The 57,671-nt window shown below is 72.0% G+C and carries 27 protein-coding genes (2 of these 27 running past the window's edge); 20 read left to right on the forward strand and 7 right to left on the reverse strand.

Going from position 1 to position 57,671, the window contains the following annotated elements:
- Positions 1 to 949: the 5' portion of a DNA-directed RNA polymerase subunit alpha gene (locus tag ACFWXC_RS08680; protein WP_384475203.1), read on the reverse strand. It extends 74 nt beyond the left edge of the window; the window shows 949 of its 1,023 coding nt (coding positions 1-949); its start codon is at positions 947 to 949; its stop codon lies off the left edge, out of view.
- 656 nt (positions 950 to 1,605) lie between these two features.
- Here ACFWXC_RS08680 and ACFWXC_RS08685 point away from each other — a divergent pair.
- Positions 1,606 to 2,001, forward strand: a complete 396-nt coding sequence (locus tag ACFWXC_RS08685; RefSeq protein ID WP_384475206.1) for a peptidoglycan-binding protein — start codon at positions 1,606 to 1,608, stop codon at positions 1,999 to 2,001.
- Between the two features lie 36 nt (positions 2,002 to 2,037).
- Positions 2,038 to 2,493, forward strand: a complete 456-nt coding sequence (locus ACFWXC_RS08690) for an RpiB/LacA/LacB family sugar-phosphate isomerase (RefSeq protein ID WP_351737986.1) — start codon at positions 2,038 to 2,040, stop codon at positions 2,491 to 2,493.
- A gap of 2 nt (positions 2,494 to 2,495) precedes the next feature.
- Here the strand turns inward: ACFWXC_RS08690 and ACFWXC_RS08695 are convergent, their stop codons facing one another.
- Complete coding sequence (locus tag ACFWXC_RS08695; RefSeq protein WP_351710653.1) at positions 2,496 to 2,861, reverse strand: DUF6479 family protein; 366 nt, start codon at positions 2,859 to 2,861, stop codon at positions 2,496 to 2,498.
- Between the two features lie 137 nt (positions 2,862 to 2,998).
- On the opposite strand from ACFWXC_RS08695, the gene ACFWXC_RS08700 reads away from it, so the two are divergent.
- A complete protein-coding gene (locus ACFWXC_RS08700; protein WP_384475210.1) occupies positions 2,999 to 3,373 on the forward strand; it encodes a ferredoxin in 375 nt (124 codons plus the stop codon).
- A 195-nt stretch (positions 3,374 to 3,568) separates the two neighbouring features.
- Here ACFWXC_RS08700 and ACFWXC_RS08705 read toward each other — a convergent pair whose 3' ends face one another.
- Together ACFWXC_RS08705 and ACFWXC_RS08710 are read right to left on the reverse strand one after the other, a co-directional pair.
- A complete protein-coding gene (locus tag ACFWXC_RS08705) occupies positions 3,569 to 4,642 on the reverse strand; it encodes an alkene reductase (RefSeq protein WP_384475214.1) in 1,074 nt (357 codons plus the stop codon).
- 287 nt (positions 4,643 to 4,929) lie between these two features.
- Positions 4,930 to 5,595, reverse strand: a complete 666-nt coding sequence (locus ACFWXC_RS08710) for a TetR/AcrR family transcriptional regulator (protein ID WP_384475218.1) — start codon at positions 5,593 to 5,595, stop codon at positions 4,930 to 4,932.
- Positions 5,596 to 5,865: 270 nt separating this feature from the next.
- Here ACFWXC_RS08710 and ACFWXC_RS08715 point away from each other — a divergent pair, with 270 nt between their 5' ends.
- Both ACFWXC_RS08715 and ACFWXC_RS08720 read left to right on the forward strand, forming a co-directional pair.
- Positions 5,866 to 6,651, forward strand: coding sequence for an SDR family NAD(P)-dependent oxidoreductase (locus ACFWXC_RS08715; RefSeq protein WP_384475221.1), 786 nt, complete (start codon positions 5,866 to 5,868; stop codon positions 6,649 to 6,651).
- A 142-nt stretch (positions 6,652 to 6,793) separates the two neighbouring features.
- Positions 6,794 to 7,924, forward strand: a complete 1,131-nt coding sequence (locus tag ACFWXC_RS08720; protein WP_384475224.1) for an ABC transporter permease — start codon at positions 6,794 to 6,796, stop codon at positions 7,922 to 7,924.
- Between the two features lie 63 nt (positions 7,925 to 7,987).
- Here the strand turns inward: ACFWXC_RS08720 and ACFWXC_RS08725 are convergent, their stop codons facing one another.
- Positions 7,988 to 8,488, reverse strand: coding sequence for a MarR family winged helix-turn-helix transcriptional regulator (locus ACFWXC_RS08725; RefSeq protein WP_384475227.1), 501 nt, complete (start codon positions 8,486 to 8,488; stop codon positions 7,988 to 7,990).
- 226 nt (positions 8,489 to 8,714) lie between these two features.
- Between ACFWXC_RS08725 and ACFWXC_RS08730 the strand changes: the two genes are divergently transcribed.
- The 8 genes from ACFWXC_RS08730 (at position 8,715) to ACFWXC_RS08765 (ending at position 19,051) form a co-directional block, all read left to right on the forward strand.
- The gene (locus tag ACFWXC_RS08730) at positions 8,715 to 9,938 is read left to right on the forward strand and encodes a Glu/Leu/Phe/Val dehydrogenase dimerization domain-containing protein (protein ID WP_384475230.1); all 1,224 of its coding nucleotides are present in this window, start codon (positions 8,715 to 8,717) and stop codon (positions 9,936 to 9,938) included.
- Positions 9,938 to 10,774 (forward strand): hypothetical protein, encoded by an 837-nt coding sequence (locus ACFWXC_RS08735; RefSeq protein WP_384475233.1) that lies wholly within the window; start codon positions 9,938 to 9,940, stop codon positions 10,772 to 10,774. The genes ACFWXC_RS08730 and ACFWXC_RS08735 overlap by 1 nt, the downstream gene beginning before the upstream one ends.
- 64 nt (positions 10,775 to 10,838) lie before the next feature.
- Entirely contained in the window at positions 10,839 to 11,276 is a 438-nt protein-coding gene (locus ACFWXC_RS08740; RefSeq protein WP_384475236.1) for a nuclear transport factor 2 family protein, read from the forward strand.
- 202 nt (positions 11,277 to 11,478) lie between these two features.
- A complete protein-coding gene (locus ACFWXC_RS08745; protein WP_384475238.1) occupies positions 11,479 to 13,998 on the forward strand; it encodes a hypothetical protein in 2,520 nt (839 codons plus the stop codon).
- Between the two features lie 122 nt (positions 13,999 to 14,120).
- Complete coding sequence (locus tag ACFWXC_RS08750; protein ID WP_384475241.1) at positions 14,121 to 16,691, forward strand: hypothetical protein; 2,571 nt, start codon at positions 14,121 to 14,123, stop codon at positions 16,689 to 16,691.
- Between the two features lie 205 nt (positions 16,692 to 16,896).
- The gene (locus tag ACFWXC_RS08755; protein WP_384475244.1) at positions 16,897 to 17,220 is read left to right on the forward strand and encodes a WXG100 family type VII secretion target; all 324 of its coding nucleotides are present in this window, start codon (positions 16,897 to 16,899) and stop codon (positions 17,218 to 17,220) included.
- 64 nt (positions 17,221 to 17,284) lie between these two features.
- A complete protein-coding gene (locus ACFWXC_RS08760) occupies positions 17,285 to 17,608 on the forward strand; it encodes a WXG100 family type VII secretion target (RefSeq protein ID WP_384475247.1) in 324 nt (107 codons plus the stop codon).
- Between the two features lie 48 nt (positions 17,609 to 17,656).
- The gene (locus tag ACFWXC_RS08765; protein WP_384475250.1) at positions 17,657 to 19,051 is read left to right on the forward strand and encodes an EsaB/YukD family protein; all 1,395 of its coding nucleotides are present in this window, start codon (positions 17,657 to 17,659) and stop codon (positions 19,049 to 19,051) included.
- 153 nt (positions 19,052 to 19,204) lie between these two features.
- Here ACFWXC_RS08765 and ACFWXC_RS08770 read toward each other — a convergent pair whose 3' ends face one another.
- Complete coding sequence (locus tag ACFWXC_RS08770; RefSeq protein ID WP_384475253.1) at positions 19,205 to 19,903, reverse strand: response regulator transcription factor; 699 nt, start codon at positions 19,901 to 19,903, stop codon at positions 19,205 to 19,207.
- 257 nt (positions 19,904 to 20,160) lie between these two features.
- Here ACFWXC_RS08770 and ACFWXC_RS08775 point away from each other — a divergent pair, with 257 nt between their 5' ends.
- Together ACFWXC_RS08775 and ACFWXC_RS08780 are read left to right on the forward strand one after the other, a co-directional pair.
- Positions 20,161 to 20,982, forward strand: a complete 822-nt coding sequence (locus tag ACFWXC_RS08775) for a hypothetical protein (protein WP_384475256.1) — start codon at positions 20,161 to 20,163, stop codon at positions 20,980 to 20,982.
- Positions 20,979 to 23,699 carry a right-handed parallel beta-helix repeat-containing protein gene (locus tag ACFWXC_RS08780; RefSeq protein ID WP_384475259.1) on the forward strand — a complete coding sequence of 907 codons (2,721 nt, stop codon included), beginning with the start codon at positions 20,979 to 20,981 and terminating at the stop codon, positions 23,697 to 23,699. The genes ACFWXC_RS08775 and ACFWXC_RS08780 overlap by 4 nt, the downstream gene beginning before the upstream one ends.
- Before the next feature lie 82 nt (positions 23,700 to 23,781).
- Here the strand turns inward: ACFWXC_RS08780 and ACFWXC_RS08785 are convergent, their stop codons facing one another.
- Positions 23,782 to 24,501, reverse strand: a complete 720-nt coding sequence (locus tag ACFWXC_RS08785; protein WP_384475261.1) for a hypothetical protein — start codon at positions 24,499 to 24,501, stop codon at positions 23,782 to 23,784.
- A 199-nt stretch (positions 24,502 to 24,700) separates the two neighbouring features.
- Here ACFWXC_RS08785 and ACFWXC_RS08790 point away from each other — a divergent pair, with 199 nt between their 5' ends.
- The 5 genes from ACFWXC_RS08790 to eccCa all read left to right on the forward strand — a co-directional run.
- Positions 24,701 to 28,021: a WXG100 family type VII secretion target gene (locus ACFWXC_RS08790; protein WP_384475264.1), complete on the forward strand. Its 3,321-nt coding sequence runs from the start codon at positions 24,701 to 24,703 to the stop codon at positions 28,019 to 28,021.
- Positions 28,022 to 28,035: 14 nt separating this feature from the next.
- Positions 28,036 to 28,506, forward strand: coding sequence for a WXG100 family type VII secretion target (locus ACFWXC_RS08795; protein ID WP_384475267.1), 471 nt, complete (start codon positions 28,036 to 28,038; stop codon positions 28,504 to 28,506).
- Positions 28,507 to 28,520: 14 nt separating this feature from the next.
- Positions 28,521 to 55,892 (forward strand): lonely Cys domain-containing protein, encoded by a 27,372-nt coding sequence (locus ACFWXC_RS08800; RefSeq protein ID WP_384475270.1) that lies wholly within the window; start codon positions 28,521 to 28,523, stop codon positions 55,890 to 55,892.
- A gap of 83 nt (positions 55,893 to 55,975) precedes the next feature.
- Positions 55,976 to 56,374 (forward strand): YbaB/EbfC family nucleoid-associated protein, encoded by a 399-nt coding sequence (locus tag ACFWXC_RS08805; RefSeq protein ID WP_384475273.1) that lies wholly within the window; start codon positions 55,976 to 55,978, stop codon positions 56,372 to 56,374.
- A gap of 34 nt (positions 56,375 to 56,408) precedes the next feature.
- Positions 56,409 to 57,671 carry the 5' portion of a type VII secretion protein EccCa gene (gene eccCa / locus ACFWXC_RS08810; protein ID WP_384475275.1) on the forward strand. 2,751 nt of this gene lie beyond the right edge of the window, so 1,263 of the gene's 4,014 nt are visible here — the first part of the coding sequence; it begins with the start codon at positions 56,409 to 56,411; its stop codon lies off the right edge, out of view.

A 57,671-nucleotide genomic window follows, 5' to 3' on the forward strand; every position in this document is an offset into this window, starting at 1 on the left:
GGTCGAATCCGGGCGGGCTGTCCTTGAGGGCCAGGCCCATGCCGGCCAGCTTCGCCTTGACCTCGTCGATGGACTTCGCACCGAAGTTGCGGATGTCCAGGAGGTCGGCCTCGGAGCGCGCCACGAGTTCTCCCACGGAGTGGACGCCCTCGCGCTTGAGGCAGTTGTACGACCGGACGGTGAGGTCGAGCTCCTCGATCGGCAGGACCAGGTCGGCGGCCAGGGCGGCGTCCGTCGGGGACGGGCCCATGTCGATGCCCTCGGCGTCGATGTTCAGCTCGCGGGCGAGACCGAACAGCTCGACCAGGGTCTTGCCGGCCGACGCCATGGCGTCACGCGGCCGCATCGCCTGCTTGCTCTCGACGTCGACGACCAGCTTGTCGAAGTCGGTGCGCTGCTCGACACGGGTCGCCTCGACCTTGTACGTGACCTTGAGCACCGGCGAGTAGATGGAGTCGACCGGGATACGGCCGATCTCCTGGCCCACCTGCTTGTTCTGCACGGCGGAGACGTAACCGCGGCCGCGCTCGACCGTCAGCTCCATCTCCAGCTTGCCCTTGCCGTTGAGCGTGGCGAGGGCCAGATCGGGGTTGTGCACCTCGACACCGGCCGGGGGCGCGATGTCGGCGGCGGTGACGAGACCCGGGCCCTGCTTGCGCAGGTACATCACGACCGGCTCGTCGTGTTCGCTGCTCACGACCAGCTGCTTGATGTTGAGGATCAGGTCGGTGAGATCCTCCTTGACGCCCGGCACGGTGGTGAACTCGTGCAGGACACCGTCGACACGGATGCTGGTGACAGCAGCGCCGGGGATCGACGAGAGGAGGGTGCGACGGAGGGAGTTGCCGAGGGTGTAGCCGAATCCCGGCTCCAGCGGTTCGATCACGAACCGGGACCGGAACTCGTCGACGACTTCTTCGGTCAGGGACGGACGCTGAGCAATCAGCACGAGGTGTTGCCTCCAGTGGTTTGGCGCCCGCTATGTGACGCCGTAGACACTCCGAAGAGTACGGCGGCTCGGGCGATGAGGCCTGCGATGAGGCCGGACCCGCCCGACTCCATTTCTGCGAGGTGGCTTCCGGCTGCCCCTCCGACCGCCCCTACCGCCGCTTCTGCTCGGCCCGGGTGCAGCTCTCGGGCGTGCAGGACGGTCGGACATACATGCGATGCCATGGCCAGGGCGATGCCGTGATCATGACCGGATCCGGCATGAGACCCGGCCGTACGACCTGCTGTGCGCGGCGCTGTCCACGTGGCTGTGTGCGGGCGCGGACCCCGGCCGGCGTTGCCCCGTGCCGGGAGGCGGGCGAATCGAGAGCTTCCCGACGTGTCCGTGCTCAGCCGGCCGATGGCTTCATGAAGGCGCTCTGCCTGCGGTAACGGCGTACGCGCCGCGCTTCGGACATACGCCCGGGTGAGCCGGTACACGCCCACAGGGGGATGACCGCCTGTCGGTGATGACCTGCCCCACGCGCCACCTCACGCGCTCTATGGCTCTACGTGTCGGATCAGTCACTCTTGGTGTGCGGGCGTTCGGAGCGGTCTCGCAGCGGGACCGCGTCAGCCACGTCCGAGGCGCCTCTCGATCATCCCCAAAGGAGCATCATGCAGATCAAACGAGGTTTCACAGCCTCCGTCGCCGTCCTCGTGCTGGCCGGCGCGGCCGCTGTCGCCGCCGCGGCTCCCGCTCCTGCGAGGACTCAGCCCGCCGCCGCTGCCCCGTTCGCCGCCGCAGGCCCCTCCGCGGCCAAGGATCCGGCCTTCTGTGGCTTCGACAACCGGCTCACGCCGCCCACGATCCGTGAGGGCGCCGCCGGAAACGTGGTGAGCGAGGCCCAGTGCTTGCTCCAGGTCTGGGGCTTCTATGTGGGCCCGAGGGGAGTCGACGGCGTCTTCGGCCCCCTCACCACCAGTGCCGCCAAGTCGTTCCAGACCAGCCGCGGCCTGACCGCCGACGGCATCATCGGCCCGAACACGTGGACGAGGCTGCGCAACGGGTGAGTTTGGCCCGCTGGGCGGGGGAGAAGAGAGAAAATCATGATGATCTCCGTCTCCTCCGACATGGACGAACCTGTCGCGCGCCTCCTCGTCGAGGAACTGCGGCGCCGGGGCCACGAGGTGCGTACGTACGGCGCGCTGGAGCCGGGGGCCGACCCGCAGTGGGCGGTCTGCTCGGAGGCGGCCGCCCGCGAGGTCGCCGCCGGCGGCGCCGATCAGGCGATCGTCTGCTGCTGGACCGGCACCGGAGCCTCGATCGCCGCGAACAAGGTGCCCGGCGTCCGCGCCGCCCTGTGCACGGACGCGTACACCGCCGACGGCGCCCGCCGCTGGAACGACGCCAACGTTCTCGCCCTGAGCCTGCGCCTGACCTCGCAGCCGGTGCTCAAGGAGATCCTCGACGCCTGGTTCGCGGCAACGCCGAGCCAGGACGCCGAGGATCTCGGGAACGTGGCCCACGTCGGACGTCTCGACGCGGGCCGGGGGGCTGTCTAGGGTCAGTGGGCGCCGAGCCCGCCACCGCCGAACGAGCCGCTGCTGCCCTTGCTCCAGCGCGGCCGGTCCGTCGACGTACTCGGCCTGGTCTGCTGATTGCTCAGCTCGTAGGGAGTGAGCGGACGTCCGCCCTTGGGCATCCGGGGAATCTCCTCCGACTCACGGTTCTCCCGGATCTCATGGACCGCGCCCTCCGGCGGTAGCTTCGGCTGCTCATCGGGGCGCGGCCGGAGCGACTCGCGGTACTTGACACGGTTGCCCAGCCAGAAGCCCCCGGCGAGCATCGCCAGTACGGCCACCGCCACCACGAACAGCCCGAGACTCAACAGGCCGCTGGGAGCGGCCAGCTCCATCGATACCGTACTCATAGCAAGGGGATACCCCACCCAGAACGGGACGAACCGGACGCGCTCGGTGGCCGGTCGTGCACGGCGGGCGACCGCGGCCACCGGAACCGCCCCCGGCGACGGGTTTGCCGGGGGTGCACCTCGGCAACCCGGGGTGCATGACGTCGACGACTTCTCAACAGGAGCTCTACGGATACCTCGAGGATCGTTTCGCCTGCGCCCAGGCCTGTACGGAGTGTGCTCGGCTGTGTGCGCTGCGCGCCGGTGTGTTCGATCCCGACGGGACGGTCGAGCTGGAGCGGGTTCGCCGTACGGGCATCATGTGCGCCGAGGTGTGCGACGCGACCTGCCGGGCGCTGACCGAGGAGAACGCCCGGGACGAGGCCGGCCTGCGCGTCCAGCTGGAGTGGTGCCGGACGATCTGCCTCCAGTGCGCGCAGGCCTTCGACGCCCGCCCCGGCGCCGAGGAGAGCGCGGCCGCCTGCCGGGCGTGCGCCGTGGCCTGCACGGAGTTCATGGCGGTCCTGGCCTGAACGGTGGCCTCCGGGAACGGATCGGTCACCAGTTCGGCGGAGCCCTGCCAGGTGCCGTTGCGGCGGCTTAGTCTGGCGGCTCGTGTGCATCCTCGCCAGGTAGCTCCGGGAGGCTCTGGGAGTTGCGACGCCGCGGCGCCCCGGCCGTGGGCCGATGGGCGCCGCGGGGTGCCGGAGGTGGCTGCGGGCTCGGGGTCAGCCGAGGGCGGGGTAGTCGGTGTAGCCGGTGTGGTCGCCGCCGAAGCTCGTGGCGCGGTCCGGGGTGTTGAAGGGGCCGCCTTGGGCGAGGCGCACGGGCAGGTCGGGGTTGGCGAGGAAGAGCGCGCCGTAGGCGATGAGGTCGGTGGTGCCGTCGTCGACCAGGGCCAGCGCGTCCGGGCCGGTGGGCTCCATGCCGGTGAAGGGGTTGAGGATGTAGGTGGTGGGCCAGGCCTTGCGCAGGCGCAGGGTCAGGTCGCGGACCTCGGGGGCTTCCATCTGGTGGAGGTAGGCCAGGTTCAGCGGGGCGAGGGCGTCGACGAGGGCGGTGTAGGTGGCGTCGACGTCGGTCCGGTCGCTCTCGTCGATGTCGTTGTACGGGTTGCCGGGGCTGATGCGGAAGCCGGTCCGGTCGGCGCCGATGGCGTCGGCGACGGCCTTGGCGGTCTCGACGGCGAACCGGATCCGGTGCTCGGGACTGCCGCCCCAGGCGTCGGTGCGGGTGTTGGAGTTCGGGGCGAGGAACTGGTGGATGAGGTAACCGTTGGCGCCGTGCAGTTCGACGCCGTCGAAGCCGGCCTCGACGGCGTTGCGGGCCGCGTCGGCGTAGTCCGCGATCGTGTCCCGGATCTCGTCCTTGGTGAGTTCCTTCGGCGTGACGAAATCCTGCGGGCCGGCGTGGGTGTAGACCTGGCCTGCGGCTTTGACCGCGGAGGGGCCGACCGGGGTGCGGCCCATCAGGGAGGGGTGGCCGACCCGGCCGGTGTGCATCAACTGGAGGTAGATGACGCCGCCTTCGGCGTGGACGGCGTCGGTGACCTTGCGCCAGGCGGCGATCTGCTCCTCGGAGTGGATGCCGGGGGTGTCGGGGTAACCCTGGCCGACCACCGACGGCTGGGTGCCCTCCGTGATGATCAGTCCGGCGCCGGCGCGCTGGGTGTAGTACTCGGCCATCAGGTCGGTGGGGCTGTTGCCCTCGCCGTAGGCGCGGGAGCGGGTCATCGGCGCCATCACGATCCGGTTGGCGAGGCGCCTGCCGCCGAGTTCGGTCGCTTCGAAGGCCTTCGACATGATCATCATCCTTGGTTCAGGGGGTGTACCGGCCGCCGTGGGTCGGCCATTGACTGTCCGAACAAGTAAATTCCATGATCCCTTCCTGTGGGCATATGTGACCTGCGTCACTGTGGGGTGGTGGAGGTCGCGCCGAAGGGGGTCACGCGTGGCTCTGAGCTGGCATGTTCTGGGACTTCATCCCGGGAGGATCGAGATCCCGTCACCCGCTCAGAAGTCGCCTGCATCGCGAAAGAAATAAATGGCCGGCAATATGTTCCGCCCCGTCGGCCCTGCCCTGCCGGGGCTCAGTCGCTCTCCGCGCCCGTGTGCAGATGGGCGGCGACTTCCCGGTGGGTCGGGGAGGGCGGCAGCGGGCGGGGGTCGTTCGGGCGCAGGCCGTCCACGAAGATGCGCACATGGCGGGTGGCCAGGGCCTTGGCCTGTTCCGCGGGCAGGTACGGCATGGGCCGGCAGACCAGTGCCCCGGTGGTGATCAGGTCCATGTGCGTCACGTCGGGCCGGATCGCGCCCCGGGCGCGGGCGAGGGTGAGCACCTCTTCGAGGAGGGGTGCGATCCGGCCCTGGAGCTCGACCGCTTCGGGACTGGTGGCGACCGGCCCGCCGATCAGGGGGAGGACGAGCGTGTCCCGTTCGCCGACCAGGTGGAGCAGGAACCCCTCGACGGCCGCCAGGGGGTCCTGCGGTGCGGCGTCCAGCGCGCGGCGGGCGGCGTCGGCCACCGTGGCGAACCCGTCCAGGACGACCTGCTGGACGAGGGCTTCGCGATCGGGGAAGCGCCGGTAGAGCGTGGCGATGTTCACGCCGGCGCGGCGGGCGATCTCGTCCAGGGGAGCGGCGGTGCCCAGTTCACGGAAGGCGGTGCGGGCGGCGGCGAGGATCTGCGCCCGGTTGCGGGCCGCGTCCGCCCGCAGCCGGGGTCCGCCGCTGTCGCCAGGGGTGCGGGAAGCCACCGTGAGCCCGTCCTTTCTCGGCCGCGCCGACCGGCCGTGATCACTGCGGGTCGACGGGTCGAGATTACGTCAGCCGAATTCCCGCAGGCGCCTAACCGAAGGATTTCCTGCGGTTGATGTTACGGTGGGCGTGCCCGTCGCAGACCGGCGACGTCCGGACGCCTATGCCCCGGGCGCGGTGCATGCCTCCCGCCGGGTCCGGGCGCCGCGGCCGTCGCCCACAGAGACACTCCCCCCGACGTTTCCCTGGAGACCTGGAGAAGAGCAGTGGTGTCATCCGCGCAGAAGGCACGTTTTGAAGGCAAGGTGGCGGTCGTCACCGGCGGCAGCCGTGGCATCGGCGCCGCTGTCGCCAGGCGACTGGTCCAGGAGGGCGCGGCGGTGGCGATCGGCTACCGGGGCAACCAGGAGGCCGCGGACGCCCTCGTCGCCGAGCTGGGCGACGGCGGCGGTCGCGCTGTCGCCGTCCAGGCCGATGTCGCCGTCCCGGAGCAGACCGGAGCACTCGTCGAGCGGGCGGTCGCCGAGTTCGGCCGGCTGGACGTGCTCGCGTCCTGTGCCGGTATCGAGCACTTCGACGCGCTGGAGAAGATCACGCCGGCCGACTTCGACCGTGTCTTCGCGGTCAACACACGCGGGCAGTTGTTCGCCGTCCAGCATGCCGTCCCCCACATGGGCGAGGGCGGACGGATCGTGCTGACCTCGTCGGTGAGTGCGTCGAAGGCGTTCTTCGGACACACGCTGTACGCCGCGAGCAAGGCGGCGGTGGAGTCGATGGTCCTGAACCTGTCCGCGGAACTCGGCCGGAAGGGCATCACCATCAACGCCATCGCCCCGGGCGGCACCGCCACGGACATGGCCCGCGAGAACGGCGCGAGCTATCTGCACCCCGACCTGGCCGGGAAGCAGGACCTCTCCGAGTGGCTGAAGGTCGGCGTCGCGCTGCGGCGGCTGGCGGAGCCTTCGGAGGTCGCCGCCGGATACGCCTTCCTCGCCTCCGCCGACGCGGCCTACATGACGGGCCGCACGCTGCGGCTCGACGGCGGGATGTTCTAGGCGGACAGCCCGGAGAAGCAGGACCGGCAAACCCGCCCCACCCTCGTCCATCCGCGACAGGCCACGAAGGCCCCTCGCCCAGCCCGACCCCGGAAAACCACGAGGGCCCCGTGCCCCGCCCGACCCGGAAAGCCCTCGCCCCATGCACCACGGCATACAGCCCTCTGTCAGCGCGCCGCCCCAGCCGATCCCGTACCCTCCGGATGCCGACCCCGCCGCCGATCACGCACGGCACGCCAGGCACGCGCTGGTCGACTCCGAACCCGGACTGCCCGCCCCGGTGCTCGCGGCGGCCGCCGGCACCCGGAAGGCGATACTCGTCCCGGTGATCACCGCGCTGGCGATAGGCACCGTGTTCGTCGCCGTGTACCTCGCGGCCTTCCACGCCCCGTCGGCCCGCCACCAGCCCGTGGGCATCGCCGCCTCCGACAAGGTGGCCGCGCGCACCGAACTCGCCCTCAACAACGCGGCCCCGGACGGGTACACCTTCTACCGGTACGCGGACGCCGCGGCCGCCCGCCGGGCCGTCGTCCACGACCGGGTTCCGGCCGTCCTGGTCGCCGACGGCCGGGGCACGCGACTGCTGGTCGCCGGCGCGCAGGGACCGTCCACGGTGTCCAGCCTCGCCACGGCGATGACCGCCGCGGTCGGCAAGCCGCTTCCGGTGAAGGACGTACTGCCCCTGGCGGCGGCCGACTCCCGCGGACTGTCGGTGTTCTACGCCGCCTTCGGCGTGGTGCTCGCCGGCTTCCTCTTCGCCGTCTCCTCCTACCAGATAGCGCCACGCCTGCGACTGACCGTCCGGGTCGCCTCGATGCTGGTCTTCGCCGCCGCCTCCGGCGTGATGGTGGCACTGATCGGGCACACCGCCCTGAGCGCGCTGCCCGCCCCGTTCGCCGTGGTCACCCTCTTGGTGGGCCTGCTGGCGTGGGCGGCCGCCGCGGCCGCCGGAGTGCTGCTGCGCGTGTTCGGGCCGCTCGGCATGCCCGTCGCCTCCGTGGTCCTGCTGATCCTCGGCAACGCCACCTCCGGCGGCATCCTGCCGACCACCTTCCTGCCCGCCTGGCTCTCCCCGCTCGCCTCGGTCCTGCCGCCGGCCGCGGCGGTACGCGGGCTCCGGGGCGCCGCCTACTTCCACGACGCCCATCTCACCGGTGCCGTCACGACCCTGGCCGCCTGGGGCCTGGGCTGCCTCACCCTCCAGTACGTCCTGGACCGCGTCGCCGCCCGCCGTAAGCCGGCCGGCTCCGCGGACCTCGCGGTGGCGCGCTGACGGCCTGTCACCCTGCCGTCGGCGACCGCCCGGCCTCGCCGTGGATGTCCGCCCCGATCCGGGTCAGGTCTGCTGTGACGTGGCGCGGGCGAGGCTCTCCTCGATACGGCTCAGGACTTCGACGGCCTCGGCCTGCTGGGCCGGGGTCATGCCCTCGGCGACACCGGCCTCCAGGTCCGTCCAGACCTGCTCCACCTCACCGCGCAGGGCGTTGCTGGCCGCCGTGGGCTCGATGATGGTGGCCCGCTTGTCGGTGGCACAGGGATACCGGCGGACGAAGCCCGCGTTCTCCAGCCGCCGGACGGTGCGCGTCATGGTGGCGGCGTCGGAGCCGAGCAGCCGGACGAGGTCGGTCTGCCGCTGCGGGCCCCGGTCCCACAGCTGCATCATGACCAGTTCCTGGCCGGGGTGGAGTCCCACCCGGCGCAGCAGCTGGCCGGCCAGCATGCGGTGCAGACGGGCCACGCGGAGGATCGCGTGATTGAGCGCGCCGGCCGCGACGGAATCCGGCATGGGTACGTCCGCCGGTGCCGTGGTCCCGGCGGTGGTCTCCGGCTGGCTCATGGGGTTCCTCGCGTGACCTGTGCAGTTGATCGAACAGGGAGAGGCTACCGCGGAGCGGGTCCCCAACAGGGGCGCCGGCCACGCCCCGGAATAGGGGACTGCCCAGTGATCCACGGCCGGAACTACCGTCGGAGCGCGCGTGAGTGGCCGCTTCCGGGTCTTCCACGACCGCCTGTGGCGCGCTCCGTGGTCAGTCCGCATCGGCTTTCCCTAGGAGCCCATCGCCGTGAACAGCGGTCTTCTCACCCCGCCCGCGGCCCGCGCCGGCGGCGCGGCAACCCGACCCCCCGAAGCGTCACTCACCTGGACCGACCCCGTCACGGGACGCCAGGGCTTCCTCGTCATCGACCGGCTCGTCCGGGGCCTGGCCAGCGGCGGCCTGCGGATGCGCGAAGGCTGCCGTCACGAGGAGGTCAGGGAACTGGCGGCGGCGATGAGCGTCAAGGAGGCGCTGCACTACGACCCCACGGGCCGCTACCTCCCCATGGGCGGCGCCAAGGGCGGCATCGACTGCGACCCGCTCAGCAGCGAGGCGCGCGGCGTGCTCTCCCGCTTCCTCGCCTTCATCCGGCCGTACCTGGAGAACAACTGGGCGACCGGCGACGACCTCGGTACCACGACGGAACTCATCGACGAGGTGCTCGGCGAGCTGGGCGTGGACGGCTGCATCGCCCCGGTGGTGCGCACCCTCGACGACCCGCAGGCGGCGCGGAAACGATTCGCCGACGCGTTCGCCGTCGAGGTCGACGGCATCGGACTCGCCGAACTGGTCGGCGGCTGCGGGGTCGCGGAGGCGGTCCTCACCGTCCTGGACCGGGACGGCGTCTCCCGGAGGTCCGCCACCGCCGTCGTCCAGGGCTTCGGCGCCATGGGCGGCTCGACGGCCCGCTTCCTGCACGAGGCGGGGATCCGGGTGGTCGGCATCTCCGACGTCCACGGCACCGTCGCCAACCCGCGTGGCCTGGCCGTGGAGGACATGCTGCGCCACCGCCGGGCGTACGGAGCCATCGACCGCGGCCGGCTCGGTCCGGACGACGTCCTCCTGGACCGGGACGCGTGCCTGTCGCTCGCGGCCGACGTGCTGGTCCCGGCCGCGACCTCCTACACCGTCCACGAGGCCAACCAGGACCGGGTCGCGGCCCGCTACGTCGTGGAGGCGGCGAACCTGCCCGTGACAGCGGGCGCGGAGGAGCGGCTGCGCGCCCGCGGCTGTGTCGTCGTACCCGACGTCGTGGCCAACTCCGGGACCAACGCCTGGTGGTGGTGGGTGCTCTACGGCGATGTCGCCCCGGACGCCGCCTCCTCGCTGTCCAAGGTGCGCGGAGCCCTGCGCGACCTGGTGACGGAGACGCTGAAGCTCGCCGAGGACGCCGTGTGCACGCCCCGCCAGGCGGCCCGCTACCTGGCCGACGCCAGACGCGACGTGCTGCTGAGCCGGACGCGTGCTTGATGGTCACCACACTGCTGGCCGCCGTGGCGGCGCTCGGCTGGGGCGCGGCGGACTACTGCGGCGCCAGGGCCTCGCGGACCGTACCGGCCGCGCGGGTCGTGTTCCTCTCCCAGGTGCTGTCCCTCCCGGTGGTCGCCGTCTGGCTGGCGGCGACCACCGAGCACGGGCCCGGACTGTCCGCCCTCGCCTGGGGGTTCGGGGCCGGAGCCCTCGGCCTGCTGGGGCTGGTGCTGCTCTACCGGACGCTGGCGGCCGAGGGCATCGTGCTGGTGGCACCCGTCACGGCGGTGACGGCGGCCGTCGTACCCCTGGTGGTCGGACTGGCCGTCCAGACGGCGCCCGGCCCGCTCGCGCTGTGCGGGGTCTGCTGCGCGGTGCTCTCGATCGCCCTGGTGAGCCAGGCCGGGCGGATCCGCCGGGCCACCGTCGCCACGCGCACCCTGCTGCTGGCCCTGGCGACCGGCGGCGCGCTCGGACTCCAGCTGGTGTTCATCTCCCATCCGGGACCGGACGCCGGCCTGTGGCCCCTGGTGGGCGCCCGCGCCGTCTCCATCCTGTGCGTGGCCCCTGGCGCGCTGCGCGGGTGGCCGAAGGCGGGCGGCGCGCCCGTGCCGTGGCTGCCCGTGGTGCTGGCCGGGGTGCTCGACTCGGCCGCCTTCGCCTTCTGCCTGTTCGCGACGGACCAGGGTCTGCTGAGCGTGGTCGGACCGATCGTGTCCCTCTACCCGGCGGCCACCGTGGTGCTCGCGCTGGTGCTCGACGGCGAACGCGTGACGGTACCTCAGGCACTCGGGCTGTGCCTGGGTGCCGGGGCGCTGCTCCTCGTGGCCGTTTAGCGCCGCCCGCCGACCCATTCCCTTCCTCCCCTTTCTCCTCTTCCTCCTCCCGAAAGACACCGACATGAGCGACGACCAGAAACAGGTGCTCCAGGCCGCCGACGACCTCGTGGCCGCCTACGCCGAGGGACGCCTGAACGACTACTTCACGACCTTCGCCCCGGACGCGACCTTCGTCTTCCACACCGCCGAGCAGCGCATCGAGTCCGTCGCCGAGTACCGGCGGGTCATGGCGCGCTGGGTGCTGGAGGACGGCTTCCGGGTGCTGAACTGCCTCTCCTACGACCGGATGGTCCAACTCTTGGGTGACACCGCGGTGTTCACCCACTCCGTCGAGACCCGGATCTCCACCGACGCCGGCGAGGAGACCCTCCACGAACGGGAGACCATCGTCTTCCGCCGGGAGGCCGACGGCCGCTGGCTCGGCGTGCACGAGCACCTGTCACCGGCCGCCGTCCCACCGCTCGACCCGGACCGGCCGGTACCGGGCGATCCGGAGTAGCCGCGAGCGGCGAACCGATCTTGCCGGTCATCCGTAGCTGTATGCGGAGGCGGCCGGGAACCCGCGCGGCCGGCCCGTCGCAGCGGGGACCGTCAACCACGGCGGACCCCCCGCACGCGGGCGGCGTGCACCGCAGGGACGGCAGGCCGCCCATGGACGTACGCCCGCGCAGGGCGGCATGCCGTCACGGAAGGAGCAGTTCATGTCCCGCTGGGGCACTCTCTTCACGCGCTTGGCACCGGGCCGGGGCCAGCAGCCCGACGGCACGGCGGGAGAGCTCGACACGCCCGTCCTCGTCGACCAGTACGACGGGCTGACGCTGCTGCGCCCCACCGAACAAGCCGTCCCCGGCCCGGACGACGTGGCCGAACTCGCCCGGTCCCTGGGCGCCGAAGGGGGCCAGACCGTCGCCACCGTCGTCGTCGGCGTGGACGGCCCGGTGCCGCCCGCGCTGTGGACCCGGCTCGGCGACGTCCTCGACACGCTCCGGGAGAACGGAACGACCACCCTGCGCCTGGTCGTCTCGGGCGCGGGCAGCGGGGGCGCCGACCGGCCCGCGCTGGCCCAGCGGATCGCCGACGCCTGGGGGTTCGGCGTGATCGCCCCCGAGGGCAGCGCGCTGCTCGTCCCCGGCGGCAGCCTCTTCGTCCCCGACCCCGCCGAGCCGTCCGGCGGCTGGCAGCTCTTCCAGCCCGGCACGGAGCCGACACCGCTCGGCGCCCGCCATCCGGCTCCCGGCTGGCAGACCGCCTTCGCGGCGCTGCCCGAACGCACCGTCGGTGGATACACCGTCCGTCCCGTCCCCGCCGGTGTCCTGCTCCAGCACCCGGGGACACCGCCGCCCGCCCCCGGCGCGCTGTGCCACGCGGTGCCCGTCGACACCGGCCACCCGACCGTGCTGGTCGGCGTGCCGGGACCCGGTGGCGGCGCCCGGATCCCCGCCGACGACCTGGCCGCGCTGCTCGCCGCGCTGCCGGCCGCGGTGCGCGCGCGGATCCGTGTCGCACCCGGCGCCGAAGGCGACCTGCTGCCCGCCGTCCAGCAGGTCGCCGACGCGCTGGACGTCGAGGTGGAGGTGCTGACCGGCCCGCCCCTGGCGGCCCGGGCCGTGGCGCCGGACGCCGCCGCCGACGACGACGCCGTTCCCGGGTCGGTCCTCGTCGACGGCACGGGCCGGCCCACCTGGCGGCCCTACGTCGAAGCCGTGGTCTGCCGCCCCGCCGCGTCCGGCGACGATGACGACGCCCCCGGTCCCCGGCTGCTGCGCTGGCGCTCCCCGGTGCCCGACGCCCGGGAACAGGACGCGGGAGTGGTCCGGCTGTCGGAGCGGTGGCAGGTCGCCATGACCCGGTCCGGGCTCGCCCTCGGCCCCGTCGGACAGCCCCTGCCGCTCGCCGACCGCCCCGTGCTCGCGGACCAACTCGCCGTCGAGATCGGCTCGTCGGACCAGCCGCTCGACGAGACCTGCTGGTCCGCCCTGTCGCATGTGCTCGACTACCTCGATCCCGAGGCACGCGAGTACGCCGTCCTGCACGCCCCCGGCCGCTCGGCGGAGGAGAGCCGGATGCTGCGCAGGCTCGCCGTGCAGCACGGCGTCCGGATGCTGTGGCCGCCGACCGCCGGCGCCGACCCGGACGCCCTGCCCGAACCGGCCGCCGACGCGCAGGCCGCTGCCGCGCCCGCCGGGGAGGCACCCGCGCCGGACGGGTTCTCCCGCTACCGCGAGCGGATCGGCGGCATCGTGCAGGCCGCCAACGGGGGCCGTTACGACGACGCCACGACCCTCGCCACCGCCCTCGAACGCGAGGCGTTCACCGCCCACGGCTCGGAGCACCCCACGTCACTGCAGATCCGTCAGATCAGGGCGCACGTGATGCGGCTGGCCGGACACAACGCCCTCGCGGCGGACCTCTACCGGCGGGTGGCGTTCAGCCTGCTGGTGACCGCCGGGATGGACAGCGTGGACGCCGAGCAGGCCGCCGGCAACGCGGACGCCTGCTGGCGGGACACCGCCGACATCGCCCTCGCCCTGCGCATCGCGCCGTCGATCATCTCCCTGCGGCAGAAGGTGCCGGGCCCGAACGACCGTTGGCTGCGCGCCGCGGAACGCTACCGGGAGCAGCTGGAGACCGCGCACGCCACGCCGCCCGCCCCACACCTGCCGTCCGCCGTACCGGTCCCGGTGACGACCCCGGCGGCGGCCCACGATCACCACCGGACGCCCCCGGAAATCAGCGGACATCGACCGCCTGCGGCTGTCAGCGAGCCGGGGACTGGTACGGCCGTGAGCGAGCCTGGGGCGACCGCGGCGGCCACCGGGTCGCGGACGCCGCAGGCTGTCGGCGGGTCGCGGTCGTCTTCGGCTGTCGGCGAGTCTCAGGCGCCTGCGGCTGCCGCGGCGTCGCGGTCGTCGCAGGCCGTCATCGAGGCGCGGAGGCCTCCGGCGGCTGCTGAGTCGCGGACGCCCTCGGCCCTCGCGGAGTCGCGGATGCCCGCGACCGTCGTCGAGGCGCGGATGCCCCCGGCAGCCGGCGATGCCGATGCCGCCACCGGCGCCGCTGCGCGGGTGCGGCGGGTGGTTGCGCCGCGGGAGCTCGTTCCGGTGGTGGCGGCCAGGCCGGCGAGGAACACCGGTGTCCTGTCGCCGCAGTCGTCGGTGGTCGGCCGGGGCGACGAGGCCGTGGCCGCCACTTCGTGCTCGGCCGTGGCGGGACGTTCCTGATGCGGAACGGACCAGGAACGGGTGCGCGGCGCCGCGGCGGAGGATGCCGACCGTGCGCCGGACGGCCGTACCGGCGTCGTAGCCCGCACCGCGCCCCGACAGCGACCCGAAAGTGAGCGGGGATGGCACAGGCAACCACCGGCCGGGCCGCCGTGGGTGACGCGGCGGTACGCATCGAGGAGCACGACCGCCTGCTGGTGCTGCGCTCCGGTACCCCCGCGCCGGCGGGCGATGCCGATGTCGACGACCTCGTGCGCGTGCTGCGCTGGGCCGGCGACCCGACGGTCACGCTGCTCTCCGACCCGGGGACCATGGCGCAGGCGGACTTCTGGCCCCGCCTGAGCGGACTGCTGGACTCGCTGCGCGCGTCCGGCCGTACCGCCGTACGCCTGGCGATGGCGGGCACCGGCGCGGAACGCCCGGGCCACCCGGCGTTGGCCCGGCGGATCGCCGACGGCTGGGGCGTCACCGTGGAGGCTCCCGCCGCCGCGGTGCACAGCGTGCCCGGTGGCTCGCTGTACGCCCCCGGCGGCTGGCTGGGGTTCGCCCCCGGTGCCGCCTCCCCGGTGCCGATCGGCGCGCGCTGCCCGCGACCCGCGTGGGAGGTCGCGCTCGACGCGGTTCCCGGACACACCGCGGGCGGGCACGTGATCGAGCGGATCCCCGCAGGCCTGTTGCTGCGGCCCGCGCGGGCGCCCGGCACGGCTCCGGGCGATCTGTACCACACCGTTCCGCTCGACCCCCGGCGGCTCACCGTGGTGGTGGGCGGCCTGCCGGGAGACGAGGTGGCGGCGGACGACGTCGCCGCTCTGCTGTCCGTCCTGCCCGAACCGGTGCGCGACGGCGTGCGGTTGGCGCCCGGCGGCCCCGGTGACCTGCTGCCGCTCGCCCAGCACGTGGCCGGCCGGCTCGGCGCCGCGGTGGTGGCCGCCACCGGGCTGCCACTGCTCACCGTCGGCCCGTCCGGAGGCACCCGCGGTGTCCGATCCGTCGTGCTCGGAGCGGACGGCGCCCCCGGCTGGCTGCCGTTCGTCAACGCCGCCGAGTGCCACCCCGCCCGGGAACCCCGGCTGCTGGGCTGTTCGGCACCGCTCCCCGGCGTGGACGGCACGCCGGACGGCGCGGTCCGGCTCACCGACCGCTGGTGGGTGACGGTGACCCGGGCGGGGCTGTGGGTCGGTGCGCACGGTGCCGTCAGCCCGGGTACGGGACTCGCGGTGGCTCCGGAGGGACCGGTCGTCGAGGCCGGTGTCCCGGGGGAGCGGCCGGACCACTCGCTGTGGCCCGCGCTGGACCGCCTGCTGGGCTCGCTGCCGCCGCAGGTGTGTGCGAGCGCCACGCTCCAGGTGTACGGCACCACCGCGGACGATGCTCCCGCACTGCACGGACTGGCTACCCGCCACGGCGTGCGCACCCGGGCCCCGTCGACCCCGGCACCGGCCGCGTCCGGCGGGGCCGAGGTCGTCCCGTACGCGCGCACCCCCGTCGCCGAAGTCACACCGACCGTGCCCCGCACCACGGCGAACCCGGCCGTGCCCCGCACCACGGCGAACCCGGCCGTGCCCCGCACCTCGACCGGTCCGGTCGCCACACCGGCCGTATCCCGCGCCTCCGCCGATCCGGTCGCGACATCGGCCGTGCCCCGTACCGCCGCCGATCCGGTCGCCGCGCCGGATCTCGCCGGAGCCTGGGAGCATCTGATCCGGGGGCGGGAGGAGCTCGCGGCGCCCCGGCAACCGGTGGTCCCCGACCCGCCCGCCGGGCCCGATCTCGACGAGGCGTGGGAGTACCTGAGGCGGCGGCCCGCACCGGCCGCCGTCTCCGCGGAGGGGCGGACACCCCGGCCGGGCCCGGCCCGGCCCGACGCCACCGAGCCGGTACGGCCGGCGCCCGCCCGGTCGTCCTTCCGCGCCGGCCACCGCAGCAGTCCCGCGGAGCACACGGCCCTGCGGCTGCTCGCCGGACCGGCCTGGGAGCGGCACGCGCCCGCCGTCGCCCGCGCGCTCGGGAGGCTGCCGGCCATGGCCGACGCCGAACGGGAAGCCGCCGAAGCGGACCTGACGGCGCTTCGGCTCTACCTCGACGAGGCGGGCGGCCTGCTCGACCACCTCGCGCTGGCCGCGGCCTGCCACGGCCGCGACGACCGGCTCCTGCCGTTCGCCGCCTGTCTGGTGTCGGCGCTGCGCCGGCTGCCGACGCACCGGGGCGCGGTCCTGCGCGGCGCGGGCTCCGCGCTGCCGCACGCGGAGGACCCGGAGAACGACCCGCTGCGCCCCGGCACCGTACTGCGGGACCGCGCTCCGCTCAGCGGGGTGCGAGCGGCCGGGGGAGCGGGCCGGCCGCCCGGCCCGCGGTACGCGATCTGGTCGGTGACCGGCCGGCTCGCCCGGCCGCTGTTCCACGCCCCCGACGGGCCCGAGGAGGTCCAGGAGGTGGTGTTCGCCCCCGGCACACCCTTCATGATCCTCGACGTACGGCGCGCCGGGCCGTCCCCGGTCGTCCTGCTGCGCGAACTGCCCGCCTCGGGCGGGGCACCGGCGTCCGCACCGGGCCAGGACACGAACGCCGAACTGGGCGAGGCCGACCGGGCCGCGCTCGCCGGCCTGGACGAGGCGCTGCGCGGCCGGGGCGGCCAGACCGGCGGCGGAGGCTGGCCGGAGCGGTGCGCCGGCCCCGTGGGCGAGGGTCCCTGAACGCCCGGGCCCGAGCCGATATATGACGTCACATCAAGTCCCCTGCAGTGCAGGGGACTTCCGGCATGCCCGCCGTCGCACCGCCCCGGATCGGGACACCGTCCGCCGGGTCCCGGGGACACCGGAACGGGGATCTGTCGACCTCCCGCCTCCGCTGCGACGCTGAACTGGACCGGTATCAGGCCACCCGGAGAGGAGCAGTACGGTGACCGACTTCAAGGTGACACCGGAGCAGATTTCGCTGGCGGCGACGTCGTGCGACAGCACGGCGGCGGAGATCGACGGACAGCTCTCGACCCTCAAGTCCTACGTGGTCAACATGGAGGGCTGGTGGCAGGGCATCGCCCAGGACACCTTCCAGGCCCTCATGCAGGAGTACGACATCTACTCCCGCATGCTCCACGACGCACTCACCGACATCGCCAGCGGGCTGCGCGGCAACTACGTCAACTACACCGAGACCGAGCAGCAGAACATCACCTCGATCAACAACATCGAGGCCGGCATGCCGAGCGCGAACCTCGGCTGACAGACCGTCGAACCAGCGGTCCCCGACCGACCCACACAGCATCCGGCAACACCAGGGAGTGATCATGGCAGGAAACATCGACGGCTCGAACATCGTGGTCAGGGAGGAACTCGCCGGCTCGGGCGCGTACATCAACGGCCTCGCCAAGACCATCGCGGACGAGCTCCACGACCTCATCAACAAGCTTCAGCCGGTCCTCGCCGGCGGGGACTGGAACGGCGCCGCACAGCAGTACTTCGAGGGCCTGGAAGCGGAGTGGAACTACGCCGCCAACGGTCTCTTCGGTCCGGGCGGCGTGCTCGGCGAGATCGCCAACGCGATGCACGTCAACTGGAACAACTACTCCGAGGCCGAGTGGGCCAACTCCCGCACCTGGCAGCACCGCTGACCGTCGCCCCAGCGGCGGAACACCCCTGCATCCTGAGGAATCGTCATCGTGGATGAGCACTGCCGTATCACCGTCGTCGGCGAGCGCCGGAAGGTGGACCTCGCGGTCCCGGCCGGCGCCCCGATCGTGAGCTACGCGGACACCCTGGCGCGCCTGTGCGACCAGCGGGAGTCCGACATCATGCCGGCGGCCTGGACCCTGGGCGCGGCGACCGGGAGTGCCTTCGCCCCGGAGTGGTCGCTCTCGGAACTGGGCGTCACCGACGGGCAGGTTCTCTACCTGCGTGACGCCACCGCCGACGAGCTGGACGACCCGGTCGTGCACGACGTCGCCGAGCGGGTCGCCGAGGTCTCCGAGGGCGCCCTGGACCGCCGGTGGGACGTCCGCTCCCGCACCTACACCCTGACCGCGCTCGCCCTGGGCTGGCTCGTCGCCACCCTGTTCGTGCTCGCCGCCCGGCACCGCCCGGGCACGGGCGTCCTGCTCGACCTCGCGCTGGCCGCGGGGCTCGCCCTGCCCGTGCTGGCGTGGGTCGCGATGGAGCGCGGCTGGTCCGTCCCGGCGGCTCTGCGGATGACGATGGCCCTGTGCGCGGTGCCCGCGCTGGCCCTGTGCGCCTGGTCCGCAGCCCTGGGCTACGGCACCGAACAGCTCGGTGTGGAAGGCGTCATGACCAGGACCGGGCTGGCCGTGGCGGCCCTGGCCCTCGGCGCGCTGCTCGGCGCCTTCCTCGCCGCCGTGGCGGCGCCGGCGGTGACCACCTCCGCCACCCTGTTCACGGCCGCCGTCGCGGCGGTGCTCGGCATCGTCCTCGCGGCGCTGCGGGCCAGCGGGATCCAGACGGCCTGCGTGGTCGCCGTGGTCGCGTTCGCCCTGCTCACCGTCGTGCCCTCGGCTGTCAGCGGCACCGTGGCCTTCACCTGGCGGCGGGTCAGGATGCGGGTGCAGGAGGAGCCCCGTGACGACGAGGTCGCCCACGCCGTACGCGCCGCGACCGTCCTGCTGGCGACCTGGAGCGGCGCCCTGAGCCTGGTCCTCGGCGGCGGGCTGGTGGTCATGGCGGCCTCCGGCTCCCCGTACGCCAACCTCGCGGCCGGGCTGCTGGGGCTCGCGGTCCTGCTGCGCGCCGGGTCGGCCCGGCTGGTCGCCGAGGTGGTGCCGCTGCTGGTGGCCGGTACGGCCGGGCTGTTCACCCTGCTGATCACCGGCCCCGAGCGTTTCGGCTCGGGGAGCTGGCTGGGGCCCGTGTGCAGCGCCCTGACCGCGGCCGTGCTCCTGGTCTACGGATTCCGGCGCATGATGCGCCGCCCGGACCTGCCGGCGATGGCACGGCCCCGGTGGCTGGCCGGCTTCGGCTCGGTACTGGCCGGCGGCAGTGTCGCCCTGACGGTGGCGACGTTCGGCGCGTTCGGCGCCATCGTCAGCCTGGGGCACCACATCTGACGAGTCGTCACCATACGGCCGTATGGCCACACGGCCGTATGGCCGTACGACTGTGACCGCCGACCCGCACAAGGCTGTGCGGGTCGGCGGTCACGACGGAGCTTCATAACGCGGGGCCTGACGGCTTTACCGTGGAAAGGGCGTGGTGCGATGTCAGGCGGCGGAGGAGTACCCGGCGGGGGAGAAGCCGCCGGCGAGCGCGGGGCTGCGGAACTCGTCCTCCTGGAGCAGGCCGAGTTCGATCGCCTTCCGGGTGAGGTCCGCCTTGTTGCGGACGTTCAGCTTGTTCCTGATCCGCTTCACGTAGGTGCTGACCGTGGCCTCCGTCAGGCCCATCCGACGGGCGATCTGACCGTGCGTCAGCCCCGTGGCCAGCAGCCGCAACGCCTCCCGCTCCCGGTGGGCGAGGGCCGGGGCGGGCGTGCCGGCGGGCTGCCGCAGTTCGTGGTGGAGCCGGGTGGCGAGGCCGGGCGCGATGTGCAGACCGCCCAGCGCGACCGTCTCGACCGCGCGCAGCAACTCCTGCTCGCCCGCCTGCTTGCCGACACAGCCGTAGGCCCCGGCGCGCAGCGCGTCGGTCACCGGCTGCCAGCCCGCGAAGTCGGCGACCACCAGCACCCGTCCGCACTGCGTGAGGGCGGCGACGGTCTGGGCGAGCGACGGTCCGGGCTGCGGCGGAGCGCCGTAGACGATGACGTCCAGGCGCTGCGCGTCGGCCTCCGGCAGCTCCGCGGGGTCCGTGGCCAGCGCGACCACCCGCAGCAGCGCGCTGCCGGAGAGCAGGGTCTCCAGACCCAGGCGCACCAGGCTGTGCTGCTCGACAACGGCGATCTGAGAAATCTGGGGGGACATTGCGCTCCTGCCATTGTCAGGTTCGGGGAGTTCCTGAGTAAGAACGTAGCCGCCGCGTCAGCCCCCATCCCCGCTCTGGGCCCCGTGAGAGAAAACACGTGAACCTGCCCGTGACCTCGTACGTAACTCAAGTTGGGTGCCTTGCGGCCGAGTAGCCCACCCGTGCGCCCGCACCGCGGCCATTCATCCGGCCGTCCCTTTCCCTTTGCCTTTCCCAGGATTATTCAGACACTCAACATTGAGGGGTGCTTTCCCGCATGATTGATGAGGACTGGCGCGAGTTCTCCTCCGCATTCGCCGAATCCGTACGGCCGGAGGACCCGCGAGGCCTGACCGGCAAGCGCATGCTCGTGGTGAGCGTCTCCACGCTCCTCGCCGTCGCCCTCGGCGCGCTGGTGTACGGCGCGCTCGGCGGCCCGGCCTTCGCACTGCCCAGCGAGGTCAAACCCATCGCCCCCAGCCCGGACGCCACGCCCTACCAGGCCGGCGGCCAGAGCTCGGGACAGACCTGGAAGGCCATCGCCGGCCCCGACTGCGCGGCGAGCAGCGACGGTTCGACCAGCTTCGCCGCGTACGGCTACTCCACCGGGACCGACGCGGACGGCACCACCGCCTGGACCCAGTCGGACAGCGGCGCCTACACCGGCGAGGCCTGCACCGGCGGCTACCTCTCCATGCCGGTCTCCGGCAAGGCGAGCGCCTTCGACGCAAGCCGGTACGCCCTGTGGAAGTACGACTTCAGCTCCCGCTTCACCGTCGCGTCCTGCCGGATCTCCAGCTTCGTGCCCACCAACTCCTCCCGCACCCTGGTTGGCGGCTCACCCGCGTACTTCTACTACTACGGCGACGACTACACCGCCGGCGCCGAGACGGACAAGCAGCAAAAGGCGCTCGGCGGCTTCATGGTCGACCAGGTCGGCAAGAAGCAGCAGGGCCGCTGGTTCACCTCCCCCTCGTTCACCGTCCGGACCGGCCGGGTGACCGTCAAGCTCGTGGACGCCGGTGCCGAGAGCGCCGACGCGGCCGAGGGTGTCCATGTCGCCGCCGCGCAGGTGCGGCTCACCTGCACCTCGACGTGACGGCCGGGCTGCGCGTCGCCCCCCGCGGCTGGGGCACGTACAAGACCATCGTCGCCGCCGTCCGCGAGGCCCCCGAGGGGGCCGTGATCTCCGTCCAGCCCGGCACCTACACCGAGAGCGTCGTCCTGGACCGCGACATCACCCTCGCCGCGGAGAAGGGCCGCGGCACGGTGAAGATCGTCGCCGGTGCCCACGGCCCGGCACTCACCGTGCAGAGCCCCGGCGGCCGGGTGCAGGGCCTGGTCCTCGAAGGACGCGGCAAGGAACCCGCCGTCCTCGTCACCGCCGGCGCGGTGGAGATCTCCGGCTGCGAGATCATCGGTGCCGGCGCCCAGGTCACCGGCACCGCCACCCCCGTCTTCCGGGACTGCGAACTCCACCACACCGGCGACATCGGCCTCTATCTCGCCGGAGACAGCCGGGCCGTGGTCGAGAACACCGGCATCAGCGACGTGGACGCCGTCGGCATCCTGGTGGACCACGGCGCGGCCCCCACCCTCACCCGGGTCTCGGTGACCCGCACCGGCGGCCACGGCATCCGGATCACCGGCGCGGCCCGCGCCGCCCTGGAGCTGTGCGCCGTCACCCACACCGGGGCGGCCGCCGTCGCCGTGGACGACAGCGCCCGGCCCGTGCTGCGCACCTGCCGGATCGGGGACAGCGAGGCCGGGGGAATCGTCATCACCGGCGATGCCGGGGCCGACACCGCCCCCGACGACGACACGGCCGGTGAAGCGCCGTCCGCCGGGGGCGAGTTCGGGGTCGCCCTGCGCGGCTGCGAGATCGCCCGCACCGGCCGGGACGCGGTGCACGTCACCGGCCGCGCGGTCGCCTCCCTCATCGACTGCCGGATCAGCGACATCCGTGCGGCCGGCGTCGTCGCCACCGGCGCCGGCCGGCTGCGGCTGCAGGACACCACCACCACCGACACCACCGGCTCCGGCCTCGCGGCCGGCGGCGAGGCACAGGTGGAGGTACGTGGCGGAGCCTTCACCCGCTCCGGCGCCAACGGCGTCTACGCCTCCGAAACCGCCCACCTCACCCTCACCGACTGCGCCGTCACCGTCTCCGCCTACACCGGTGTCCACGCCGGCGACGGCAGCCGGGTGACCCTCCACGACAGCCGCGTCCAGGGCACCCCGGAACACGGGCTGCGCAGCGTGGACCAGGCCCTGCTGACCCTCATCGACACCAAGATCGACGACACCGAGCTGTGCGGCATCGAGGTGGACGGCGGCGACCTGTCCGCCCGCGGCTGCCGGATCACCAAGGCCGCCACCGGCATCGGACTGCGCACCGAGCACCGTCCCCTCGTCGACGACTGTTCCGTCAGCTCCTGCTCCGGCGTCGGCATCGACATCGGCGCGGGCACCGCCGCGCTCGTCGTCGACACCCGCGTCACCGGCACCGGCGCCGCCGGGGTCTTCGTCCGGGAGGGCGCCGCCGCCTGGCTGACCGACTGCTCCATCACCGACACCAAGGGCACCGGCCTCGTCGTCCAGGCGAAGGCCGCGCCCCGGGTCCGCGGCACCACCGTCACCGGCACCGCGAAGAACGGCCTCTACATCGCCGACAACGCCGCCGGCCGCTTCGAGGACTGCGACATCAGCGCCACCGGCTTCCCCGCCGTCTACGTCGGCAGCGCGGCGACGCCCCTGCTGCGCGGCTGCCGTATCCACGACACCGACGAGGACCTCAAACTCGCCGACGGCGCCGAACCGGTGATGGAGCGCTGCCGGGTCGACGACGTGAAGATCAGCACGATGCCGGAGGAGGCACTGGGCGGCGGCGAACCGCTGCCCGCACCGGGCGCCGGGGCGCTCGCGGTGGCGCCCGGCGGGCGGGCCGGCGGTTCCTCGACGCCGGAGTCCAAGAGCACCGGAACCCGGCAGACCCGAGCGGAGAGCCTCTCCGAGGTGCTGGCCGAACTCGACGACCTGATCGGCCTGGAGAGCGTCAAACAGGACGTCAGCACCATGGTCAAGGTCATGCAGCTGGTCCGCCAGCGCACCGAGGCCGGCCTCGCCGCCCCGCCGCTCAGCCGGCACCTGGTCTTCGCCGGCAACCCCGGCACCGGCAAGACGACGGTGGCGCGCCTGTACGGCCGTATCCTCGCCGCCCTCGGCCTGCTCTCCCGCGGCCACCTGATCGAGGCCGACCGCGGCTCCCTGGTCGGCGAGTACGTCGGCCACACCGCGCCCAAGACCACCGCCGTCTTCAAACGCGCCCTGGGCGGCGTCCTGTTCATCGACGAGGCCTACGCGCTCACCCCGGCCGGGCAGGGCAACGACTACGGCCGCGAGGCCATCGCCACCCTGGTCAAACTGATGGAGGACCACCGGGACGACGTCGTGATCATCGTGGCCGGCTACCCCGACGAGATGGAACGCTTCGTCGACATCAACCCGGGTCTGGCCTCCCGTTTCACCCGCACCCTGATGTTCGACGACTACGGCAGCGAGGAACTGGGCCGCATCGTCGAGTTCCACGCGGCCAAGCACGAGTACGAGCTGCCGCAGGACACCCGCGAGGCCCTGCTCGGCTACTTCGGCGCGCTCGTCCGCGACGACCGTTTCGGCAACGGCCGTACCGCCCGCCAGATCTTCCAGCGAATGACGGAACGGCACGCGCAGCGGGTCGTGGAACTGGTCGAGCCGACGACCGACGACCTGGTGACCCTGCTCCCCGGCGACCTGCCGGCCGTCGCCGTGGAGTGAGGTACCGGCAGGGCAGCAGGGCACACGGAACGGCGCCCGGCCGAGAAGTCTGCCGGGCGCCGTTCGACGTGCGCTGAACTCGCTATATCGCCAAGCCCGACTCCGTGTCACTTATCTGCACCGCCGGCTGAGCGGTTGTCGGATCCGTCATGGACGACTTCGCGTCCGTGGCCGCGTAGGTCTGGCCGGCGTTGTTCAGCAACGCGGTGAAGCTGCCCATCAGCTCGATGCCGCCGGCGCCGTCCTGCATGACCTTCGTCAGCTGCGGGTTGATCGCCTCGGCGAACTGCTTGCCGCTTTCGGCGAGTTCGTCCGGGACCCAGGTCGCCGTCCGGCCGCCGGAAAGAATGTGACCATTCTTCTGGCCGAACAGATTGGGGTCGTCGATGGCCGCCTGCACCCTGGTCCGCAGCGTTTCGTACGCGCTCGTCGCGTTCGAGACGGCATCGAGGAAAGTCTGCTCCGCGGCCCGCAGCGCGCCCAGGTCGATCGAGAAGGCGTTGGTGTCCGGAAGCGGGGGTGGACTGTCGCCCGACCCGCCTCCCGGCTCGGTGGGCACCAGGTCGGGGGAGGTGGTGTAGGCCATGCTCAGCTTCGGCATGGTCACCATCTCGTCCGGCGGCTCGTCGTCGTCCGAGTCGTCGGTCGGGTCGGTCGTCGGCGTGACCCCGTAGATCTCGGAGTAGGTCTCGGCCGCGTCTTCCTGGTCGTCGTGATCGCCCGCGTCCGGGTCCACGTTCGGTACCCAGGGGTCGCTCTGGTATTGCGATGCGTGCGGGCTTACGTCTTCGCTGTCGCCCATGGGACACCCCGCATTCTTCGGTCATCGGCCTTTTTGAATGGCCTATCCATGGTGCCGGGATATCGAGCGCCGCTCGACGTCCCCGTTCCAGGACGTCCCCCTGGTCAGGAACAAGGATCTACGCAAACTCCTGCCATTCCACGACCCTTAACGTGCGGACACATAGGGAGTCGCCGGCGGGGAGAGGAGACGGGGCGAGATGACCGATGCGCACACCGATGGCGAGGCGTTGATCTCCCTGGACCGGGGGCTGTTCGAACCCGCGACCGCGTCGACGGACCAGGAAGGCCAGACGCCGAATACATCGGATGCACCGGATTCCGGGAGTTCCACTCTGGCGGAACCGGTGGCCGACGGTCACGGCTCTTTTCCCGACGCGCCCGGTCAATCGCCTGACGGCGGCCCGCTGATCGACCTGGACAGGTCGTTCTTCACACAGGCGACCAGCGACACGGACGCGACCGCCCACTCCGGCCATGAAAACCATGAAGATCATGAAGGCCATGGAGTTCATGAAAGCCACACGCCGCCGGATCACACGGACGCGGGCAATACAGTATCGGCCCGCGACAACACACAGCCGATTTACAGCACTTCGCAGACGGAGCCGACGCCCGCCTCGCACGAGGGCGAGACCCATTCGGCCACATCCACGTCCGCGTCACCGGAATCGGGTGCGACGACGACCACCACGGGTGCCGGCGACACAGATCCCGGCCAGACGGCACCGGACGACCAGCCCCTCACCGAACGCACCATCGACGGGGAGCATGTACTGGGTTCCGACACCCAGGACGGCGGCTGGATCTCCCAGGACGGCACGGTCTACGTCTCCAGCGACGGCACGGTCGAGCACGGCTTGACGGCACCGGACGGCGCGTTCCTGGTACATGGTGAAGTGCAGCAGATCGACGGTCAGACCGTTTACGGCACGCGTTTGGACGACGGCTCGTTCCTGTCGGAGGACGGAACGACGATGGTCACCGCCGACGGCGAGATCGAGCACGGGCACACTTCGCCGGACGGCCAGTTCCTCACCGAACGGACGGTTGACGGCCAGGATCTGTGGGGTTCGGACACTCAGGACGGCGGGTGGATTTCCGAGGACGGGACGGTCTACGTCTCGAGCGATGGTGCGGTGGACCATGGCCTGACGGCACCGGACGGTGCGTTTCTGGCGAATGGCGAGGTGCGCACCATTGATGGTGCGCAGGTGTACGGGACGCGGTTGGACGACGGGTCGTTCTTGTCGGAGGACGGGACGACGATGGTCACGGCCGGCGGCGTTGTGGAGCACGGGCAGACCACGTCGGACGGGCAGTTCGTCACGGAACGGACGGTTGACGGCCAGGATCTGTGGGGTTCGGACACGCAGGACGGCGGGTGGATTTCCCAGGACGGGACGGTCTACGTCTCCAGTGATGGTGCGGTGGAGCACGGCCTGACGGCACCGGACGGCGCTTTTCTGGCGAACGGTGAAGTGCAGCAGATCGACGGTCAGACCGTTTACGGCACGCGTTTGGACGACGGCTCGTTCCTGTCCGAAGACGGAACGACGATGGTCACCGCCGGCGGTGTGGTCGAGCATGGGCAGACCACCTCGGACGGGCAGTTCGTCACGGAACGGACGGTTGACGGTCAGGATCTGTGGGGTTCGGACACTCAGGACGGCGGGTGGATTTCCCAGGACGGGACGGTCTACGTCTCCAGTGATGGTGCGGTGGAGCATGGTTTGACGGCGCCTGATGGCGCGTTTCTCGCCAATGGTGAGGTACGCACCATTGATGGTGCGGAGGTTTATGGCACGCAGTTGGATGACGGGTCGTTCTTGTCGGAGGACGGGACGACGATGGTCACGGCCGGCGGCGTTGTGGAGCACGGGCAGACCACGTCGGACGGGCAGTTCCTGACCGAGCGGACCGTCGACGGTCAGACGATGTGGGGTTCGGATACTCAGGACGGTGGGTGGGTTTCGCAGGACGGGACGGTCTACGTCTCGAGTGAGGGTGAGATCGAGCATGGGCTGACGGCGCCGGACGGTTCGTTTCTGGCGAATGGCGAAGTGCAGCAGATCGATGGTCAGACGGTTTATGGCACGCAGTTGGATGACGGGTCGTTTCTGTCGGAGGACGGGACGACGATGGTCACCGCCGACGGCGTCGTCGAACACGGGGAGATCTCGTCCGACGGGCAGTTCCTGACCGAGCGCAGCGTCGACGGTCAGACTCTGCTGGGCTCGGACACCCAGGACGGTGGGTGGATCTCCGAAGACGGGACCGTCTACGTCTCGGCGGACGGTGCGGTCGAGTACGGGCAGACCTCGTCGGACGGATCGTTCGTGCCAGACGGCGCGGCGTCCGGCACGGACGGCACGACGACGGTCACGGACAACGGCACCACGACGGTCGCGGACGACGGCACGGCCACCGTCGTGGATGACGGTTCCGCCGACGGCGGGACGGTCACGTCGGACTCGGCCGAGGAGACCGGCTCGGACGAGTCCGAGGAGTCGACGTCGGACAGCACTTCCTCGCTCACCGCGCGAACCGTCGGCGGGCAGACGCTGCTGGGCACCGACACCCAGGACGGCGGCTGGATCTCCCAGGACGGCACGGTCTACGTCTCCCCCACGGGTGAGGTCGCGAACGGGCTGACCTCGCCGGACGGTACGTTCCTGCCGAACGGACAGGTGCGGACCGTCAACGGTCAGCAGGTGTACGGAAGTGTCCTGAGCGACGGCACGTGGGTGTCGGAGGACGGCACCGTCGAGATCCAGTCCGACGGCACGGTCCTGAACGGACAGACCACGGCGGACGGGCAGTTCCTCGTCTCACGGACCGTCGACGGCCAGACGCTGCTGGGGAGCGCCACCCAGGACGGCGGCTGGATCTCCCAGGACGGGACCGTCTATGTCTCGGCGGACGGCGAGGTCGAGCACGGCATCAGCACCCCGGACGGCAGTTTCCTGAAGGACGGGGTGACCAAGACCCTGCCCGACGGCACGGTGCTCTACGGCTACATGTCGGGCGGCGACTTCTACTCCTCCGACGGGACCACCGTCGTCCTGGCGGACGGCACCGTGCTCACCGGCACCCTCGACACCCAGAGCGGCATCTTCACCGCGTCCAACGGCTCCACCTACCTCGTCACCGACGACGGAGTCGACAGCGCCACCCTGCAGAGCGACGGCTCCTACGTGCTCGCCGACGGCACGACGGTGATGACCCCCGGGGCCTGGGCCGTCGACATCGGTCAGTTGGGTGAGTCCATCACCCTGGTCCGGCACCGGGCCGATGTGATCGAGGACAACATCAACACCATCCAGGATCAGTATCGCGTCGTCGAAGACGCCTGGAAGGGCCCCGCCGGCAATTCGTTCAGCGATATCTCCACCCAGGTCAACAAAGTCATGAGAGACCTCCAGGATCTCCTCACCGACATGATCGAGCGCATGATGACCAGCAAGGAGAACTACATCTCCGCCGAGAACGCCAACGTCAGCAATTCGCAGGGCTCCTGAGGAGGCATCAGCCAATGTCGCACATTCCCCACGACTACAACGCCGTCACGCTCTCGGTGGATCCGAACAGTCTCAACGCCGCCTGCGACCAAGTGACCTCGGCCGGCCAGAACATCAGTGACGCGCTCGCCGACATCATGAACTCCCTGAGCGAACTGCGACTTTCCTGGACCGGAGACGCGGCGGACGTCGCCAACGATTTCAACACACGCTGGACGACGGTGACGGAGCAGCTCTACGGCACGCAGGCGGATACCTCCAAAGGTGTCCTCAACATCCTGACCACGGGCATCGGGAAGGCCGCGCAGAATTACGCCAACTGCGAGGGTGCCATCAAGACGATGTTCTTGAATTTCCACACCGGGATAGTGCAGGCCGGCAGTGGCTCGACCTCCTCCGGTTCGCCGACCGACGTCGTGGACCAGCCGAGCGGCGCGCCGGGCAAGAACTACCACACCACCGCGGTCAACGAAACCGGATTCTGAGGTAACCCCCGATCATGTCTGAGTCGTTTTCGCCCAATAAGGACTGGGACCCCAATCCGGTTTACGAACTCGGTAACGCCCTCATCGACTTCGGTGACTTCCTGGACGAGCAGGCCGCCAGGATGACCAGCGCCGAGTTCGATCTGAACCTCGGGGCATGGCAGGGCGATGCCGAGATGTACATGACTCAGGCGTTCGCCGACCAGCGCGAAGCGGTGATGGAAATCATCGAAGAGTTCTGGGACACCGGCGAGATGATCAACTATTACGCCATGCTCCGTACCGAGCAGGAGGCAACGCTCGCGAAGCAGGCACTGTCGGAGCTGATCGCGGGCCTCGTCGGTGTCTTTCTGGGCGCACTCCTGTTCGTGGCACCGGAGCTCCTCGGCCTCCTCGGCGCTGGGCTCGAACTCCTCGCGAACGTCGGTGGGTGGGTGGCGACCGCCGCCTCCTGGCTGCTGACGGTGGGGACCCGCGTCGGCCAGTTCGTCGGCAGCACTGTCACCGCGGTCGGCAACGCCCTGCCCGACTGGGTGGTGACGATGGCCGGCGTCACCGGGAAGGTCGCCCGGTTCGGCATCGAGTTCATGGGCGTCAACGCGGCTTCCGTGGCGGCGGGCAACGCCGCCGCCGGTCTGCAGACGACCGCTCAGCAGCTCATCCCTGTCCCCACTTCCCTGGAGCAGATCCCCGGCTTCATCTCGGACCTGGTGTTGTGGGGCGGGATCGGCGTCGCCGTGGCCTCCGCCGCCAAGGGCCTGGTCAATGTGGCCAGGGACAAGCTGGACATCCTCAAGGCCGATCTGAACGTCGGCGCCGGCGATGTGGGGACCTCGGTCGGCAACTCGTCGACGGGCAACGGCACCGGCACGGGTACGGGTACGGGTACGGGTACGGGCCTGACCCTGTCGTCCTCGGTCACCTCCGTCTCCTCCGTCAGCGGGACGATCGCCGACTCCTCCAAGGGCCTCACCAAGTCCGACCTGACGCTGTCCTCGGACATCGAGGTCAACTCGGCCGTGACCCGGACGCTCACGGGCACCACGGTGCGCACGTCCACGGACACGGCACCGGCACCGACGCCCGTCAAGGTGACGACGACCGGCGCCCCCGACGGCCCGAGCGCCGGCGACGGGGCGGCCGTACCCGACAAGGTGACCCCGGTGGACGCCGGCAGCTCCTCGGCGGTCAAGACGGTCACCGACGGCGCCACCCAGCCCGTACAGCCCGCGCCGAAGACCGAGACGGCCGGCGGGAACACGAACACGATCACGAGCGGCGTGACGGACGGCTCCACCGGCCAGAGCGTCCTGCACGACGTCGGCTCCGGCCTCAGCGGTGTGGCCAAGACGGCACAGGCCGCGCAGAGCACCGTGGACGCCTCGACGGCAGGACAGTCGACGGGCGGTCAGGAGTCGGTGGGCGCCGCCGGCGCGGAGCGCGTGGTGCGGACGAACCTGGATGCCCAGCCCGCCACCGCCGCCCCGCACCAGGTGGCTTCCCAGACGCCGAGCCCGACGACGGACGCCGCCGCCGGCGGCAGGGTGCAGGACACGGGTGGCAACGCGGTACCCGGTGCGGGGAAGGCGGCCGACGCCGGGGCGAGGCAGACGCAGAGCGCGCTGCGGGCCGTCGGCGACAACCATGCCGCCACGCCCGGCACGGGCGCCCGCACCGCGGGAGCCGAGGGGACGGTGTCCCCGGTGCAGTCCGTCGCGTCGGGGAAGCCGGAGGTCGTCCATTCGGCCGGTCCGGTGCGCGAGGCGTCGGTCGGGCACATCGAGGGCGGCGCCCGTACGGGTACGCCGGAGACGACGGGAAACACGGCTCCCAGGTCCGCGGTCGGAGAGCAGGGTGCCCGCGGTACTGCGGACGGCAGCGCCGCGGCGAAGGGGATCGGCTCCCAGGCCAACCTCGGGAACACGGCCGTACGGTCGGGGGCGGACCAGGGGCAACGCGCCTCCGGTGCCGCCGAGGGCACTCGCACGGTTCCGAACGCGGGACGCGAGCCGCTGAAGTCGGCCGCCGGTCTGGGCGGCCGGCCGGTGGGGCCCGCGGTCCGGGCGGACGCCAGGTCCGCGTCGGGCGAGGGCGGCGACTCTGCCGCGCTGGCCGGGCCCGCGAGGGACAGGACCACGCCGGTGGAGGCGGCCGAGGGCATCTTGCGGGCCGACGGAACGGTGCACGGAGCGTCGGCCAGGTCCGCGTCCGAGGCCGACGGGGCCGGGCAGACCCGGACGGGTGCGCCCGGCGAGACGTCACGTGCCCAGCGGGGCACGGACGCGGCGCGGTCGGCCACCAGGTCCGAGGAATCCGGCTCCGGGCGGACGGCGTCGGTCGGGAAGTCCGCCGACCCGAACATCACCCAGGCGGAACGGCAGCGAATCGCGGGCTTCAGGGAGGCCGCGAAGCTTCAGCGGGCCGACGACCACAACGCGGCCGCGGTCCACAACGAGGCCGCCGACGCCGCTGCGAAGTCCACCGACGCGACCGACGCGACCGACGCGTCGGGGGCGGCGCCGGAGGCACCGGGGCAGGTCCGGGACCACGCCTCGGTGGATCGGACGGCGGCGCACGACTCCGCCACCACCGGCACCGACGCCGATGCTGCCCATGCGCAGTCCGGGGACAGGGCGGGGGAGCAGCTCGGGCAGGAGCAGGTTTCGTACGACTACCGGCACGACGCCTCCGACGCGAGGAACGCCGCGTACGAGGAATCGCAGCGCCGGCAGAACGAGACGTATGAAGGCAGGCTGGCGGAGGAGGCGGAACGGGCCGAGCAGCGGCTGCAGCACAACCAGCGCCTGTGGAACGCCTTCGAGGACGTCCGCGGCGACCTGTCGCACGAGTATCCCGCGGTCAGGTCCGAGGCGGTCGCCGACATCGAGGCCGTCGTCAGGAGCGAGGGCGTCTCGGACCGCTACGCCGAGGGGATGGCCGGCTCCTATCGCAAGGCGATGGAGGAGCACCGGGACTACCTGAAGGAACATCCGGAGAAGCGGGCCGACGAACTGCAGGCCGGGGTGGACAGCGAGACCGGCGCCGTGTCGCACTCCCCGCTGCAGGCCAAGCTCGTCAAGGCACTGGAGTCGGTGCTGGACGACAGTTACCGGGGTCCGTCCCCCGCCGAGCTCGTCGAGGCGATCCAGCGGTCGTCGGACGAGAGTTCCGGGCCGAAGGACTGGGCCCGGAAGCTCGGTGTTCCGGAGGACCTCGTCTCCAACGTGGCCAGTGCCTACCACGAGGCCCGCCACGAGCAGCACCGAGCGGGAGAAACCGACGTCAACACCCAGGCGTTCGAACAGTCGCTGACCGCCAAGCTGGAAGACCACCTCGGGAACCTGGAACACGACCTGTCGGCACGCTCGTTGGCCGACCAGATGATCCGCGAGGAGAACAGGCTCCAGAGCGGTCAGCCGCGGCCTTGGCGGGAGGAGGTCAAGCAGCGGCTCGACGCGCGGCTGGAGGGCATCGAGAACGCCGTCCAGCAGGGTGACATCAGCGCCCGGCAGGGCGAAGCCGCGAAGCAGAGCCTCTACGAGGGACTTCCCCAGGAGTTCGCGCTGGAGGCCGCGGTGCGTCAGTTGCGCGGTGCGGCGGAGGAGGCCTTCGACCGTGCTCTGACCCATCGGGACCGCCCCGACGACAACGTGTTCGTCTCCGAGGCGCTGTTCGACCGGCGGCCGTTCTCGGCGAAGGACGAGGCGAACTTCCGGGCCGACTTCCTGGACGAGTTCAGCGCCGAGCTGCGCGACATCACCAAGCAGCTGGACCTGGACGGGAACCTGGTCCACCGGGACTTCATGACGGACCTGGTCAGCGGGGCCCAGCCGCGGTTCGACGCCATGGTGCGCGGCCTGGAGACCCGGCTGACGCTGGCCGAGGACGCCACGCGCAGCTTCGACGCCATGGCCGACGCCAGAGGCCTGGACCGGTCTTCCGACGACATCGGCGCGGTGCGCAAGGACTTCCTCGACGAGTACGCCCAGACCACCGGTGAACTCTCCGACGGCCGACCGGTGCGCGAACTCACCGGCGCCGAGTACGCGGACGCGGCCCACCAGTTCAACCGGGCCCTGAGCGAACTGGAGGCCCGCTGGGCAGGCAGGCTGGACGCGAAGGCCGCCGAGCGCGCCCTGCGCGAGCAGGCCGATGAGCTGCGCAGCAACTCGTTCGTCGCCTCCCAGAACGTCGCCGACAAGATACTCGCCGACCACACCAAGGCCTTCGACGACGAGATGACCGGGATCCTCGGCTCCCGCAGGCCGGAGGAGCTGTCCGCCGAGGACTGGGCGACGTACACGGCCGAACTGAGTCAAGCGCACATTCAGCTGATGCAGCAGATGGCCGCCCGGCACGACCTGCACGCCGGCCTGGAGAAGGCGCTGACGCAGGCGGACGACTGGCTCCACGCGGCCGCCGGCGTGCGGAAGGGGACCGAGCTGGGCTCGCAGGCCAAGCGGGTCCAGGACGACATGCACAAGACGCTCACCGACGCCTACCGCGAACGTGTCGGGATGCCCGAGGAGGGCCGGTGGTCCGCCGAAGAACTGAACGCGCGGGAAACGGCTTTCGGCGATGCGGTCCTGGATCCCTACACCCGATCCCTGGGTGACCGTCTGGCGTACGAGGGCGCTTTCGACGAGGCGCTGGCCGCCGGAGGCCGCCGGTTCAACGAGCTGACCAGCAAGGTCGACGAAGCTGCCGGAACGGTCTCCGGGCGCTACGCGCTGAACGGGCGCGACCTGGGCAAGGTGGCCGACGACTTCCGGAGCGATGCCGCACAGGCCCACCAGGAGATCTACGGCCCGAACGGCCGCGACGTCGAAGCCGCGCTCGGCACGGAGCGGGCGGCCGGCGACGTCTTCGGCACGGCGCGCGGTCAGGCGTGGCGCGACCTCGTGCACGAGGTGGAGATGCCCCGCCAGCGTGCCGAACAGGAGGCGTGGCGGACGCAGCTGCGGCAGCGATTCACCTCGATGGAGGCGGAGTTCGACGTGGGCCGGCAGGTCGAGACGCATGCGTCGGCCATCGGCTCCCAGAGCGTTCGCGAGACCTTCCGGCAGGACAGCCGGCAGGTCCTGGACTCCTTCAAGGAGGAGATGACAGGGGCCCGGACGCCGGACGACCGCGGTACGGCGGTGCGCGCCGCGCAGGAGAGGATCCAGGCCCTCTACGAGGACGCCGCGAAACTCGACGTGGAACACCGGCAGTGGCGGCAGAACCCCGAGTGGAAGGCCGACCTCTCCCGGCTGACGATCGAGCGGACCCCGTTCAAGGCGTCCGACCGACCGCACGAGCAGGCCGACGTGACGGCCACCCGGGGCACCGAGTCCCCCGACGCGCGGACGCAGCGCGCATCGCTGCCGATGGAGGGCCTGGGCGGGGCGCTGGCGGACCTTCGTGCCGGGATGGAAATCCGCGCACAGGTGTACCAGGAGTTCGAGCAGCGGCTTGCCGACAGCCCGGCGTTCCGGGGGACCATCCCGTACGCGGAGCAGGTGAAGACCAGGGAGTGGTTCGCCGACCGGTGGACGCAGGCGGCACAACAGCCGGACGCCGACCACGACGCGCTGCGCGCCGAGCTGGATGCGAGGCTCGCGCAGGAGTACAGCCAGGCGAAGGCCACGGCAGAGGCGGACGCGGTCTTCGACCGTGAGGTCGCCCTGTCGTCGGGGAAGCTGCGCCTGGCGGACACCTACTTCGGCAGCTCACGCGTGGCCCAGTCGATCCGGGAGGACTTCCGCCAGGCGGTGGCCGCGGCGATCACCACCGGCAAGGAGGTTCCGGCCTCGGAGCTGGCGGAGCAGTTCCGGCAGCGGTACCAGCAGGCGTCCAAGGACTGGTGGGCCGAGGAGCGGGCACACGAGGAGTTCCGTAAGGCGCTCTCTGTCCCCGAGGGGGGCGACCTCACGCGAGGGCGCCCGTCGTGGGCACAGGAGCAGCGTGCCTGGTACGGCAGTCGGCTTCAGGAGCTGCGCGAGCAGTACACCGCGGAGTGGCTCGCCGCCGGTCAGGGCCGGACCCCCGCGGAGACGGTGAGCCGCCTGGATGCGGCTGTCCGGCGAGTGGCGGCGGGTCTCCTGACCCGGGCCGAGTCCATGGGTGACGTGGTCCGGCAGGCCGCCGAGCTGACCCGGGCCCGGAGCGCGGACTCCGACTGGTCCGAGGAGCTGGCGTTCTGGCACCGGACGCAGCAGGCGGCGCTCGTCCACGACTTCGTCGCGTACGCGGCAGGTCCCCAGCCGGACGCCCGCATCTCGGCCACGGCGGAACTCGCCTTCACGCTCGACGCGTTGTGGGAGGCGGCCCGCGTCCGTCATCTCGCGCACCAGGACCTGGCCGGCGCACTGTCCGGCGTCCGGATCGATCCCGTGACCGTGGCCTCGGACGCGGTCGCCGGCTGGGCCCGCCAGGAGATCGAACGCATCCGTGCGGAGCACGTCCGGGCGTTCGAGCAGACGTACCGGAACACGACGGAGCCGGTGCCGTCGCAGCAGGAGCCGGAACAGGAACAGGTGTCGTTCGCCGACGGCCTGTCGGCCTTCGGGCTTGCCGCGCTCAAGGCCGGCGTGAACAGTGAACTGCGGCGGCAGAACTGGCCCAAGGGTCCCGTGAGCGCCGCGAAGGTGGCGCGGTTGTACGCCGCGCTGCCGTCGTACTGGAAGAAGGACCCGCAGTCGACCGCTCACGCGATCGTTCGCGCGGTGATCGCCATGAAGTCCGACGAGGAGATCGCCGACCTCGCGGACATGAAGCTGGGCATGGCACCTGGCGGTGCCCCGCGCGGGCCCGAGCCCGTGCAGGCCCACACCCCGATCCCGGACATCGTCGTCACCCCGCCGGCCGAGGACGTCCCGTCCGCCCCGGTCCAGCGGCCCAGGTTCCCCGGTGCGCGGATCGACGAGGAACTGGAGTCGCACCGGCCGGCCCGGCTGGACCGGGCCCTGCTGTCGCCGCCCGTCCACCAGGGCCCCAACCGGTTCGAGGACGGCAGCAGGATGCCGGACTACCTCAACCTCCTGACGTTCATGGCCGAGGGCGACCCGGATGTGCTCACCGACCCCGACCGCCTGGCCGTGCTCGACGACGCCGTCGCCTTCGGCCAGAGCGAGGTGACGCTGCGCGGCGCCGACCAGGTCACGGCGGAGATCGAGCGGCTGCTCGGGCAGGACCCGGAGACCCGGCCGCAGGACGCGCGACCGAGCGGCACGCGTCCGTCCCGCAGCGGCACCGACGACCTGCTCGGCCGGGTGGGACGAGCCCTGGCGACCGCACCGCGGACCTTCGCCGGCGATGGGCGTGACTTCGTGTACCGCACCGCCGAGGGGCGGATCCGCACGCTGCACGTCAGGACGCGCAACTACGGGGAGTGGGAGCGGTTCGGCGACGGTGCGGGAAAGGTCACCAAGGTCGACAACCTGAACCGCAGCCAGGTCACCACCGGGGCCGGCAAGACCGTCGCCACCACCCGTCAGCTGGCTCCGGGCGTGCCGGTGGGGCCGCCGAGCGCGCTGTTCGCCGGGTTCGGCCGGATCTCCGCGCGGTTCGGAACCACGCAGGCCTTCGACTACCTGATGAGCCAACAGGTGGTGCGCCAGAGCGAGAACCGCTCTGCCGGCGCCTCCCACCTGCATCTCGACGATGTGTACTACGAGTTGACCGTCACCGACGGACCGCTGCGGGCCGCTCGCAAGGGCGTCCTGGGCACCTCGTGGCGGAGCAGGCCCGCTGAGCAGCCTCTTCCGGACCAGGCCTACGGCTTCGCGGTGCGCGACGGTCTCGGGGTGCGGCTGCCGGACAGCCTCACGGACCAGTCGCAGCCGGGCCGGACACCGAGGACGATGCAGCTCAGCGTGGAGTCCGACTACCGGATGGTGTACACCGAGGACTTCGGTCCGGTCCGGGAGATCCGGGACTGGGCGACGAGCAGGATCGGTGCCCAGCCCGGCAGTTCCGCCTTCCAGGAGCTCGACGCGCTCTTCTCCTCCGACAGCTTCCAGCAGCTGGCCGGGCGGCTGAACCACTCCCGGGTGACCAGCGTCCCCCTGCTGGCGGACGACAGGAAGCGCACCCCGCTGGGCGCGTTCGTGATCGACCGGGTGATACCGGGACGGGCGAAGTTCGTCACCGAGACGGACCTCCAGGAACTACGGGAAACCGGCCAGTTGACGGTGCGGAACGAGCGCAGGGAGACCAAGTCGGTCAATCAGGACTTCGCCGCGGTCGCGGGTCCGACCTTCAACCTGCCCAGTCTGTTCGGCCTCACCGACGCGGTGAAACTCCGCCTCCAGTTCGGGCCGAGCGCACGCTACGGACACACTTCGGGGCGCGCGCAGACAACGGGCGGTTCCGGCGCGCTCAAGACGGTGGGCCAGGTGAAGGACACCGTCACCGGTCTGTACCTGGTCGAGAAGACCGTCCATGTGCGCAAGACCGGGGACGCGCAGGCGACACCGTTCGTCACCTGGAGCCTGGACCGGATGACGCACACCGAGGCGCGCCGGTTGGCCGGATGGGACGACGGCACGACCCTGCGCGTGGGGACCGGCGCGGAGCCGTTCGCCCCGGCGTATCTCACCGAGAACCGCCCGCCCACCCTCGGCATGAGCCGGGTGGAACAGTTCACCTTCGCCGACGGCCGGTACAGCGGCCAACCTGCCGCAGCCGCCCCGGCGGTGGAGGGCGCCGACGGCATCGAGCTCCCCGAGACGGCCGCCGGACCCGGGCGGACCCTGCTGGACACCCTCATCGACCAGGTTCTGGAGGTGGTCAGCCAGAAGTACCCGGAGATGGTCGCCCCGCTGGCCCAGCTCGGCGATCCGTCCGCGTGGCGGAACCCCGCGCACTACCAGATGGTGCTGTCCAACACCCTGACCGTCATCAACACGCTGTCCCACCACAGCATGGCCGGGAACCTGGAGGCGATGACCACGACCGGTATCCGGGTCGGTCTGGTGGAGCCCGGCCGGGCCACCCGCGGCTACCGGTACATCTGGCTGGACGCCGAACTGACCGACCGTCGCTACGAGGGCACCCAGAACGACCTCAAGATGCGGCAGAGCGCGCCGGGCGCCACCTCCGTCGCCGGGCAGCAGAGCATGTCGCAGAGTGCGGGCGGCGGGTTCGAAATGCTGGCATCGGTGCGTGACAAGTCCGTCGACAACGTCGGCGCCCCCACGCACGGTGGCACCGGGCAGCTGGGTTACCAGGCGGACAGCCGGACGCAGCACGCGATCGGCTACGGACCGAGCGCGACGTTCGAGCCGATGGCGGTCAGCAACAAGCCGTCCCACCTGTACAGCTACGCCTTCAAGCTCACCGCGAGCACCGGTGGCTACTGGCGCTTCCGCAGCCTGCTCCGGGGCATTGCCTCGCTCGGCATCCTGGGCACCCAGCCCTTCGTCTTCAGCCAGGCCAAGACCGAGATCCTCGGGGACACCGCCGCCGACCCCGCCACGCGGGGCCGGGTGCTGCTCAGCGTCCCCTCGGAGGACATGCCGACCCGGAACCCGCACGCGGCGGGCGCCGTCAACCCGTACGCGGGCACGGACGCCGACCGGATCACGCGCGAGCCCATGACCTCCGCCGAGGCCAAGGCGCTGGCGGAGGGGTCGCTCTCGGCCATCGACGCCGCCCGACAGCCCGGGCCGCTCGGCCAACACCCCCACCACACCGTGTCCGTGCTGGCGCTGGGCGGTGAGCCCGGCATCGTGGACCGGGTCCTGAAAAAGGCCTCGGGAGGGCTGTGGCACCTCACCGAGGAGGGCGCGCCCGCGCACGACGCGGCGGTGCGCTCGGAGCGGGCGCAGTTCCTGACGGCGGACTTCGACCAGAGTTCCGGCCCGCTGGGGTCGCGCACCACAGGGCTGTTCGGCAAGGGCCCGTACCTGAACTACCTGGGGACCGTGGTGCACCGGGTGCGGGTGACCGCGCTGCGGGCCCTGGGCCGGCCCACGGTACTCAGGACCGAGACGACGGTCGGCGGCAGCACCCAGGCGTCCGGGTCCCAGTCCAAGTCCTTCACACAGTCCTTCGGCGGCGCCCTGATCTACAACCACTCCCACTCGGCCGGCCCGGGGATCACCGGCGGCTACGGACTGGTGGTTCGCCCCTGGTGGCGCTCCCGGGGGGAGTCGTATCAGGTCTCCCGGACCATCACCTCGGACATCAACCGGGTCGACGCCGGTCACCAGGTGCTGGTCGCCGGCGACGCGGAACACGAGGTCGCCGCGGGGGTGCGTACCGCCGGCCTGCTGTCGCCGCTCTCGCGACTGCTGCCGAACCGGGTGCACGACTGGGCCGGCGAACGGTGGCAGGTCAGCGGCGGCTGGCTCGGGCACATTCCCGAGCGCAGCGCTCACCTGCTGAAGGTCATCAAGGACGCGGCAGGCGCGGTGCCGATGTATGACATCAGCCGGTGGAAGCAGCCGGAGTGGTTCCGGAACAATCCCTTCGCCACCTATCCGGTGAACTCCCTGGACACCACCAGGGTCCTGGACGACTTCGACCAGAAGGTCCGTGACCTGGGGATCGACGACGCGAGCCGGGAGGCCATCCGGCAGCTGGCCTCGGCCCGGGTCGTCCGCGCGCTGCGCCGCGAGATGACGGGCATCGGTACCTCGACGCCGGCCACGATCGGTGGCCCCGGCTGGAAGCGGATCAGGATCGGCGCGCGGACGGTGCGGGTGCGGGCGCGGCTGATTCCGGACGCGAACGGTCAGGAGTTCACCGGGCTGTGGCCGGGCATCGAGATGGAGGACCACCGGCTGGCGGTCGAGACCGTCAGCGAGGGGTTCGACGCGACGAAGGGCCGCGACATCGGCGTGCTCAACACCGAAGGTGTGCACACCTCCAACCACGCGGTCACCGCGGCGGGACCCACGTACGCCGAGACGGGCTCCAACCGGCAGACGACGTCCGGGTCCCGGTCCGCCACCCGTACGAAGCTGCTGTCGACGTACACCAATGAGCCGCACGCCCAGTTCGCCACCCGGTACCGGCTCGAGCTCAGCATGGAGATCGAGGGCGACAAGGCGGAGTCGAGCCTCGGGAGGAAGCGGAAGGCGAAGAAGAAGCAGCAGGTCCTCACCGAGGGCGACGTCGGCACGCTGACCGAACTGGTGGCCACCAGCCTGATGCGGCCGGACACCTCGGCGGCCACCGCTCAGGACGCCGCCCCCGACCCGCTGGCCCCGCCGGAGCCGGACGCCGGACCGGCCGGCGTGAACGTGCTGACCGGAGATCAGATCCCCACGACGCCCGCGCAGCTCGCCGACTGGCGCGCCACCCTGCACCCCGACGGCACGACCCGGCCGTTCACGATGCCGGCCGAGGGATTCCAGGTACGCACGGTGGTCGGAGCGGAGCGGGTCCAGGCCGCGAACGTCATCGCGCTGGCCAAGGCCTACGACAACACGCTCTCCGGCACCCGGGGAACGCTGGCCGGCGCGGCGCTGGACCGGACCCTGGACAAGGCGACGGCGGGCGGCCTGACCGCCCCGGGCACCGGCTCCGCGCAGGCACTGGAGGACGGCACCGGGAAGGGCGCGCTGTCCGCGTTCTACCACGACAGCGCGAGCAGCGACGGCTATCAGGTCGCCGGGCTGACCGAGGACCTGTTCGCGGACCGGTCCGAAGGCGCGCTGGCCATGTACTCCAGGCCGGACTTCGCCGGTGCGGAGTTGCTGACGGTGGCCGACAACGTCCGGATGGAGGCGGCCGACCGGTACGCGGAGAGCGACAACGTGACCGCGTCCCAGGGCGGTACCCAGGACTCGTCGCTCGGCGTCTTCCCGGCCGTCAAGACCGACATGGTCGGTCTGACCGGCCCCGGTGCCAGCGGCACGGGCTCCGACACCATCGAGACCGACGGCCGGTTGATCACCGAGGAACTGGTGCAGCAGGACCGGGTCAAGCCGAAGGCGGCCCGCGCGTTCGCGTTCGCCGTCCCGGTCACCTGGCTGAGCGTCGCCGACGTGAACCGGCAGTTCAAGGACGGCTCGATCGGCACCTGGGTCCGGGACCACCTGATGGGCCCCTTCGGCGGGGTCAAGCCCGGCCCGCAGGCCGTCGAGTCCGAGAGCCATGCCATCGCCTGGGTCCGCGAGGACGTCGCCCGTGACCTCGGGCTGATCACCGACGCCAACTTCCCCCCGCAGGTCGCCAAGGCCTGGGACCGGGTGAAGGACGCCGGCAAGGCGTGGTCCGACGCCGACGGGAAGTACTGGAAACTGCGCCGCGGCCTCGCCGATCTGCAGGACGCCCTCGACGCGGCCGGGGCAGCCAGGTCCGTCAGCCGCCGTGACCGCGATCAGCGCCGCGCAGCCGCGCGGCAGGAACACATCGCCGCCCACGCCGAACTCGTCGCCGCGATCGCGGCCGCCGAAGCCCGGCGCGACCGCCCGTCGTCGGACCAGGTCGCGGAGGCCCGGACCACGGCCGAGAACACCCGGGCGGCGGTCGAAGCGCTCGATGCCGAGCGGGAGGCACTGAGCGCGTCGCAACCCGAGCACGACGGCCGGGCGGAGTTCGGACGCGACCAACTCGACGCGCTCGACGAGCGGATCGACCTGGCGCGACGGGCCCAGGACATCGCGGACAGGCGGCTCGCCGAACTCGAGAAGGGCGAGCTGGACAGTCGGCAGGCCGAACTGTTCGAGACCGTCAAGGAGGCCAGGCAGGCGGCCGGCGCACGGCGGGCCGCGGTGGACCGGCAGGTGCAGGCCGCCGACGAGAACGTGGCGACCGCCGTCCGGGCCTTCCGGGCGGCGCAGGAAGCTCTGGACACCCGGGTCCGGGAGGTGGGCGAGCAGCAGACCGCCGCCGAGGCCGCAGCCGCCGCCTTCCACCAGGTGCGGGCCGAGACCGACCGGCTGACCCGCTGGCACCGGCTGCCGGACGACCCGCGGAACGCGGACAACCCGGACGCGGCCCGGACCCGGGCCGGAGTGCCCGAACCGGTACTGACACCCGCCACCGCCAAGGCGAAGGCCAAGGCCGCACCGCGCCCGCGCTACGCCGACGCCGTCGCTGCCGACGGCTCGCCCGCGCTGATCGCACCCGAAGACGGCACCGTGCACCGCCTGGTCGACGTGCCGAAGGACGGCCGCTCCTTCTTCCACGCGCTCGGCGCGAGCCTGCGCCCGGCCGGTGACGCGGACACCCTGCGCGGGGAGTTCGCCGACCGGCTGGCCGCGCTGCCGGACGACTCACCGCTGCTCGCCTACGTGACCCCGGACACGAAGGACACCTTCACCGACGCCGAGTTGCGCGCCGCCGGAGTCGACCTCGGGGCCGACACCCCGCAGCGGCGGGAGTTCGACGCCCTCGGTGTGCTCCCGCACTCGGCCGGACCGGAGCCCACCCCCGCCCAGCGCCATCGTCCGCTGACCGCCGCCCAGCGCCGCGCCATCGCCGTGGCACAGCTGCGCCGCCCGGCCGGCGTGAACGACGGGACCGGCGCTGACGGCGAGACCCGCGCGGTCGACGAGACCGGCTGGGACCACAGCGCCGCCGACCTGCTCGCGTCACTCGCCGCCCAGCGGTTCGGTGTCGTCATCCGGGTCGTCGCGGCGGACGGTGCCTTCCAGGACTACGGGCCGGACCCCGATGCCCCGGCCGCGGCCGACGCCCAGAGGGTGGAGCTGTACCTCGCGGACCGGCATTTCCGCCTCGTGGAGTCGACGGCGACCGAAGGAACCGCCGGCAAGGCCGCGCGGCCCGAGGCGACCTCGCCGCCCGTGCCCGTGGGTGACCTGCCCGCACACGCCACCCGCCCCTGGACCTGGGAGGGTCTGGACGACGCCGCCTACGCGGGCCGGCCCCGGTTCGACGCGGCGTCCCGTCCCGGGCAACTGACCGACCCCGACGGGTATGTCTCCACCCTGGTGGAGCCCCCCGGTGACGGGAACCGCTTCTACGCGGCCGTGACGACGGCGCTGGCGTCCGCCCGGGACCAGGCTCCCGACGCGTCCGCCGTGACCGTCCCCGGTCCGGCCGAAGCGCTGCCCGCCACCGCCCGGCTCGCCCCCCGGACGACGTTCCGGCTGGGGGAGCTGACGTCCGCAGGGCTGACGCTCACCCCGGAGCAGCTCCGTGAGTTCCGGCAGAGCGGGGGCCGGCTGCCCGCGTCCCTGACGCTCACCCGCCCGCAGGAAGAGGCCCTGATCCGGGCCCAGCTGACCGCGGCCCGGCGCTGGGACCGTGCCACGGCACTGCTGGCCGCCGAGCTGACCGCGCGGGCCAACGGGATTCACCTGACCCTCGTCCACGAGGACGGCACGGTCGACACCTTCGGCACCGCGGCCGTCCGCGGCGCGAACACGGTGACGGTGTACGAGCGCGGGGACGAGTACCTCGCGGCCGTCCCGGTCGCCCCCCTCAACCCCGCCCCGCCCCTGAACCACCGGGCCGGCACCACCAGCCGGCCCCCGACGACCGCCCAGCCCTCCGAAGAGCAGTCTCCCGCCGGGCGCGGCAAGCAGGCCGTGCGCGACGAGCAGCCTCCCGTTGTGCGCGACGAGCAGGCCGTGGCGCAGACACCGGAGGAGCGAGCGGCCGCTGTCGCCGAGGCATGGGAGGAGCGTGCTGCCGCCGCCGCGGAATGGGAACGGCTGAACGCCGTGCTCCGTACGGCGGAGGAGGCCAGGGACACCGGCGCCGGTTCGTCCAGCGCACCCGACCCGCGGGTGGCGCCGCGGCAGCGCCAGGACGATGCGGCGGCCCGCATGCAGGCGGCCGAACGGCGACTGGCCGACCTCGGGGTCGATGTCCAGCAGAGCCTCACGGCCCCGGCGCCCAGGCCGCCGGTCATCCGTGACCTGCGGGATGTACCGGAGCCCGAGCCACAGCCGGTGGCCGTGGCCGAGGTGCCCGTGGCCCCGGTACCCGCGCCGTCCCCGTCCGTGCGGGGCGAGCAGGCACCGGACGCCGAGCCGCAGTCGGCGCCTGCGGCCGAGGCGCCGGTGCATCCGTCGGAGGAGAACCTCGTCGCCGCGCCGCTCCCGGCGGTCGACGGGCGGACGGTCGTCCAGGTACCCGGCCAGGAGGGGCTGCTTCTGCAGGCTCCTCGCGGCGCGGCTCCGAGGCTGCTGGGGAACGGTGCCGATTCGGGCTTGTTCACTGTGGCGAACGTGAGCAACAAGGTCGTGGTCCAAGAGCTGGCGGCGGCCGGTGGTCCGGCCGTACACACCTGGGCGTTCACTCGCCTGGGCCGTCTGCGTGTCGCGGAGGAGAACGTCCGGCTCAGCGAGGGCTCCTTCGACGGCTCCGTGATCACGATCGCGAGCGGAAACGTCGGGGACGTACCCGCCGACGGTGCCGAATGGCCGGCCAAGCTGGGCGAGGGCGACGAGATCGTCATCGCCTCGACGACCGGCAACCAGATCTACCGCCGGACCACGGGTGAGTTCGTCAGGGTGTCCGCACCGGATCTCGCCCCACCGGTACGGCCCGGGCACCTGCCCGGCGTGCAGGGTGAACGCTGGGACGCGGCCGTGAACCTGGCCCGGACCCATCTGGCCGCGGCCGCGGCCGACCAGCAGCTGAAGCATTACATGCTGGATGTCACCGTCAGCGCGTTCACGTCCAAGAAGGGCTACGGCGGTTACCTCACTCCCCGCGCCCTCGCGGGCGATACCGACCTGGCGGCCAAGGCCCGGACCTTCAACGAGATCACCAGGGGTCTGCTGTACGCGGGTCCGAACCAGCGCGTCACCCTGTGGCGCGGTGTGTCCATGGACCCCGATGCCGCACAGGCCGACCGGTTCCTCGAGCGGCTGCCCGCCTCCACCTCCAACTCCCGTGAGTTCCAGGCCACGTGGGCCAGGCACGGCATCAACAGCAACCGCGTGATCTTCGAGATCGACGTCCCGGCCGACCACGGCAAGCTCGCCATGGCCTACCCGCCCGGCTACGCCGGAACAGGCGGTGACGCGCCCGCACTCAACCAGGGGCAGTGGGAGGTGACCCTCGCCCCGACCAGGCTGATCCGCACCGGCCCGTCCCGGGTCGAGGACGGCATCACCGTCATCCCGGTCCGCGCGGAGCAGATCCCGGCGGCCGAGCTGGAGAGCGTGATCACCGAGCCGTGGCCGGGTCTTCCGTCGGCGACCGCGTTCGACGACTTCGGCAGGGCGTTCGAACAGGACTCCCTCCGCAGGTGGCCCGGCCTGCAGGACGCCACGGTCCGCGAGGTGGGCACCGACCCGCTGGTCCGGTCGTTCGTGGTGAGCCGCCCCGGCCTCGTCGACGAACTCACCATCACCGTCACCCACAAGCCGGCCGACGACGCGGTCTCGGTTACCTTCTCCGGCGACGGCGTTCGGCTCTTCAGCCAGGAGTGGAGCGGAACCGGCTTCAGCGATCTCGCGTCCGACCTGCGCGGCGACGTTCTGTACAACAACGATCTCTTCCCCAGGCTCCCGACCCCCGCCTCCTGGCAGGACGCCGCCGCCGGTCCCGCCCCCGCCGAACTGCTCCCCAGCATGCCTGCCGCCCCTTTGAGCAGCCCGGGGAAGAGCGCCCTTTCGAATCCGGCACAGTCGAACGAGGCCGCCACAGCCACCTTCGCCGCCGCCCGGGGTGCCGTCGATCCGGCCGCCACCGGTACGGCCACGTCGTCGGGGCCCTGGACCTCAGGAAAGGTCACCTTCAAGGAGGGCTCCAGGGAGATCGACCCCCTCCAGCACGGTTACCTCACCAAACTCGTCCGCAAGGTGGCGGAGGTGGGACTGCGCGACATACGGGCGGGCCTCCAGGCACCCTGGGTCACCATCACCGGACACGGCAACGGCTCGTGGCTCACCCCGGGACGCGGTGACTGGGGTGCCCAGGACACGGGCCAGGAGCGTGCGGACGCCGTCGCCGACGTGCTGCGGACCGAGATGGGGAACGCCCTGGACCTGCTCCAGCGGAACGACCCGCCCGCCGCCAGGCATGTCGGCTCCGGCGAGTTCGAGATCCGCAGCCGCAGCGAGGGACGGAAGACATCCGCCGACGGCCAGAACGACGGCGCCGACCTGCGGGCCCTGCGGCGGCAGGCCGACATCGAGATCCACCTGGCACCTCGTTCACAGGCCGTCGAACTGCTGGACAACCTGCGGTCGGCCGGCCCTGATCGCGCGCTGCGCGAGGCGCCCTTCGACCCGGATCCGCTCGCCCGCCAGATCCTGCACCTGGACGCGCAGCCGGTGCGGGACGACCAGCGCCACGAGCTGTACGCGCTGGTGGACGAGGCGATCGCGGCCGGCCGGGCGACGAGCCTCGCGGCGCTCGGTGCGTACCACCTCTGGCGGCAGGGGGCACTGTCCGACGCGACCCGGATCACCGCTCCGGACGGCAGGGCCCTGGGCCGCAACTGGCTGGGCGGCCCGGTCACGGACCTGGCCACGAAGTCCTACCTCCAGGTGCGTGAGGGCACGGTCGTGGACAGCTCGAGTGCGTTGTGGCGGCAGCCGGGGTCTGGTGACACCCGCCCCTACGTCGTCGCGGCCAAGGGTGATCACGACCATGTCGTGGTGCGGTTGCCGGGCGGTTCCGAACCGCGTGTGCCGCTGGAGGAGTTCGCCGAGCTGTTGACCATGGACCAGGACCTGGTCGCGCTGGACGACCAGCTCCCCGTCGTACTCGCCGTCCCGCACGCGGGTGCCAGAAGTCTGCGCCTGCCGCGTAGCGTCGCCGCCCGGATCGACCGGACCGTGTGGGCGCACAGCGGCGAGGTGACGCTGCACCAGGACTCGTCCGCGCGGCGGCCCCGGATCGCGGTGGTCGACCGCAGGACCGCCAAGGAGCCGCTGGGCAGCTGGTTCGCCAGCACCCCGGACTATCTGGCGCTCGACGGCTCGGCGGCCGGGGTCGAGGAGCGGTTCCTGCGCGCGAGCGACGGGACGCTCATCCCGGACGACGAGATCATGAGCCACACCCTCGCCGCAGCCGGGCGCCCGTACGGCCGTGCCATCCTCGACAAGGAGGACACGGTCGGGCGGGAGATGTACTTCGGATCCCTGCTGACGATGAACGAGTACGCGCACATCGATCCCGTCAGCCAGCGTCTGTACGGTGCTCCGGAGAACGTGCCCTGGGCCGGCCGGGAGGCGTACTTCTTCAACCTGCACGGGAAACCGGGCGCGTTCTACATCGTGCGGGCGGACGGGACCGACAAGCGTGCCGGCGGTGACCAGGTCGGCAAGTATCTGCGGCGGAGCCCGAGTTTTCGGCGGCTCCCCGCCGACGGCGTCCTGGTGCTCCTGTCCTGCTGGGTCGGCGCGGCCACCGACGGTCGCCCTGTCGTCAACATCACCAGCCGTGCCCCCTTCGTCGCCGACCCGCTGGCGACCCCTTCCGAGGCTCAGCAGGTGGCCAACCAGGTCGACCGCACCGTGTTCGCGGTCGACCGGGTCCACTACTTCGCCTACGACACGGGAGTGAAGCGGCACGGGATCGCCACGACCGCCGAAGGCGGGCGGCGTCAGTGGCTGGAGCTGCGGCCGGAGCCGACCGGTGCCGCACTCGACGACCTGGCCCGCACGGCGGGCCTGCACACGGACGCGGGCCAGGCGTCGGAGGAGACCAGGGAGTCGACCCTGCGGCTGGTCCGCGCACTGCGGCAGGTGTTCGGTGCCTGGGTCGAGGACGACAGGGACGACGCCTACGGGGAGTATCAGCGGCTGCTGCGCGGCATCGGTGCGCTGGAGCTGATGCGCCGCAACGATCCGGGGCTGCGGGACACCGCGCCGTTCACCATGGACCTGCTGGAACGTGCCGCCCGGTCCCATCTCGGACGCCCCGCGGGCTCGGCCCTGGACTCGACGGACATCCTCGCGGTGCTGGAGGCGTCCGGGACCCGGCCCGCCGGGATCGCGCTGCGCGACTTCGTTCCGCTGCCGTCGGTGGACGAGGCTCTCTCGTGGCTGGCGAAGGGCGATCCCGGTCAACGGGCCACCGAGGTACTGGGGTTGGGATCCGATCCGGTCACGGCAGTCCACCGGCAGCGGCTGCTGTGGGCGACGGTCAAGGCCGTCGAGGGTCTGCTGGCCGCCGCCGACATCACCTCCCTGACGGTCAAGGTCCTGCACCTGGATGCCTCCGGCCTTCCCGTGGACGACGCGCGGCGTACGGAACTCCTGTGGACGATGGCCGGGGCGGCCGCGGCCGGCCGTGACGTCCACAGCCCGACGGCGCTCGCCGCGTTCCACCTCGAACGCAACGGGGCCCTGTCCAAGGACACGCTGCTCCTCTCCTGGAGCGGCCGGGTGCTGGGCCGCAACTGGACCGGAACACCGTTGACCGACCCGCTGGTCAGGGACAGGTACATCGCCCATGACGCAGCCGTCAACCCGGCCAGTGCCGTGGTCCGCACGGTGCCGTGGCAGACCCCCGGAACCGGCACGGGTACGGGTACGGGTACGGACAGCATGGCCTTCTTCGTGCTGGCCGACGGCGGTCGCGACCACATCGACATGCCCTGGCCGGACGGTACCCGTCGCCAGGTGCCCCCCGAGGAGATCGCCGAACTGCTCGTCAACGACGACGAGCTGAACAGGCGTTCGGAGACGGTGCCGATCGTGCCGATCGTGCGGAACGCCCCTCGCAGCCGCCCCCTGATGAGGGCGCTCGCCGACCGGGCGGCGACCGGCAGGACCGTCTTCATGCCCAGGCAGAACATCGATCTCTTCCACGACACCGCGGCCGGCGACCACTACATCATCGTGGACGAACCCGGCCAAGGGGCGAGCTCCACGACCGGCTGGGTCAGCACCGACCCCGTGGCTCTGGTCTCAGCCACCCCGGCGGTGACCGTCACCAACGCGATGCCGGCAGCCGAGACATCCGCTACGCAGACCGCTCCGCCGACACCGCATGTCGAGCCGACGTCGGCTGTTGACGACATGGGTTCCACTGAGCAGGCCACCACCGACGGGACCGTGTCATCGCGGCTCTGGACCACCGGAAGGGTCTCCTTCGAGGAGGGCTCCAGGGAGATCGATTCCAGCGGGCGCGGCTACCTCAGCACTTTCGCCCGCAAGGTGTCGGAGGTGGGTCTGCGTGACGTAAGGGCAGGACTTTCGGCCCCCGAGATCACGGTCACCGGGTACGGCAACGGCTCGTGGCTCACGCCGGGACTCAGCGACTGGGGCGCCCTACGCACGGGCCGGGAGCGCGCGGACGCCGTCGCCAAGACGTTGCGGACCGAGATATGGAACGCCCTGTACCTGCTCCAGCAGAACGATCCGCCCTCCACCAGGCGTGTCGGCGACGGCGAATTCATGATCACCACACGCAGCCGGGGCCAGGACCTCGTCACCGACGGCTCGTTCGGCGGCGCGGAGCTGCGGGCCCTGCGGCGGCAGGCGACGATCGAGGTCGAGGCGGCGGCCCAATCGTCGGCCTTCGAGCAGTTGGACGCCCTGCGGCTGGCCGATCCCGATCCCGCGCTCAACCAAGGCCTCTTCGATCCGGATCCGCTCGCCCGCCGGATTCTGGGCCTGCCGCCGGCGGAGAAGGTGACGAGCGCCCATCGACGTGAACTGCACGCGGTGATGGACGCGGCCACCGCGGCCGGCCGCGCGACGAGCCTGGCGGCGCTGAGCGCGTATCACCTCGTACGGCAGGGAGCGCTGTCCGCCGCGACCCGGATCACCGCTCCGGACGGCAGGGCCCAGGGCCGCAACTGGACGCGCGAGCCCGTCGTGGACCTGATCTCGATGTCGTACGCCAAGCTGCGTGCCACCCGCCTCGACGACCTCGATCCCGCCCTGTGGCATGCGGCGCCCGGTGACCACCGCCCCTTCGTCATCGTCGCCGAGGGGGACCAGGACCATGTGATGGTGCGCCTGGCGAACGGTTCCCGGCAGCGTGTCCTGATGGCGGACTTCGCCGAACTGCTCGCCATGGACCCGGACCTGGCCGCGCTCGACAGCGGGCTCGACGTCGTTCTCGCGGTACCGGGAGCGGGCGCCGGGAACCTGCGACTGCCGCGCACCGCCGCCGCCTCGACCGGCAGGACCGTGTGGTCGCACAGCGGCGCGGTGTCCTTGTACCAGGACCCGAGGGAGCACCGGACCCGGATCGCGGTAACCCATCGCGAGCGCGCGTTGGAGCCGCTGGGGAGCTGGTTCGCCAGCAAGCCGGACGAACTGAAGGCCGGGGATCCGGCGGTGGAGGCCGAGGACCGCGTCGTACAGACGATCGACGGCACACTCGTCCCGGACGACGAGATCCTGAGCGTGACCATGGCCGACGACGGCGTCCCGCACGGCCGCGCCGTCTTCGACAAGGCGGACATGCTCAGCCGGGAGTTGTACTTCGCCGCGGCGCCCGTGATGACGGAGAACCGGCATCTCGACCCCGTCACCGGGGTGCAGCTCGGTGCCGTGGACGACGTGCCCTGGGCGGGCCGTAAGGCGTACTACTTCTTCCTGCACGGGCAGCCGGGCGGGTTCTCGCTCGAACGGCGGGACGGCACCGCCAAGTGGGCCCGCGGCGACCAGGTCGGCGGGTATCTGCGGCGCAGGCCGAGCCTGCGCGGGCTGGCCGCCGACGGCGTCATCGTGATCATGTCGTGCTGGGCCGGCGCCCCCGCGGAGCGGTCCACCACCGTGAACGCCGCCAGCCGCGCACCCTTCGTCGCCGACCGGCTGGAGACCGTCTCCGAGGCCCAGCGGGTGGCCAACCAGACCGGCCGTACCGTGTTCGCGGCCGACCGATCGCACTACACGGCCAGGGACTCCCTGACGCCAGAGCATGGAATCGCCACGACCGCGGACGGCAAGCGCGGCCATTGGGCGGAGCTGCGCCCCGAGCCGGGCGAGACGGAGCTGGACGCCCTGGCCCGCACGGCGGGTCTGCACACCGCCCAGGGCCCCGCCCCGGCGGAGACCAGGGTCGCGACCCTACGGCTGGTGCGGGCCCTGCGAGAGACCTTCGGCGTCTCGGTGGAGGACGACAAGGACGATGTCTCGGGGCGCTACCAGCGGCTGCTGGGCGGTATCGGCGCGCTGGAGACGATGCGCCGGGACGACCCGCTGCTGCGGGACACCGGGCAGTTCACCCTCGACCTGCTGGACCGGGCAGCCCGGTCCCGGCTCGGACGGTCCCCGGCCCCCGGCACCGCCGTGGCACCGGACGACGTCGAGACGCTGCTGGACGCGGCGCCGACCCAGCGGCCCGGAACGGCGCTGCGTGACTTCGTTCCGCTGCCCTCCGTGGAGCAGGCCCTCGCCACGCCCGCGGTCGCCGATCCCGACCTGAGGGTGCGCCACGTCCTGCGTCTGGGATCGGCACCGGTCACCGCGGCGCACCGGCAGCAGCTGCTGTGGGCGATGGTCCAGGCCGTCGAGACACTGGAAGCCGCCCCGAACGTGGACGCGCTGGCCGCCAAGGTCCTGCATCTGGGTGCCCTGACCGGTCCGGTGGACGACGCGCGGCTCGAGGAACTCTTCTGGACGGTCGCCGGGGCCGCCGCGGCCGGCCGCGACACCGGCAACCCGGTGGCGCTCGCCGCCTTCCAGCTCGAGCGCAACGGCGCCCTGTCGTCCCGGACGCTGCTCCGGTCGGCGAGCGGCGCGGTGCTCGGGCGCGACTGGACCGGCGGGCGGCTGACCGACCCGCTGGCCACGGAGAGGTACCTCTCCGTGGCGGACGGCGCCGATCCGGCGCGTGCCCAGGCCAGGAGTGCCCCGTGGCACGCCTCCGCGAACAGCGGGGACCGGACCCCTCAGGCCTACTTCCTGCTGGCCGACGGCGGTGCCGACACCATCGACATGCCGTGGCCCGACGGCACCCGGCGCCCGGTACCGCACGACGAGATCGCCGAGTTGCTCACCAACGACCAGTACCTGACGTCCGTCAAAGTGACCAGGCCCGTGGTACCGGTCGTGCCGCACTCCGGCAGCGGCACCTCCCTGACGAAGGCCCTCACCGACCGGGCGGCGATCGGCCGGAAGGTCTACTCGCCCGCGGTGGACATCCAGCTGTTCCACGACACCAAGGCCGGCGAGCACGTCATCGTCGTGACCACGCCGCCGGGCGGGCCGGGCTCCGCCGACTGGATCCACACCCGCCCCCCGAAGGTGGCCTCGCCGGCCCCGGGGGTCACGGCGACGACCGTCGCGAACGGCGGGACCGCCGTCACCGATGTCACCGACGGGATCGACGAGGCGTTGCACGCCTCCGCCGCACCGCCCATCCCGCACGTCGAGCCGCCGTCCGCCGTCGACGCCGCTGGTCTCCCTGATGCCGCCGCCGCGGACACGACCGCGGCCTCGGGGCCCTGGACGACGGTGAAGGTCACCTTCGAGGAGGGCTCCAAGGAGGTCGCTCCGGATCAGCTCGGCAACATCGCCGCTCTGGCCCGCAAGGTGGTCGAGGCGGGGCTGCGCGACATGCGCGAGGGGTTCGCGACACCGTGGATCGCCGTCACCGGGCACGGCAACGGCTCGTGGCTCAAGGTGAGAAGCAGTCATCGGGGCGCCACACGCACGGGCCAGGAGCGCGCGGACGCCGTCGCCGACGTGCTCCGGACCGAGATCGGCAATGCCCTGGACCTGCTTCAGCGGAACGTTCCGCGCCCCGCCGACCGTGTCGACGTCGACGCGTTCAGGGTCTCCAGCCGCAGCAAGGGACGGAACGTGGCCGCCGACGGCTCCGCCCTGCGGGACCTGCGCCGGCAGGCGGACATCGACGTCGAGCTGGAGCCCCGCTCGCCGGCCATCGAACTGCTGAACAGACTGCGGCTGGCCGAGCCCGGATTCGGTCTGGCCGACGGAACCTTCGACCCGGATCCGCTCGCCCGCAGGCTCCTGCACCTGGATCGGGACAAACCGGTACGGGAGGCGCAACGCCAAGCACTGTACGACCTGGTGGACGAGGCGCACGCGGCCGGCCGGGCGACGAGCCTGGCGGCGCTCGGCGCGTTCGACTTCCGGAAGCGGGGGGCGCTGTCCGCCGCGACCCGGATCACCGCTCCGGACGGCAGGGTCCTGGGCCGCAACTGGACGGACACTTCGGTCGGGAACATGGTCACGGCGTCCTACCACCAGGTGGACGGGAGCAGCCTGCAAACCCCCACGGCGTTGTGGGAGCAGCGGGGAGCCGGTGACAACCGCCCCTACATCGTCGCGGCCAAGGGCGGTGACGACCATGTCGAGGTGCGGTTGGCGGACCGTTCCCGGCCGCACGCGACGCTGGAGGAGTTCGCCGAACTGCTGGCCATGGACCAGGACCTGGCCGCGCTCGACGGCAGGCTCCCCGTCGTACTCGCCGTCCCGCAGGCGGGTGCCGGGAGCCCGCGTCTGCCGCGCACGGCCGCGGCCCGGACCGGCAGGACCGTGTGGTCGCACAGCGGCAAGGTGAAGCTGCACGAGGACCCGTGGACGCGGCAGACCCGGATCGCGGTGATCGACGACCAGTCCCTGGGGGAGCCGCTGGGAAGCTGGTTCGCCAGCCAGCCGGACGATCCGCAACTCACGGCCCGCCGGGCCTTGGGGCACGAGCACTTCGTGCGCATGATCGACGGGACGCTGGTACCCGACGACGAGATCATGAGTCGCACCCTCGCCGCCGACGGGCGCACGTACGGCCGCGCCATCCTCGACAGGGCCGACCAGCTCGAACGCGAGAAGTATTTCGGCGATCTGCCGACGACGAACGAGTACATTCACATGGATCCCTTGTACTGGGATCAGCACGGTGAAGCGGAAAACCTGCCCTGGGTCGGCCGGTCGGCGTACTACTTCCTTCTGCACGGGAGCCCGGGGGCGTTCTCCCTGGTGAGGTCGGACGGGGAGCGCCGACAGGCACGCGGCGACCAGGTCGGCGAGTACCTCCAGCGGCGTCCGAGTCTGCAGGGGCTCGCCGCCGACGGAGTCGTGGTGCTCATGTCGTGCTGGGTCGGCGCGGCCGCGGAAGGTCTCCCGGCCGTTCACGACGCCAGCCGCGCCCCCTTCGTCGCCGATCCGCTGGCGACCCTTTCCGAGCCTCAGCAGGTGGCCAACCAGGTCGGCCGCACGGTGTTCGCGGTCGACCGTGTCCACTACCTCACCCGCGCCACCGGGGTGACCCAGCAGGGGATCGCCACGACCGCCGAGGGAGAGCGGCGCAAGTGGCTGGAGCTGCGGCCGGAGCCGACGGGGGCGGCGCTCGACGACCTGGTCGGTACGGCGGGTCTGCACACCGCCCAGGGCCCGGCCCCGGCGGAGACCAGGGTCGCGACCCTGCGGCTGGTACGAGCCCTGCGTCAGGCGTTCGGGCCCTCGGTCGAGGACGACAAGGACGATGCCCACGGGAAGTACCAGCGGCTGCTGCGCGGAATCGGCGCGCTGGAGTCGATGCGCCGCAACGACCCGAAGCTGCGGGACACCGGACCGTTCAGCATGGACCTGCTGGACCGGATCGTCCGGTCGTATCCCGGACGGTCCGCGGGCCCGGCCTTGAAACCGGCGGACGTGCAGGCCGTTCTGGAGGCGGCGGAGACCGAGCCCGCCGGGCTGGCGCTGCGTGACTTCGTTCCGCTGCCCTCGGTCGACAAGGCCCTCGGGTTGCTGGCGGGCGGCGATCCCGACCAGCGGGCCGTCCAGGTCCTGGACCTGAAGGCCGGCCAGGTCACGGAGGTCCACCGGCAGCGGCTGCTGTGGGCGACGGTCAAGGCCGTCGAGGCCCTGGAGGCGACCACCGACGTGGATGCCCTGGCGGTCAAGGTCCTGCACCTGGACGCCTCCGCGCAGCCCGTGGACGAGGCACGGCGAGCGGAACTCCTGTGGATGACGGCCGGGGCGGCCGCGGTCGGCCGTGACCTCCGCAACCCGACGGCACTCGCCGCCTACCATCTGGAACGCAACGGTGCCCTGTCCTCGCGCACCCTGCTGTTGTCCGACGACCGCGAGGTCCTCGGCCGCGACTGGCTCGGCATGCAGATGGCCGACCCGTTGGTCCCGGACAGGTATCTCACCTCGTCCAACGGCACCGACGGAGAGAACGCCAAGATGCACTATGTGCCGTGGCGCGCCCATGGAGCTCGCCGGGGCCAGCGGCCCGCCGCCTATTTCGTGCTGGGCAAGGGCGGTCCCGACCATTTCGACATGCCCTGGCCCGACTACTCCCAGCGCCCGGTGCCCATCGACGAGATCGCCGAACTGCTGACCAACGACCCGGTGCTGAGCGCTCGCCCGCTGCACGAGGTACTCGTGCCGATCGTGCCGCACTCCGGCCGCGGTGAGGCCCTGGCGAAAGCCCTGTCCAGCCGGACGGCCACCGCGAGGACCGTGTACACGCCCGCGGTGGACGTCGATGTCTTCCGCGACACATTGAGGGAGAAGAACTTCGTCGTCGTGGCCTCGCAGCCCCCAGGATCCGCATCCGGATCCGACTGGGTCCGCACCGCCGCGCCCAGGCTGGTCCCCCCCGTCCCGGCCGCGCCGGCGGCACCCGCCCCCGTCGTCGCGACCACGGCCGGCGCGCACAGCACCGGCGGCGAAGAACTGCGCCCGCTCGCGGCCGGGCGGGCAGCGGAGCCCGCCCCCGCCGTCATGGAGCTGGTCGAGGGGCCGATGCCGAACGCCGCGATTCCCACGGACGCGGCGGACATCATCCCGCCGCCGATTCCGTACCCGGGGCGGCCCGTCTTCGTCGCGGCGACCGGCAGTGCCGAAACGGTCCGCACCGAAGGACTGGTGCCCGGCGGCACAGGGCTCGACCTTGTCGCCTATGCCCAGGTGGGCGGCCCCGGCCATGGATTCGTGAGCGCCGACACCTCGCCCGAGGCGGCGGCGCAACGGCTGCGCGAGGGCCATGTCTGGGAGGTCGACACGCCGGGCGGTATCGACATCACCGCGACGCTCGATGCCTACGGGATCCGTCCGGAGACCACCGGCCGGGACGAGGTCCTCTTCGCGGGCGGCGTCGCCTCCCGCTTCGTCAAGGGCGGCTGGGCGATCGTCCCCGACGGCGAGGCGAACACCCTCGGCGCGTGGATCCCCAACCCGCACTACTGGCCGGGCACCGACGTCCCCGACGCGACGCCGACCGCCCCCGAGCGCCGGCTGCCCATCGAACCGCTGCTCGAAAAGCGGGTGTTCCGCGTGGAGGACGTGGTGTCCACGGCCGAACTCCAGGCCCTGTCCGAGGCGCTCGCCGCCGCGGACCCGGCACCGGGCGAACAGTACGGGCGCGAGCTGGGCACCAGGCTGACCGAGCACATCAAGGCGGGGCTGGAGACAGAGGGCCTGGCGGTCGGTCATGTCGACCTGCACGTGAGCATGGAGGACCCCAACCACTCGATGGCGGGCATGGAACTGGCCCGTGCCGTGGCCAACGGTCTCGGCCGCCGGGCCATGCTCACCGTCGGCGCCCTGCGGACACCCACCGACATCTGCCCGTCAAGGAATTGACACAGACCCGTTCGGACCTCGGATCCGTATCTCTGAGTGGAACCCCTGAGCGAACAACGGCCCCCAGGAAGGGAGATGCCCGCATGCCCGAGTACGAGCAGATCGACTTCTCCGCGCTCGCGAACCATGCCCGGCGGATGCAGGGCAGCGTGGCGGACGCACAGCTCGACCTGCGGAACATCGAGGCCACGGGCCACAGCACGGACGGCATGGTCAGCGCGACCGTCTCGGCCGAGAGCCGGGTCGTGGACCTGCGCATCGACCCGTCGGTGATCGACCCCGACAACCCGGAGCGGCTGGTCCGGCTCCTCGTCGAGGCCATCGACAGCGCGCACGACACCGTCACCGAGCAGCGCGTCGAGGTCATGTCGGGGATCACGGGCGGCCTCCAGGACATCCTGGCCGGCCTGAATGGCGAGAAGAACGACAAGATGACGCCCCCCGTCGCACCGCGCTTCCCCGAGCGCCGTTCCCGGCGATGACCCTGCCCGCGAGCCCGACCGACGAGGAGATCTGATGTCCCGGGTCATCTTCCACCGGCCCGCCAGGGTCGTGCCGCCCCCGCTGCCCACCGACCCGGTGGTGCTCTCCGCGCCGCCGCAGCCGGTCGGCAAGGACAGCAACGCCAGCTGGCTCATGCTGCTGATGCCGCTGCTGTCCAGCATCAGCATGGCCGCCTATCTGATGTCCGGCGGCCGGCGGATGCTGGTCCTGCTGGGCATCGCCTTCGTCGTGATGTCCATCGGCGTCACCGTCGGCGTGCGGATGCAGATGCGCGGCCAGGCCCGTAAGCAGAAGCTGCGGGCCCGCGACCGCTACCTGGACCACCTGGTCGAGGTGCGGCGGACCGCCCGCCAGGTGGCGGAGAACCAGCGCACCGTCGCCGCCTGGCAGTTCCCCTCCCCGCGCCGGCTGTGGGCGATCGCGTCCCAGCGCCGCCGGGTGTGGGAACGCCGGGTCACCGACGCCGACTTCCTCAAGGTGTCCGTGGGCACCGGCAACGCACCGCTGTCCACGCCCATCCGGATGTCCACCCGCAACGACCCGACGGTGGAGTACGACCCGCGCGCCAAGACGGCCGCCGACCGGCTGGTGGACTCGATGTCCGTGGTCGGTGACCAGCCCGCCGTGCTGGACCTGGCGAAGGCCGGTGTGGTCAGCGTGCTCGGGCCGTCCAAGGTGGCCCGTGCGGCCGTGCGCGCCCTGCTCTGCCAGATCGCCGTGCTGCACGCCCCGGACGACGTGGGCATCGCCGTCGCGACCGGCGGCGAGGACTGGAACTGGGCCAAGTGGCTGCCGCACACCCATGAACCGGACACCGCCGGCGAGGCCGGCGTGGTGCCGCTGGTCGCGGAGGACTTCGAGGGCATCGCCGACCATGTGCAGCGGGCCCTGGAGGCCGCCGTCCAGCAGCCGTCCCGCCGGCTGAGCCTCACCGACCGGGACGGTCCGGACACCCGGCGCCGCCTCGTGGTCGTCCTCGACCGCTACCTCCCGCGGGCCGCCTGGGCCCGCTCGCCGGTCGCCGCCGAACTCCTCGCGGCGGCCGGCCCGCAGAGCGCGATCACCGTGATCTGCCTGGTGGAGCAGGAGAACGACGAGCCGACCCGGGCCGACGTACGGGTACGGCTCGACGCACAGGGGACGGTCACCGTGGAGGGCCGCCGCGCCGACACCCGTTCGGCGGTCGAATCGGCCGTCGCGGCCCGCGCGGAACTGCCGCTGTGCGAGGCCGTCGCCCGGACGCTGGCCCCGCTGCGGCTGTCCGCCGAGGGCGAG

The sequence above is a fragment of the Streptomyces sp. NPDC058683 genome, from assembly GCF_042716195.1.
In the GTDB taxonomy this organism is placed as follows: domain Bacteria; phylum Actinomycetota; class Actinomycetes; order Streptomycetales; family Streptomycetaceae; genus Streptomyces.

What these genes read in the sequence shown, in the direction of transcription:
- ACFWXC_RS08800 (WP_384475270.1), top strand. Translation starts at nt 28,521, where the DNA reads ATGTCTGAGTCGTTTTCGCCCAATAAGGACTGGGACCCCAATCCGGTT.
- ACFWXC_RS08805 (WP_384475273.1), top strand. Translation starts at nt 55,976, where the DNA reads ATGCCCGAGTACGAGCAGATCGACTTCTCCGCGCTCGCGAACCATGCC.
- ACFWXC_RS08700 (WP_384475210.1), top strand. Translation starts at nt 2,999, where the DNA reads ATGACGTCGACGACTTCTCAACAGGAGCTCTACGGATACCTCGAGGAT.
- ACFWXC_RS08705 (WP_384475214.1), bottom strand. Translation starts at nt 4,642, where the DNA reads ATGTCGAAGGCCTTCGAAGCGACCGAACTCGGCGGCAGGCGCCTCGCC.
- ACFWXC_RS08770 (WP_384475253.1), bottom strand. Translation starts at nt 19,903, where the DNA reads ATGTCCCCCCAGATTTCTCAGATCGCCGTTGTCGAGCAGCACAGCCTG.
- ACFWXC_RS08690 (WP_351737986.1), top strand. Translation starts at nt 2,038, where the DNA reads ATGATGATCTCCGTCTCCTCCGACATGGACGAACCTGTCGCGCGCCTC.
- ACFWXC_RS08775 (WP_384475256.1), top strand. Translation starts at nt 20,161, where the DNA reads ATGATTGATGAGGACTGGCGCGAGTTCTCCTCCGCATTCGCCGAATCC.
- ACFWXC_RS08795 (WP_384475267.1), top strand. Translation starts at nt 28,036, where the DNA reads ATGTCGCACATTCCCCACGACTACAACGCCGTCACGCTCTCGGTGGAT.
- ACFWXC_RS08735 (WP_384475233.1), top strand. Translation starts at nt 9,938, where the DNA reads ATGGTCACCACACTGCTGGCCGCCGTGGCGGCGCTCGGCTGGGGCGCG.
- ACFWXC_RS08785 (WP_384475261.1), bottom strand. Translation starts at nt 24,501, where the DNA reads ATGGGCGACAGCGAAGACGTAAGCCCGCACGCATCGCAATACCAGAGC.
- ACFWXC_RS08740 (WP_384475236.1), top strand. Translation starts at nt 10,839, where the DNA reads ATGAGCGACGACCAGAAACAGGTGCTCCAGGCCGCCGACGACCTCGTG.
- ACFWXC_RS08750 (WP_384475241.1), top strand. Translation starts at nt 14,121, where the DNA reads ATGGCACAGGCAACCACCGGCCGGGCCGCCGTGGGTGACGCGGCGGTA.
- ACFWXC_RS08725 (WP_384475227.1), bottom strand. Translation starts at nt 8,488, where the DNA reads ATGAGCCAGCCGGAGACCACCGCCGGGACCACGGCACCGGCGGACGTA.
- ACFWXC_RS08720 (WP_384475224.1), top strand. Translation starts at nt 6,794, where the DNA reads ATGCACCACGGCATACAGCCCTCTGTCAGCGCGCCGCCCCAGCCGATC.
- ACFWXC_RS08745 (WP_384475238.1), top strand. Translation starts at nt 11,479, where the DNA reads ATGTCCCGCTGGGGCACTCTCTTCACGCGCTTGGCACCGGGCCGGGGC.
- ACFWXC_RS08760 (WP_384475247.1), top strand. Translation starts at nt 17,285, where the DNA reads ATGGCAGGAAACATCGACGGCTCGAACATCGTGGTCAGGGAGGAACTC.
- ACFWXC_RS08790 (WP_384475264.1), top strand. Translation starts at nt 24,701, where the DNA reads ATGACCGATGCGCACACCGATGGCGAGGCGTTGATCTCCCTGGACCGG.
- ACFWXC_RS08695 (WP_351710653.1), bottom strand. Translation starts at nt 2,861, where the DNA reads ATGAGTACGGTATCGATGGAGCTGGCCGCTCCCAGCGGCCTGTTGAGT.
- ACFWXC_RS08685 (WP_384475206.1), top strand. Translation starts at nt 1,606, where the DNA reads ATGCAGATCAAACGAGGTTTCACAGCCTCCGTCGCCGTCCTCGTGCTG.